Here is a 57,671-nt window from a genome sequence, read left to right on the forward strand (position 1 = left end):
CGAGCGCACGGTTGCCTCCTCGCCTTGCGCAGTCTTCACCACATAGGCGCGCTGGCTCAAACCGCTGACCTGCTGAGCCCCCTCCCCGGCAAACAGGCCGATGCCCGCACCGACCAAGGCGCCCAGCGGACCGCCGGCGGCGCCACCTATCAGCACGCCGCTGAGCCCGCCATACAGCGCACCTACGCTGTTATCGGGGGTTTCCTTGATCACTTCGTCGGCCTGTACGGCGGCAGCACCGAGTAGCGCTGCACTCAGGAAAAATACATTGAACAATTTCATGGCTCGCTCCGGTTGATTGGTTCGCTCAACCATTAGTAATCCAGAAATCGTGCCAACATTTAAATCCATATAAATCAATTGGTTAATAATTAGGCGGTAAATATAACCTGGCAACAAATGGTCTTTATGACCCTATAAAGTCCAAATAACTACTTCGCCATACGGCATGGCTACGGACGGGAGGGGCGCCGACACCGGTGCATGAGCACCCGGCCCGGCCAGATCAAAGCGAGGACAACAGGCGCAGCACCCGACAGGTGCCTACGGTGGAAAGAAAAGCGTTGCATCGGGAGGAGTTGCTCTGCCCCCGGACCCGCGCGTCATGGCAACGCGGTCCAGGGTCGAGCGGGGGGGTGGTCAGATGTTGTGAAAATATCGAGCGCCGCAGTAGGCGAGAATTTTCTCAAGCAGTCAGGGCAGGACCAGCGCTACGCGGCCGCGATTCGGGCAGGTTTCCATGTAGCGATGCGCCGCGATGAAGTCATCGAAGGTAAACACCCTGTCGATGACCGGCGTGAGCAAGTGATCCGCGGTCAACTGATTGATGTGCTGCAAGGCACGCTGCACCGCTTCCTGATTGGGCTCGATGCCCAATTCCGGGAGGCCGGTGAAGTCGAGTACGCAGTGGCGGAAAAACTGCATGTGCTTCTTGAACGCGGCGCACGCCGGAAAGGCCGTGTCGTTGCCGCCGTTGACGCCACACATGATCAGCTTGCCGCGTTGCGCGGCGACATCGCCGAGTAGCTTCATCTGCTGCCCGGCGCACTGATCGAGGATCACCTCGACCCCCTTGCCGTCGGTATAGCGCTCGATTTCCAGGACCAGGTCCTGCTCTTCGGTGACCACCACCTTGTCGGCCCCCAACTCGCGCAGGAACTCGCGGTTACCCGCTTCGCTGGTCGAGGCGATGACATTGGCGCCCAGTGCCTTGGCCAATTGTACGGTCTGCGGCGCCAGGCAATGGCTGGCCTCGGTGATCAGCACGTGTTGGCCGGGCTGCAGCTTGGACAGGTCGACCAGGGCGAAATAGGCGAACAACAAGGCGGTGTAATGCACGCTGGCTTGCAGCGGCGACAACACCTCCGGATAACGAGTCAGGGCGTAACGCGGCATCAGCACCAGGTCGCCCCAGGTCGGGTAGCGATTGGCGGTGCTGGCCGGGAAGCTGGCGACCGGAGTACCGAGTTCGAGGTCGTCGACGCCCTCGCCCAGGGCTTCGATGGTGCCGGCCAGTTCGCTGCCCATGCCGGCGGGTAAGCGGGCCTGCTCGGCGGCCAGATTCTGCCGCCACAATACATCGCTCCAACTCAGCCCTACGGCCTGGACGCGCACCAGCACCTCGCCTGGGCCAGGTGTCGGGGTTGGCAACTCTTCGTACTGAAGAACATCAGCGTCGCCGAATTTATGGAAACGGATCATGTGGGACATCGTTACCTCAAACTCTGATCACGAATTAACACTTCAATGACTGTGGACTCTATCCGCTGATGTCCGGCAACACCACCTGCTGCCATTGATAGTTGTCATGCCTGGCAGTGATTGCCGGCTTTCCTTACCGGCATTACAGCTCGTACTATTGCCCGGCGAAGGCTCTCATTGGCAATGGATTACTTGAAAGCGCAGCATGCTACGCCTGATCGCATCAAGGCCGCTTCACTTCGAATGGTAACCGGATGAACCGTAACGACTTACGCCGCCTCGATCTCAACCTGCTGATCGTGTTCGAGACGCTGATGCACGAGCGTAGCGTGACCCGCGCGGCAGAGAAACTGTTTCTCGGCCAGCCGGCAATCAGCGCCGCCCTCGCCCGCCTGCGCAGTCTGTTCGACGACCCACTGTTCGTACGCACCGGCCGCAGCATGGAGCCAACCGCCCGCGCCGAGGAAATCTTCGCCCTGCTCTCGCCGGCGCTGGATTCGATCTCCACGGCGGTCAGCCGCGCCGCCGACTTCGATCCGGCAACCAGCACCGCGGTGTTTCGCGTCGGCCTCTCGGATGACGTCGAGTTCGCCCTGCTGCCCGCCCTGCTCCGACGTCTGCGTGCAGAGGCGCCCGGGGTGGTGCTGGTGGTACGCCGGGCCAACTACCTGTTGATGCCCAACCTGCTGGCCTCCGGCGAGATTTCGGTGGGCGTCAGCTACACCGAGGAGCTGCCGGCCAACGCCAAGCGCAAGACCCTGCGCCGCAGCAAGCCCAAGCTGCTGCGCGCCGACTCGGTACCCGGCCCGCTGAGCCTGGATGATTATTGCGCCAGGCCGCATGCCCTGGTGTCCTTCGCCGGCGACCTCAACGGCTTTATCGACGACCAACTGCTGAAGATGGGACGCAGCCGCAAAGTGGTGCTGGCGGTCCCGCAGTTCAACGGCCTGGGCACCTTGCTGGCCGGCACCGACCTGCTCTCGGTGGTGCCGGACTATACCGCCGCCGCCTTGACCGCCGTCGGTGGCTTGCGCGCCGAGGACCTGCCCCTCGAGACCAACAGTTTCGAGATGTCCATGGCCTGGCGCGGCGCCCAGGACAACGACCCCGCCGAGCGCTGGCTGCGCTCGCGGATCCAGATGTTCTGCGGCGACCCGGACAGTTTGTAAACACCACCCCGCATAGACACCGCCCTGCACATCTATCGATGGTTGCCAAGCCGTAGCCCGAATAAGCGCCAGTGCAATCCGGGGAGCCTGGTGCCTGTGCAACTGCTCCCGGATTGCGCAGGAACATAGGATCTACGGGGGTAGTGTAGGGTGGATGACGCCTTTTTCATCCACCATCGCAGTTGGTGGATGGGTGAAGCGTCATCCACCCTACAAGGTCGCAGGTATTGCAAATAAACATAGGATCTACAGGAGCTTTGTTCACATCCGTAACCATCGATACAACCCTGCAAACCATCACTAACAGTGATACTCATCTTCGAGTCGTTCGATTCGTCCCCGCCAGCCCAGCGCCGCACACTCCGCCCGTCTAAAACTTACTATGGCGGAGTCTCACATGGATCAGTCGAAGAAAAACCTCTGGCATTTTCCCGCGGCGCTGGCCGCTCTATTGGTTCTCAGCGCCTGCGGCCAGGCTCCGGATGCGATGCAGTCGATGCCCGCGGCGAAAGTCAGCGTTGCCGAAGTCATCGAGCAGCCGATCAATGAATGGGATGAGTTTACCGGGCGCCTTGAGGCGCCTGAGTCGGTGGATGTGCGGCCACGGGTGTCCGGCTTCATCGACCGCGTAGCCTTCGATGAAGGCAGTCTGGTGAAAAAGGGTGATCTGCTGTTCCAGATCGATCCACGGCCATTCGAGGCCGAGGTCAAGCGCCTCGAAGCCCAGTTGCAACAAGCCCGCGCCAGCCAGACTCGCACCCAAAGCGAAGCCCGCCGCGGCGAACGTTTGCGTAAGAGCAACGCAATTTCTGCCGAACTGGCCGATGCCCGCGCCAGTGCTGCACAAGAGGCACAGGCCGCGGTCGCCAGCATTCAGGCCGAGCTGGACAACGCTCGCCTCAACCTGAGTTTCACCCGTGTCACCGCGCCGATTGATGGCCGCGTCAGCCGTGCGGAAATCACCGAAGGCAACCTGGTCAATGCCGGGCAGAGTCTCCTCACTACTCTGGTCAGCACCGACAAGGTTTACGCCTATTTCGATGCCGATGAGCGCGTGTTCCTCAAATACGTTGAGCTGGCGCGCCAGGCCGGCGGCCAGACCCGCGATGCCAGCCCGGTATACCTGGGCCTGTCCAGCGAAGACGGTCACCCACACCTGGGCAAGTTGGATTTTCTCGACAACCAGGTCAACCCGCAGACCGGCACCATTCGCGGCCGTGCGGTGTTCGATAACGCCGACGGGCGATTCACGCCGGGCCTCTACGCACGCCTCAAGCTGGTCGGCAGCAGCCAGTACGCCGCTGCACTGATCAAGGATGAAGCGGTCGGCACGGATCTCGGCAAGAAGTTCGTCCTGGTACTCGATAAGGACAACGCCGTGCAGTACCGCGCCGTCGAGCTGGGGCCGAAGCTGGAAGGCCTGCGCATCGTGCGTCAGGGCCTCTCCAAGGGCGAGAAGATCGTAGTCAATGGTCTGCAGCGTGCCTTCCCCGGCTCCACGGTTGATCCGCAAAGCGTGCCCATGGCCGATGAACAGACCCAGGCGCTGCTGACCGAGCAACGTCAGGCCATCGAACGCCAGAACAGCCGCCGGGTCGCTGCAAAAAACAGCCCCGCCAGCACTGCGCCACGCGGCTAACAGGTAGAAGACGATGAATTTCTCGCAATTCTTTATCCAGCGGCCGATCTTCGCCGCCGTGCTCTCGCTGCTGATCCTGATCGGCGGGGCCATCTCGCTGTTCCAGCTGCCGATCAGCGAATACCCGGAAGTGGTGCCGCCCACCGTGGTGGTACGCGCCACCTTCCCCGGCGCCAACCCCAAGGTGATCGGCGAAACCGTCGCCTCGCCGCTGGAGCAGGCGATTACCGGGGTGGAAGGCATGCTCTATATGTCGTCCCAGGGCACTGCCGACGGCAAGATGACCCTGACCCTGACCTTCGCCCTCGGCACCGATCTGGACAAGGCCCAGGTGCAGGTGCAGAACCGCGTCACCCGCACCATGCCGACCCTGCCCACCGAAGTGCAGCGCCTCGGTGTGACCGTCGACAAGGCCTCGCCCGACCTGACCATGGTGGTGCACCTGACCTCGCCGGACGACCGCTACGACATGCTCTACCTGTCCAACTACGCCGCGCTCAACATCAAGGATGAGCTGGCGCGCCTGGACGGCATCGGCGACGTGCAGCTGTTCGGCCTCGGCAACTACTCGCTGCGCGTCTGGCTCGATCCGAACAAGGTCGCCTCGCGCAACCTGACTGCCAGCGATGTGGTCAACGCTATCCGCGAGCAGAACCGCCAGGTCGCCGCCGGTTCCCTCGGCGCGCCACCGTCGGATGCGGGCAACAGCTTCCAGCTGTCGATCAACACCCAGGGCCGTCTGGTCACTGAGGAAGAGTTCGAGAACATCATCATCCGCGCCGGTGACAATGGCGAAATCACCCGTCTGAAAGACATTGCGCGGATCGAGCTGGGCTCCAGCCAGTACGCCCTGCGTTCCCTGCTGAACAACAAACCCGCAGTGGCCATCCCGGTATTCCAGCGCCCCGGCTCCAACGCCATCGAGATTTCCGATGCGGTGCGTGCGCGCATGGCCGAGTTGAAGCAGAGCTTCCCGCAGGGCGTGGACTACGAAATCGTCTACGACCCGACCATCTTCGTGCGGGGCTCCATCGAGGCGGTGGTGCATACCCTGCTCGAAGCCATCATCCTGGTGGTGCTGGTGGTGATCCTGTTCCTGCAGACCTGGCGCGCCTCGATCATCCCGCTGGCCGCCGTGCCGGTGTCGTTGATCGGCACCTTCGCCGTGATGCATATGTTCGGCTTCTCGCTCAACGCCCTGTCGCTGTTCGGCCTGGTGCTGGCAATCGGCATCGTGGTGGACGACGCCATCGTCGTGGTGGAAAACGTCGAACGTAATATCGGCCTGGGCAAAACCCCGGTGGAAGCCACCAAGCAGGCGATGAAGGAAGTGACCGGGCCGATCGTTGCCACGGCCCTGGTGCTGTGCGCGGTGTTTATCCCCACGGCCTTTATCTCCGGGCTTAGCGGGCAGTTCTATCAGCAGTTCGCCCTGACCATTGCGATTTCCACGGTGATCTCGGCGATCAACTCGCTGACCCTGTCCCCGGCCCTGGCCGCCGTACTGCTGAAAAGCCACGACGCACCGAAGGATCGCTTCTCCAAGGTGCTCGACAAGCTGTTCGGCGGCTGGTTGTTCAAGCCGTTCAACCGGGGGTTCGACCGCGCCAGCCATGGTTATGTCGGCACCGTGAAGCGCGTGCTGCGCGGCAGCGGCATCGCCCTATTCGTCTATGCCGGGCTGATGGGCCTGACCTATCTGGGCTTCGCCACGACGCCCACCGGCTTTGTGCCCGCGCAGGACAAGCAGTACCTGGTGGCCTTCGCCCAGTTGCCGGACGCCGCGACCCTGGATCGCACCGAAGCGGTGATGAAAGAGATGTCGGCAATCGCCGGCAAGCACCCCGGCGTGGAAAACACCATCGCCTTCCCGGGCTTGTCGATCAACGGCTTCACCAACAGCCCGAACAGCGGCATCGTCTTCGTCGCCCTGAAAGACTTCGACCAGCGCCAGGACGAGAACATGTCGGCCGGGGCCATTGCCGCCGAGCTTAACGGCCAGTTCGGCTCCATTCAGGAAGCCTATCTGGCGATCTTCCCGCCACCACCGGTGCAGGGCCTGGGCACCATCGGCGGCTTCCGCCTGCAGGTGCAGGACCGTGGCAACCTCGGCTATGACGAGCTGTACCTGCAGACCCAGAACGTCATCGGCAAGGCGCGCCAGCTGCCGGAACTGGACCCGATGTCGGTGTTCACCAGCTACCAGGTCAACGTGCCGCAGATCGATGCCGCCATCGACCGCGAAAAGGCCAAGACCCACGGCGTGGCGATCAGCGACATCTTCGACACCATGCAGATCTACCTGGGCTCGCTGTACGCCAACGACTTCAATCGCTTTGGCCGTACTTATCAGGTCAATGTGCAGGCCGAGCAGCAGTTCCGCCTGGAGCCGGAGCAGATCGGCCAGCTCAAGGTGCGCAACAACCGTGGCGAAATGGTGCCGCTATCGGCCTTCCTCAAGGTCAGCGCCAGCTCAGGTCCCGACCGGGTGATGCACTACAACGGCTTCCTCACCGCCGAAATCAACGGTGCGGCAGCCCCCGGCTACAGCTCCGGTCAAGCCGAGGCCGCCATGGCCAAACTGCTCGAGGAGGAACTGCCCAACGGCATGAACTTCGAGTGGACCGACCTGACCTACCAGCAGATCCTCGCCGGTAACAGTGCGATCTTCGTCTTCCCGCTCTGCGTGCTGCTGGCCTTCCTGGTGCTGGCCGCCCAGTACGAAAGCTGGAGCCTGCCGCTGGCGGTGATCCTGATCGTGCCGATGACCCTGTTGTCGGCCATCACCGGGGTAATCCTGGCTGGCGGCGACAACAATATCTTCACCCAGATCGGCCTGATCGTACTGGTGGGCCTGGCCTGCAAGAACGCCATCCTGATCGTCGAGTTCGCCAAGGAGAAACAGGAGCATGGACTCGATCGCGTCAGTGCGGTGCTGGAAGCCTGCCGCCTGCGTCTGCGGCCGATCCTGATGACCAGCTTCGCCTTCATCATGGGTGTGGTGCCGCTGGTGCTGTCCTCCGGCGCCGGCGCGGAGATGCGCCATGCCATGGGGGTCGCGGTGTTCAGCGGCATGCTCGGCGTGACCTTCTTCGGCCTGCTGCTGACCCCGCTGTTCTACGTGCTGATCCGCGCCTTCGTGGAGAAACGCGAAGCGAAACAAGCCGCGCGTCTGCTGGAGGTACAGGCATGAAGGCATTCACTGGCAACAGCCTGAAAATCAGCCTGCTGGCCCTGACGCTGAGCGCCTGCGCCGTCGGTCCGGACTATAAGAGCCCACAGCTCGAGCCGGCCAAACTGGCCAGCGCAGCAGCCGGCGACTACAACCGCTCGCGTTTCGAAGCGCTCTGGTGGCAGCAATTCGACGATCCGACCCTGAACCAGCTGGTCGCCCACTCGCTCGAGGAAAACCGCGAGCTGCGCGTGGCCTTCGCCCGCCTGCGCGCGGCACGGGCGATTCGCGATGACGTGGCCAACGACCAGTTGCCAACCATCAGCAGCCGTGCCAGTGGCGCGTTTGGCAAGGCGCAGCAGCCCGGCATCAGCGAGCAGCGGGTGAACAGCGAACGCTACGACCTGGGGCTGGACATGGTTTGGGAACTGGACCTGTTCGGCCGCATTCAGCGCCAACTGGAAGCCAGCGACGCGCAGATCGAGGTGGCCGAAGCCGATTACTACCAGCTGCAGGTCAGCCTGATCGCCGAGCTGGTGGATGCCTACGGCAACCTGCGCGGCGCGCAACTGCGCGAACGCATCGCCCGGCAGAACCTGGAGAACCAACAGGAGTCGCGCGGCATCACCGAGCAGCTGCGCGAGGCCGGGGTCGGCAGCGAGCTGGATGTATTGCGCAGCGATGCGCGTCTGGCCGCCACCGAAGCCAGCCTGCCGCAACTGCAGGCCGAACAGGTGCGGGCGCAGAATCGCATCGCCACCCTGCTCGGTCAGCGCCCGGAGCAATTGACGGTGGATCTGTCCGCGCAGCCGTTGCCGGCGATTGCCAAGGCGTTGCCGATTGGCGATCCGGCCGAACTGCTGCGCCGCCGCCCCGATATCCGCGCCGCCGAACGCCAGCTGGCGGCAGCCACCGCGAGCATCGGCGTGGCCACTGCCGACCTGTTCCCACGGGTCAGCTTGAGCGGCTTCCTCGGTTTCACCGCCGGGCGCGGCTCGCAGCTGGGCTCATCGGCGGCGCGCGCCTGGGGCGTGGCACCGACCATCAGCTGGGCTGCCTTCGACCTGGGTAGCGTGCGCGCTCGTCTGCGTGGCGCCGAAGCCGAGGCCGATGGTGCCCTGGCCAACTATGAGCAGCAGGTATTGCTGGCCCTGGAGGAATCGGAAAACGCCTTCAGCGATTACGCCAAACGCCAGCAACGCCTGCTCGCCCTGCTGCGTCAGTCGCAAGCCAGCCGCGCCGCCGCCGAACAAGCCAGCGTGCGCTATCGCGAAGGCGAAGTGGACTTCCTCGTCCTGCTCGACGCCGAACGCGAACGCCTGGCCGCCGAAGATGCCCAGGCACAAGCGGAAACCGAGCTGTATCGCGGCATAGTCGCCATCTACAAAGCCCTGGGCGGCAGTTGGCAGCCTAGCGCCTAGGAGCCTGTCGGACTTAACCGTTCGTAGCGAGGGAAAGGCCGTGGTCCGACATTTCGGGTTGAGGCAGTTTTGGTGCTTTTCCGAGGCGAATAGCTGGCTATTTAACGAGGGAAAGCAGCAAAAATGACCAAATCCGGCTTTTTCGCAGTAGAACAGCGTTAAGTCCGACAGGCTCCTAGAGTCGGACTCTCCCCCGGTTGGCCTTGCCAACCCCTTCCCGCCCCACGGCAGTTGCTCCTTGCCGTGGGGCTTTTTTTTAAATCAGCCAGGCTGACCAGCCTCTTTTGCTCCACCTGCTCGATTGCACGTTATGGTTTCAGCCTGCACCATAGCGCGGACACAGCACAGCGACAGGCCTTATCGCGCTTGATAGAGCCACGATTTGGCAACTGTTTCAGGCCATTACCCGCTTCCCACGGAATTTCCCATGACCCGCCAGAAATCCCTTATTCCGCTGCTCTCGATCATTACCGTCGCCTGCTTCGCCATGCTTGGCGGTGCGTTGCTCATGCAGCACCTGTTCGCCTGGGAACCCTGCACACTGTGCGTGCAGATTCGTTTGTGGCTGCTGTTGGGCGGGGCCTTCAGCCTGCTGATAATCGCCGCGGAAGCTGTCGGGCAACGCTGGCTGACCCTGATGCTCTGGCCGCTGCTGCTGGCGGCGGGGTTTATGGCGGTGTTCGACAATAGCCATCTGGTGTTGATCGAGACTGGCATCCTGGAAAGCTTCAGCTGCTCACCCTTCCCCTTCTATGCCTTCTACCTCCCCTTGCATGAGTACCTGCCCGGGGTATTCATGAGCGCCGGCGTTTGTGGGCAAAACGACTACGCCATCCTCGGCGTCCCCTTCACCAGCTGGACGCTGTTGAGCGTCACCCTGCTGTTCGCCTTCATCCTGTTTGTCGCCTGGCGCGCCATCGGCAAAACCAGGGGATAGCAGTTAGACGATGCCGCCATTGACCCGCAGCGTCTGGCCGTTGACCCAGCCACCCTGTTCGCTGACCAGAAAGGCCACGACACTGGCGATGTCCTCTGGCGTGCCCAGGCGCTCCAGCGGCGGTTGCTTGGCCAGGCGCTCGATCTGCTCGCTGGTTTTACCGCTGAGAAACAGCTCGGTCGCGGTGGGGCCGGGGGCGATGGCGTTGACGCAGATATTCCGCCCGCGCAGCTCCTTGGCGAAGATCGCGGTGAAGCTCTCCACCGCGGCCTTGGACGCGGCGTATACGGAGTAACCCGGCAGCGCCAGGCCCACCACGCTGGTGGAGAAGTTGACGATGCGCCCGCCGTCGCGCAGGTGCCTGGCCGCCAGGCGCAGGGTGTTGAAGGTGCCCTTGGTGTTGATCGCGAAGATTTTCTGGTACAGCGCATCGTCGCTGTCGGCCAGGCTGACCATGCCAGGCTGGATGACCCCGGCGTTGTTGATCAGGATATCGATACCGCCGAATTTCATCTGCGCCTGGTCGAACAAGGCTTCGACCGCCACCGAATCGCTGATGTCGGCCAGTACCGCATAGGCCTGACCGCCGGCGCTGACGATGTCGCGTACCACCTGCTCGGCATCTGCGGGCCGTGCGGTGTAGTTGACCACCACACTGATACCGTCGGCAGCCAGGCGTTTGGCGATGGCGGCGCCAATCCCCCTTGAGGCGCCGGTAACTATGGCTACTTTTGACATGCTGACTCCTGCGCGAGGTTGTTAGAACTGGTATAGCTGCCATCGGCGCAGAATGTTCGACCGGTAGTCACATGAGAGGCGCTTAAGGAACACTCGCTTACCGCGAAACCGGCGAATAACCGCTCATCCGCACACCGAAAAGGCGGAAAACCGCCAGCCCATGCGAACTGGATCACAGGCTCGCGCCAGCGCTGCAAGGGCTGCACGGCAACCGCGCGGTTGGCACAGGCATTGCGATACAGGGCCTGCGTTTGGCGGATCGCCAGGCGCCGATATAACCACGGATGCCTTGCAGGCACAGGCCTGTACGGTGCAGGCCGATCAATAACAAGAAAGGACAGCCCGATGCTCAAGTCGATCTTCGCCATGGCCGCCTGCGCCCTGGTGTTCACTTCTGCCAGCGCCTACGGCGCGCAAACGCAAAGCCCCATCCTGATCAAGTTCGCCCATGTGGTCGCCGACAATACGCCCAAGGGCCAGGGCGCCCTGCTGTTCAAGCGACTGGTCGAAGAGCGCCTGGGCGGCCAGGTCAAGGTCGAGGTCTACCCCAACTCCTCGCTGTATGGCGACGCCAACGAGCTGCAGGCGCTGCGCAATGACGAGGTACAGCTGCTGGCGCCCTCACTGGCCAAATTCGAGAAATACACCAAGCAACTGCAGGTCTTCGATCTGCCCTTCCTGTTCGATGACCTGAACGCGGTCAACCGCTTCCAGAAGCGCGCCAAGGGCCGCCAATTGCTGCGCGCCATGGAAGAACACGACATCGTCGGCCTGGCCTATTGGCACAACGGCATGAAGCAGTTGTCGGCCAGCAAGGCGTTGCTGGTGCCAGGCGATGCGGCAGGCTTGAGCTTCCGCATCCAGCCCTCCAGCGTGCTCGAGGCGCAGTTCCAGCAGTTGCACGCCACCGCGCAGGTGCTACCGTTCGCCGAGGTGTTCGACGCGCTGAAGAACGCCAAGGTACAGGGCGCGGAAAACCCCTGGTCGAACATCTACAGCAAGCAGTTGCACACCGTTCAGCCGTTTATCACTGAAACCAATCACGGCGTGCTCGACTACATGCTGGTGAGCAACCCACGCTTCTGGTACGCCATCCCCCATCGGATCCGCAGCGAACTGGAAGGCATCATCGACGAGGTGACCTTCGAGGTGAATCGTCAGGCCGAGGCCGCCAACCAGGCCGACCGGCAGCGGATCGAAGCCTCGGGCCGCAGCCGGCTGATCACGCTCGATGAACAACAACGTGAGGCCTGGCGCCAAGCCATGCGCCCGGTCTGGCAGCAGTTCGAGGCCCAGATCGGCAGCGACGTGCTGAAAGCCGCGCAGACCGTCAACCGCAAGCAGCGCAATTGATCCACGACCTGGCTCGCCGCCGCAGGGTCAGATGCGAGCCTGAGGACTCAGCGCACAGCCATGCAATCGCGCTCAAACACTCGCGAGCCCCAGCACCTGTTGGCGCAGCCGCTGGTTCTCCTGCTCCAGTTGGCGCTGGCGGAAGGCTTCGCGCAACTGGCTGCGCAGATCGTCGGCCGACCAGGGCTTGGTGAGGAATCGATAGATCACCCCCTCGTTGACCGCCTTGAGGATGCTGCTGACCTCACTGGAGCCGCTCAGCACCATGCGGATGATATCCGGATAGAGACCCTTGATCCGCTGCAGGAGATCCAGACCGCTCATGTCGGCCAGGCGCATGTCGGTCAGCACCACATCCACCGCATGGATCGCCAGCAACGGCAGTGCCTCGGCGCAACTGCCGGCGGTGAGTATCCGGTAGTTCTCCAGGCGCAACTCGCGCTGCAAGGCCTTGAGAATGCCGGGATCATCGTCGATCAGCAGCAGGCACTGCTCGCTGTCGTCGAGAATATCGCTGGGTAGGCGCAAGACCGAGTCCGTCTGGAGAAACTCCAGACAGGCCGCCGGCGGCAGCGGCGGCGAATAGTAATAGCCCTGCAATTCGTCGCAGCCGGCGCGACGCAGAAAGCCGAGCTGCTCTGGCGTCTCCACGCCCTCGGCGATCACCTTGAGGCCCAGGTTATGGCCGATGGAGATCATCGAGCGGGCCAGCGAGGCGCTGTCCGGATCCAGATGAACATCGGTAACGAAGCTGCGATCGATCTTCAGCTCGCTGAAGGGGAAACGCTTCAGGTAGCCGAGCGACGAATAGCCGGTGCCGAAATCATCGATCGAAAAACGAATCCCCAGGGCACTCAGCGCCTGCATCTTGACCAGCACCTCGGCGGTGTTGGTCATCAGCATCGATTCGGTCACTTCCAGCTTGAGCCGCCTGGGGGCTACGCCGTGGCGGTTGATGATCTGCCGCACCCGCTCGATGAAGTCGTGCTCCATGAAGCTGATGGCGGAGAAGTTAACCGACATGCTCAGGCCCTGCATCGCCTCCTTCCAGGCCTGCAGCTGGCGACAGGCGGCGTCGAAGACATGGAAGTCAATGCCGACGATCTGCCCGGTTTCCTCGGCCAGCGGAATGAACTCGTCGGGCGACACCAACCTGTCCTTGCGCTGCCAACGCACCAACGCCTCGAAACCACACAGACGCCCACTCTGCAGATCCAGCTGCGGCTGGTAGACCAGGCGGAACTCGTCGTTGTGCAGGGCATGACGAATTTCCCGCTCCAGCAACAGGCGGCGCTGCATCTGCTCGTTCATCTGCGGGGTGAAGGCGCAGATGCGGTTACGCCCCTGATGCTTGGCCTGGTACATGGCGGTGTCGGCGTTGCGCAGCAGGGTACCGACATCCATGCCGTCGTCGGGGAAGCAGCAAAAGCCAATGCTGCAACTGACCACCAGCTCCTGACCGTCCAGTACCAGCGGGGCGGCAACCAGCTCCTTGAGCCGTTCCAACCAACCGATGCGCCCGGCGAACGGGCCGCTGTCGGCCAGCAGGATGACGAACTCGTCGCCGCCCAGGCGCGCCACTGTGTCGACTTCCCGGGCATTGTCTTGCAGGCGCCTGGCCATCTGGATCAGCAACTGGTCGCCGGCGTTGTGCCCGAGGCTATCGTTGACCACCTTGAAGTGGTCCAGGTCCATAAAGACCAGGGAGAACTGACCCTGGTTGCGGCTGGCAAAGGCAATGGCCTGCTGGATCCGGTCGTTGAGCAGGTTGCGGTTGGGCAATCCGGTGAGGCTGTCGTGGTTGGCCTGGTGTTCCAGTTCATTCTGATAGCGCTTGGCCTCGGTGATGTCGTGGAGGATGCCGACGAAGTGGCTGACCTTGCCGCGGTCGTTGACCACCGGCGCCACCTTGAGGTCGTTCCAGAAGGCCGAGCCGTCCTTGCGGAAGTTGCGCAGGATCGCCCCACACTCTTCCTGACCGCGCAGCGCCCGGCGGATAGCGTCCAGCGCCGGTTGGTCCTGCTCCTCGCCTTGCAGGAAGCGGCAATTACGCCCCAGCACTTCCTCGCTGCGGTAGCCGGTGATGCGCTCGAAGGCCGGATTGACGTAGACGATCGGCTGATCCGCCTGTTCATTGTTGGTGATGATGATGGCGTTGACGCTGGCTTCCACCGCGCGGGTGCGAATACGGATTTCCAGGTCACGCTGACGCTGCTCGCTGACGTCCTGGATCACCGCGATGGCGCCCTGCAACACGCCCTGGTCATCGAGGAACGGCACCGCCGAATTGAGAATGGTCTTGCTCGCGCCATCGAAGGTCTGGATGTCGATCACCTGGTTGCGCGCGGGCTTGCCGCGCTGCACCGCACGCGCCAGCGGCCAGTCCTCGGCCTGCACCGGCTCGCCGGTGTCCGCCCAGAAGCCCTGATACTGACTGCGGTCGGCCAGCTCGCCCGGCAGCGCACCGCCCCAGATCAGGCTGCTCTCGGGGTTGCTCATGATCAGCCGGCCACTGCGGTCGGCGACGACCACGCCGACCGGCAGGCTGTCGAGAATCTTGCGCAACAGCGCCTCGCTCTGCGCTAGCGCCAGCGTGCGCTGCTCCACCAGCTGCTCCATGCTCTCGAACAGACGGGCGCGGCCCACGGCCATGGCCAGTTGTCGACCGATCGAAGCCAGGGCATTGAGCCATTCCTCGGGCCAGCTTTGGCCATGCCGACGGACCACGTTGAGCATGCCGATGATCTCGCCGCCGAGCAGCAGCGGGATGCTGGCATGGGCACACTCGCCGGCCTGCTCGGCCAGTGCCGGACAGCCGGCGATGTTGCTCGGCGTGCTCAGCCGGTCGCTGAACCAGGCGTGCAGGCACGGGCAGTTGGCAACACAGGTCTGCAGATGCTCGATGCTGTATAGCGCGCCGCGCCCACGCGCCCCGGCGAGCCGCACCGGCTCGTCGGCAGTGCGCGTATCGGCCAGCAACAGCCAGGCGCCGACCGCCTCGGGGAATTCGAGAATGCGGCGCAGGGCCGCATCGATGACATGCAGTTCGGTCTTGGCATCGGTCAGGCCGCTGGTGAAGTGAAACAGGCAGTTGAGCAGCGAGTTGCTGCGCGCCAGTTCGTCATGTTTGCTCTGCAACTCGTGGTTGAGGCGCACACCTTGCTCGTAGGTGGAAATCAGCAAGTCAAGAATCTGCTGGCGGCTGGCGGTGATGAAGTGCCGCTCGCCCTCGAGCATCACCTCCACGCCGATCTGCACCCGTTCATGGCTGCGCAGTTCGAGATTGACCAGGAAGTAGCGGATGCGCGACATCAGGTACTTCTCGTCATAGGGCTTGACGATGAAATTGTCCGCACCACAGGCCAGGCCACGTACCACATCCCGCGCATCGGCCAGGCGGGTGACCAGGATCACCGGAATGCCCGCAGTCAGCGCATCGCTCTTCAGCCGCCGGCAGAGTTCATAGCCGTCCATTTCGGGCATGACGATATCGCTGATGACGATGGTCGGCTGGCGCTCGGCGACCGTTGCCAGCGCCTCCACGCCGTTGCGCGCCACACGCACCTTGCAGCCTGCCGCTTCGAGCAGGTACTGCAATTCGGTGGCCTGGGTCGGACTGTCCTCGACGATCAGGATTTCGGCGGTGTCGTACATGGCTCGTTCCCTCTTCTCACGACATTCGGTGTGGCAATCTGCAACGCAATCGAGTTAAGCACGGCGGCAATACCTTCCGGCGGCAGTACCAGACAGGCAGCCTGCAGATCGATGGCGGCTCGCGGCATCGAGTCGATCAGCGCACTGGCAGGCTCCTGCACCAGGGTAAAACCGCCCATCCGGCGCAGTTCGGCCAGCCCCTCGGCACCGTCGCGGCCCATGCCGGAGAGTTGGATGCCGATGGCCTGCTTGCCGAACGCAGAGGCGACCGAACGGAACAGGTGATCGGCCGAAGGGCAGAAAGTCTGCTCCGCACTGGCCGCCTGCAGACGCACGCGCAACGCCGCGTTCAGTCCCGTCTGCAAGCCGTCCGGCGCCAGGTAGAGCCTGCCGGGCAGCAACGTCTGCGCGTCCTCGGCGATCTGTACCGGTAGTGCGGCCGTACTCGCCAGCCAGTGACAGAAACTCGGCAGAAAGCCGGCGGCAATGTGCTGCACCAGAATCAGCGCCCAGGGCTGCGCCGGCTGCAGATTCTGCAGCAGGGCCTTGAGTGCCGCCGGACCACCGGCCGAGGCAGCGATGGCGACCAGTTGCGGCGTATGGGCGGCCACCTGCCCGACCTGGCTGAGCGGCGCCGCCGCCGGCTTCAGCGGCGTGTCGGAGGCCGGTGGGCGGTGGCGCCGGACTATCTTCACCTGCGCCATGCTGCGCAGGGTGCGCAGCAGTTCATCGATGCGCTCGTCGAAATCCGCCGCCTCCAGGCCCCGGGGTTTTTCCAGCACCGCCAGCGCACCGGCGGCCAGGGCGCGCATGGCGGTGGTCGTGTCGCGCACATTGGCACTGGCGGTCAGCACCACGACCGGCAAGGCGTAGAGTTCAAGGATGCGCGCGGTCGTTGCATAGCCGTCGAGGCCCGGCATATGCACATCCATGGTCACTATGTCCGGGCTATAGCTCTTCAACATATCCAGGGCCTGCTCGCCACTGTCGGCGGCACGCACCTCGTAACCCGCGCCCTCGAGCACCGCGCGCAGCAGTGCTCGCAGTACCGGCGAGTCGTCAACGATCAATACGCGCATGGTCATGGGCCTTCACTCAGATCAATCGTCGAATGGCGTCGAGCAGGCTGTCCTGCTCGAAACCGCTTTTCACCAGGTAGGCGTTGGCGCCCGCCTGCAGGCCGCGGGCGCGGTCTTCGGCCGTATGCAGCGCCGTCACCAGCACCACCGGCAGTTGCGTCAGCTCGCGATCGGCGCGAATGCGGCTGGTCAGGCTGAAACCATCCATGCGCGGCATTTCCACATCGGACACCAGCAGATCGAAAGGTCCCTGTTTCAACGCATTCCAGGCTTCCAGACCGTCGCTCGCCGTGGCCACCTGATAGCCGGCACCTTCGAGAATGGCCTTGAGCAGGCCGCGCGAGGTGAACGAGTCTTCGGCGATCAGCAGCCGCTGGCTGCGTACGTCCGGTCCGTTCGCAGGCGCCTGGACCAGCGTACTGGCGGTTGTGGCCAGGGCGCTGCGGTAGAGGTCACCCGGATGCAGGATCGGCACCAGCTGGCCGTCGCCGAGCACGGTCGCGCCGAGCAGGTTACGCACTCGCAGCAACTGCCGACCGAGGTTCTTCACGGTGATTTCCTGATCGCCGAGCAGTTCCTCGACCAGCAGGACGAAACGTGTGCCGCGCACCTTGAGCAACAACAGGGTCAGATAGCCGTCGCCGCGCGCCTGGGAGGTGAGACCGAGCACATCGGCGAGCGCCCAGACGGGCAGTACCTCGCCCTCGAAGACCAGGGTCGGGCGGTTTTCCTGGTTCTTCACGGCATCGGCCGGCAGGCGCAGGCAGCGCTCCACCGCCAGCGCCGGTACGGCAAAGGTCCGCTCGGCATTGCGCACGATGACCGCGCGAAAGGTCGACAGGTTGAGCGGCAAATGCAGGTGGATACAGACGCCCTGACCGGGCGCGGACTCCAGCTCGATGCGCCCGCCGATGCGCTCGACCGATTCCTGCACGATGGCCATGCCCAAGCCACGCCCGGACAGGTCGGTGAGCAGTGCACTGGTCGACAGCCCCGAGGTGAAGACCAGCTTGCTGGCCTCCGCCGCGCTCAGGGCCTGGGCCTGTTCCTCGCTCAACATACCGGCGGCCACGGCCTTGGCCTTGAGTTGCGCCAGATCGAGGCCGCGGCCATCGTCCTGCACCCGCAGTTCGAAACGGTCCGCCGACTCCTGGATCAGCTCCAACTGGATCAGGCCGACCTCGGGCTTGCCGCAGGCTGCGCGCTGTCCCGGGGTCTCCAGGCCATGATCGACGGCATTGCGCAGCAGGTGGGTGAGCGGGCTGCGCAGTTCGTCGAGAATGCGCTTGTCGACTTGCAGGCTGGCGCCGCGCACCTGCAGCGTCACCCGTTTGCCGGCCTGGCTGGCCAGATCCTGGACCATCGCCGGCAGCCCTTCCACCAGGCTGCTGCCAGCCAGCAGCAGCACGCTCTGCAGCTCCTCGGCGAGGGACTCGGAGAGCTGGGCCAGGCTCTGCGCCAGATGCTTGCCAGCCTTTTCCAGGTGGATCGCCTCGAAGTGCAGACGATCCATCTGCGCCTGGCTCCAATCCAGATGATCGAGCAGCGCCTTGAGCGCATCCTGGCTCGCCGTGGGCAGCGCTTGGGCACTTTCGCGCAGTCGTTGCAGGGCTCCGCCGGCGAGCAGTCGGTGACCGCGCTGCGGTTCACAGGCTGCGCGATGTTCGCCGAGCAGACGCGCATGGGCGCGGGCCTCGAGTTTGTGCTGCAACAGGGCCTCGCTGTGGAACAGCAGGGCATCCAGACGCCCGGCCGAGACGCGCAGCGTACCGGGCTCGGCAGGCACCGCGGGGATGGCCGCCACGCGCTCGGGCAGACGGATCGCAGCACCCTGGGCGGCAGCCTCCAGGTCCTCGATCAGCTGTGCCTGCTCTTCAGCGTCCGCAGGTTGCCCTGCGTGCAGCTTCTGCACCACGCGCAGGGCATAGCGGCACAGCTCGACCCGCACCAGGGTCAGTTCCAGGGTGCCCGCCCGCACTGCGCCGAGCAGGCTCTCCCAGGCATGGCAGAGCTGCTCGATCGGCAGCAGGCCAACCGCCCGCGCGGCGCCTTTGAGGCTGTGCACCTCACGGAACAGCGATTCGATCGACTCGCGGCTGGCGCCCTCCTCGCGCCAGCTGGCCAGGCCGTCGGCAAGCACGCCGAGGCGCTCCTGCGCCTCCACGCGAAAACTGGCCAGCAGTTGTTGTTGCAATGCTTTGCGATCCAGACTCATGGCGCACTCACAGCTGAAAACGATCCGCCAGGCCCTTGAGCTTGAGGCCCAACTGGTGCAGGTTGCGCGCCGCCAGATCGACCTGGCGGGTGCCACCGACATTGTCCTGGCTGGCCTGGCGGATATTGGCCATGGCGCCGGCGACCTGGTCCATGCCGATCAGCTGTTGCTGGCTGGTGGCGGCGATCTGCAGGGCCATCTCGCTGGACGTCTCGATACTGCCGCTGAGGCTGCGGATCGCCTCGCCGCTGGCGTGCGCCCGCTGGTAGCCGGCTTCCACCGTCTTGCCGCCCTGCTCGGCCAGCAGCACCGCCCGGGTCATGGCTTTCTGGATCTCGCCGAGGATCCCGCGCACCTGCGCGGTGGCCTGCTTCGACTGCTCGGCCAGGGCCTTGACCTCCTGCGCCACCACCGAGAAGCCCTTGCCGGTTTCGCCGGCCTTGACCGCCTCGATCGAGGCGTTGACCCCGAGCAGGTTGGACTGCTCGGCCAGGTCGCCGACCGAGGCGACGATTTCGCCGATCGCCTGGCTCTGCTCGCCCAGGCGCATGATGCTCTCGGCCACCGCCTGCATCTGCTCGCGGATCTGCTGCATGCCGGCCAGCGCCTCCTCCACCGCCTGACGCCCGCCCTGGGCCACCTGGCGGGTGCGTTCGGTGCTTTCGGCGACCGCCTGCGATTTGCTGCCGGCGAGTACCGCAGTCTGTTTGACCTCCTCCACCGTGGTGGCGATCTCGCTGATCGCGGTGGCGGTTTCCTGGGTACTCGAGGCCACCTGGCTGGTGGCGGCGAGAATCTCCTCGCTGGAGCTGGCCAGCACCGCGATGCCCTCGTTCATCTCCTGCACCAGCTCACGCAGGTACTGGCTCATGGCGCCGAATGCCTGGGCCAGCCGGCCTACTTCGTCCTGCCGGGTGCTGGCAATGACCTCGCGCGGGATCTCGCCGCGGCCGATCCGCTCGGCCCAGCCGGTCAGGCGCGCCAGCGGCAGGGCGATATGCCGGCTGAGCAACCAGGCCAGCACGGCGCTGACGCCGACCAGCAGCAGGCTTAAATTGATAATGCGTTCGCGCAGGGCCGCGAGCGTCTGCCGCGACTGCGCCACGGCCTCAGCGATGCGTTGATCGGTCAGCTTGGCCAGTTGCAGGCCCAACTGGTGAATCTGCTCGAACCTGTCCAGCTGCACACCCGCGCTCAGTTGCTGCGCCTCCTCCTGTTGGCCACTGCGGATCAGCTGCAGTTGTTTGGCGCGGGTAAGCGCCGAGGCGCTACGCACGGCCAATAACTGCTCAAGAATGTCACTGGCCTGCGGGTCATCACTCACCGCCGTTTGCAGCTGTTTGATCAGCCGATCATTGTCCGCACTGCGCTGGCGAATGACCTCCTCCTGCGCCTCCAGCTCTTCCGGCGCTCCCGCTCTGATCGCCAATTGCAGTTCGCTGCGTTGGGCGGCGATATTGATGCGCAGTTCCTTGACCGCGGAAATGCGCTGGTAGTGACGCTGGAACTGCTTGTCCTCGCTGGCTTGCAGACTGACGAAACGCTCCAGGGTGGTGTACAAGAGGCCACCAAAGCCCAGAATCAGCAGGGCGAAGGCCAGGATCAGCTTGCTGCCTATGTTGAACCGCAGAACTTTGTTATCCATCACGCTTGTCCCTCTCCAGATTGCTAATCGTCGGCCAGCACACGCAAATTCGGGTCACCCAGCAGGCGCGCACCGTCGAGTACTGTGGATTGCTCGGAGGTTACCCCCAGCAGATAGTTCGCCCGCACCCCGGACAGGTTGGCCGGCCCGCCTTGCAGGGCCGTGCGGCGGATTTGCGCAACCCCCAGGACGCGGTCGATCAACAGGCCGAACTCCATTTCCGCGCTGTGCAGGATGAGCAGGAAGCTGCGCTCGGCAAGGCCGCCGATCGGCAGCTCGAACAGCACCCGCAGGTCCAGCACCGAGACGATGCGGCCGCGCACATTGACGATGCCCAGCACATAGGCCGGGGTGTTCGGCAAGGGCGTGTACTGGTTCAGTGGCAGCACCTGGGCGACGTGCTCGCTGCCGATGGCATACAACTCATTGCTGAGACTGAAGGTCAGCACCTCCAGTTGATCCTGCGGCGCTTCGGCCTGCTCCGCGCAGGCCCATTGCCGGGTGCGCTCGCGCAAGCGGGCAGCCCATTGTTCGGGGGCCATGGCGAAGCCATCGAGCAGACGTCGTTCGAACTCGGCCAGGCGTTCATGCACCTGCGACCAGCGCGCATCGTCGTTCATTGGTTCGGCCATGGGTGTTGTTCCTCCAGCAATTGCTCGCACAAGCGCAGCAGTTGGCCACAGCTCATGCCATCGCCTTGCGCTACCAGCGCTTTCTCGTCCTGTTCGCCGAGCAACTGGCGGCAGACCTGTAACGCCTTGTCGCTGGCTTGCCCACGGCCTTGCACCCGCAACAGGCGCGCCTGCAGGAAGTAGCCGAGGATGAAGCCGGGGTCGAGATAGAGGGTTTTCTGCAACGCCAGCAGGGCCGCCGCAATATCGCCACTCTGCTGTGCCAGCAAGGCCTGCAGCCAGTAACCCATGACCGAGCCGGGATCCAGCAGCAGCGCCCGCTGCAGCCAGTCCTGCGCCTCGTCGATGTGCTGCTGGTCGGCCCAACTGCGCGCCAGCAGCAGGCAGGCCTGGTGCTGTTGGGCATGGCTCAGGCCGGCACAGGCCAGATAGGCCAGCAGGGCTTCGCGGGCCGTGGCGTACTCGCCGGCATCCAGGGACCGTTGCGCCTGTTGCCAGAATCGCTCGGACGGAGCTCCGGCATCCGCACGCTTGACCAGCGGCCAGGCCATGTCGACGCCAACGACCGAGTCGGTCCGGCGTGGCCACGGGGCCTGGTCACCGGCAACGCTTGGCGTGGTGGCGGGCGAGATGTCTTGGCGCGCCGCGGCGGCGGCCGGCACGCTGGCGAGCCTGGGCGCGGCGCGCCCGGCGCTGCTGTTCAGGGCATAGTTGCAACCGGCCCAGAAACCATTGAATCCGGCCTGGGTGGCGATCCCGGCCTCGACCGCACTCAGCAGCAACAACCCGTCCCCATCCAGGCAGCCGAGCAGCCGGTGCAGCACACTGGCCGCACGGCTCGGCGAGAAATACATCAGCACGTTGCGACAGAGAATCAGGTCGGCGCCTTGCATCGGGCAGGCGTGCAGGCCATCGGCCAGGTTGTACTGGATGAACCGGATGCGCCCACGCCAGGCCGGCCGCACCCGCCACAGGCGGCCCTCGGCCGCGAAGTGCTGGCTGCGAAAGGCCTCCTCGTTGCGACGAAAGGCATTGGCGCCATACAGGCTCTGCTCCGCCCGCGCGAGAAAGGCCGCGTTGATGTCACTGGCAAGCAGTTCCAGCGTCCAGCTGTCGCGCTCCGCGCCGAGCAGCCGATCGAGCAGGAACAGCAGGCTGTAGGCCTCTTCGCCGGTGCAACAGCCGGCACTCCACAGGCGCAGGCGGCGCTGTCCGGCCTGGCGCCGGCGCGCCAGCAGCGGGCCCAGGTGGTTGACGGCCAGCCAGTCGAGCGCCTCGGCATCGCGACGGAAATAGGTCTCGCCGACGCTGAAGGCGGGGATCAGCGTCTGCACCAGGGCCGCATCCCAGTCGGCGAAGGCCAGGTGCTGCAGCCAGGGCTCGAGATCCGTGACCTGCAACTCCAGGGCCAGCAGCTGCAGACGCCGCAGCAAGTCGGCACCCCGCGGCCCGGAGAAATCCATCCCCAGGTGCTGGTGCACCTTGTGACTCAAGGCTGCCAACAGACCTGGCGAGCAGCGCGCTTCAGTCCGCTGCATCGGCCAATCTCCCGTCATCGGTCAACAGCGCAGCCAGCTGCACCTCATCGCCATCGCTGAGCAGCTGTTCGACGTCCTGGATCAGCAGCAGCCCTTCGCGGGTCCGCAGCACACCGCGCAGCAGGCTGGAGGGCACCCGCGGATCCGGTGCCGGGATGAAGTCCTCGGCCACAGCGCTACACACCGACTCCACCCGCGCCACCGGGAGCAGGAGCTCGCGCGTGCTGCTGCGCAGCCAGATGAAGGGTTGCCACAGGCTGAGCACAGGCGTGGCCCAGCCGAAACGCCTGGCCAGATCCACCACAGGGAGCAGCTTGCCGTGCACATTGACCAGCCCACAGACCGCTTCGGGCGCCCCGGGCAGGGGGGTGGCCTGCAGCGCTGGCAGCACACGCACCACTTGATCGAGGGTGACCGCTAAACGCTGATCGGCCAGCCAGAAGGGCAACATCACGAATCTGTCCATAGATGTGTCCCTGTTACCGTACGCTGGATATCCTCCTAGAACCCTAGTTCAGAAGCGGCCAACGTCCAGTGCCGGCGACGAGAGACTCGCGACAGCGCGGCTAGGGTTGTGCCATATCCGACGCAGGCGCCTGCCAGCCACCACCGAGGGCGGCAATCAACTGCACGCTGGCGGTCAGACGGCTGCCGAGCAGGGTCAGGTTGCTGCGTTCGTTGTTCAAGGCGGTGGCCTGCACGTTGACCACGCTGTTGAAGTCGACGGCGCCGGCGCGGTACTGGTTCTCGATCAGGCGCAGGGACTCGCGGGCGGCGGCCAGTGCCTGCTGCTGGAACACCGCCTCCTGTTCCAGCACGCGCAGCTGCACCAGGTAGTCTTCGACTTCGCGGAAGCTGTCCAGCACCGCCTGACGGTATTGCGCGACCGTCTGGTCATAGGCGGCTTCGCTGCGTTCCAGCTCGGCGCGGCGGGCGCCGCCGTCGAACAGGCTCAGCGCCAGCTCGGGACCGAGCGACCAGAAGCGGTTGGGCAGGCTGACCCAGTCGGCGAAGCTGCTGCCACGGTAGCCGCCGGTGGCCGAGAGGGTCAGATCCGGGTACCAGGCGGCCTCGGCCACGCCAATCTCGGCGTTGGCGGCGATTACCCGGCGTTCGGCGGCGGCCACGTCCGGGCGGCGTTCCAGCAGTTGCGAGGGCAGCGCCACGGGAATCTCAGGCAGGGCCGGCAATTGTTCACGGGCGGCGATGCTCAGCTCGCTCGGCGGCACCCCGATCAGCACGGCGATGGCGTGTTCCAGCTGGGCGCGCTGCCACTTCAGGTCAATGGCCTGGGCTTCGGTACTGCGCAGCTGGGTCAGTGCCTGGCTGACGTCGGATTTGGGCACAATGCCGGCGTTGTACTGGTTTTCGGTGAGGCGCAGCGAACGCGCGTAGGCAGCCACGGTGGCATCGAGCAGACGCTGCTGATCATCCAGCACGCGCAGTTGCAGGTAGGTCTGCACCAGTTCGGCCTGCAGGCTGAGCTTGAGCGCGGCCAGATCGGCGGCGCTGGCCTCGAAGCCGGCGCGGCTGGACTCCAGCGAGCGGCGCAGCTTGCCCCAGATATCCAGCTCCCAGGCGGCGTTCAGGCTCAGCTCGTAGCTCTTCGAGATGCTCGCCGCATTCGAGCCGCCGACGCTGAAACCGTCCGCGGTGCGCAGGGTGCTGTCGCCACCGCCCTGCCCGGCCCGGGTCACCCCGGCGCTGCTCGACAGGCTCGGATAGAAGGCCGCGCGCGCGCCACGTACCAGGGCGCGGGCCTGGCGGTACTGGGCCTCGCTGGCGGCGAGGTTCTGATTGGACAGGTTGAGGCGACCGACCAAGGTGTTCAACTCGTCATCGCCATACAGCTCCCACCAGGCGCCGCGCTCCAGCGCATCGCTGGGCACCGCGGCGGTCCAGCCTTCGATCTGCTTGAACTGCACCGCGGTGGCCAGGGGCGGACGCTGGTAGTCCGGGCCGATGGCGCAGGCGCCAAGGGTCAGGCTCAAGGCCAGCAAGGTGGGTAAACGGTAGGCAACTAGGGCTTTCATAAGGCTATGTACCAATCAGGTGATGCATAAGGCGTTTGGGCGATGCAGGGTCAGCACCCTACGATGTTGAACTGCCCCGCACTCAACGCCGACGGCTGGACACAACACCGTACTGGGAGATAAGTGTTCATAACGGAGTTTCCAGGGCAGCATCGGTACGCACGCCGCGCCAGCGGTTGACCCGGTGGCGCAGGCGATCGAAATACAGGTAGATCACCGGGGTGGTGTAGAGCGTCAGCAACTGGCTGAGGATCAGCCCGCCGACGATGGTGATGCCCAGCGGCTGACGCATTTCCGAGCCTTCGGCGCTGCCCAGCACCAGCGGCAGGGCGCCGAGGATCGCCGCCAGGGTGGTCATCATGATCGGCCGAAAACGCAGCAGACAGGCACGGCGGATCGACTCCTGCGGGCTCAGCTGCTCCTGACGCTCCAGCTGCAGGGCCAGGTCGATCATCAGGATGGCGTTCTTCTTGACAATGCCGATCAGCAGGAACAGGCCGAGCAGCGAGATCAGGCTGAATTCGATGCTCATCAGCTGCAGCGCGAGCAAGGCGCCGACTCCGGCCGAGGGCAAGGTGGAGAGGATGGTCAGCGGGTGGATATAGCTCTCGTAGAGCACGCCGAGGACGATATACACCACGCCCAGCGCCAGCAGGATCATCCAGGGCTGGTTCTGCTGGGTCTGCTGGAAGGCGCCACCGGTGCCGCCGAGCATGCCCTGCACCTCGGTCGGCAGGTTGAGGCGCGCCACCGTACGTTCGATGGCCACACTGGCCTGCTCCAGGCTGACGCCTTCGGCCAGGGCGAAGCCGATATTCTCCGCGGCGAACTGGCCCTGGTGGTGCACCCGATCCTCTTCCAGGCTGCGCTCCCAGCGGGCGAAGCTCGACAGCGGCACCCGGGCGCCCGCGGCGCTGATCAACTGGATCTGCTCCAGCGCTTCGGGATGCTGGGCGTATTGCGGGTTGATTTCCATCACCACGCTGTACTGGTTGAGGCTGGCGTAGATGGTCGACACCTGGCGCTGGCTGAAGGCGTTGTTGAGCACCCCGGTGATCATCGCCATGTCCACGCCCAGGCGCTTAGCCGCAGCGCGGTCGACCAGCAGGCGGATCTGCTGGGTGCCATCGGTTTCCTTGGCGTCGATATCGGTGAGTTCGGGCAAGGCGCGCAACGCTTCGCGCACAATCGGCAGCCACTGGCGCAGCTGATCCAGATCGCCGGACAGCAGCATGTATTCGTTCTCCGAGCTGCGCCCTTCACGCCCGCCGATCTGCAGGTCTTGGTCGGGCATGAGGAACATCCGCCCGCCGGGGACCTTGGGCACCATGCGGCGCAGGCGCTCGATCACCTGTTGCGAAGACAGCTTGCGCTCGCTCACCGGTTTCAGCCGCACGATCATGAAGGCGTTGTTGATCCCGCCCGAGCCACCAATGAAACCGGCCACGCTGTCCACCGCCGGATCGGCCAGCAGCGCGCGGCGGAAGATTTCCATCTTCGGCTGCATGACCTGGAACGACAGGCCGTCGTCGCCGCGGATCATGCCGATCAGCTGGCCGGTGTCCTGCTGCGGCAGGAAGGTTTTGGGCACGCTGACGAACAGGAATACATTCAGGGCGATGGTCGCCAGCAGGCTGAACAGCATCAGCAAGGCATGCCGCAACGCCCAATCCAGGCTGCGCTGGTAAACGCCCAGTACCCGCGCTTGCACGCGCGCCCCGATGCGCTGCAGGGCATTGGCCGGCTGCGCCAGGTTCTCGGGTTTGAGCCAGCGCGCGCAGAGCATCGGCGTCAGGGTCAGCGAGACCAGCAGGGAGATGACGATGGCCACTGCCAGGGTGATGGCGAACTCATGGAACAGGCGCTCGACGATGCCGCCCATGAACAGGATCGAGACGAACACCGCGACCAGCGACAGGTTCATCGCCAGCAGGGTGAAGCCCACCTCGCGCGCGCCCTTGAATGCGGCGGCCATGGGCGTGTCGCCGGCCTCGATATGCCGGGTGATGTTTTCCAGCACCACGATGGCGTCGTCCACCACCAGGCCGGTGGCGATGATCAGTGCCATCAGCGACAGGTTGTTCAGCGAAAAACCGAGCAGGTGCATCACCGCGAAGGTGCCGACCAGCGACACCAGCACCGCCAGCGCCGGGATCAACGCCGCGCGCCAGCGGCCGAGGAAGGCGAACACCACCAGAATCACCAGGGCCACGGCAATCAACAGGGTGCGCTCGGCCTCGTGCAAGGTGGCGCGGATCACCGGCGAGCGATCCATCGCCACTGCCACCTCGACGCTGGCCGGAATCACCGCGCGCAACGCCGGCAACTGCTGGCGAATGCTGGCGATGGTTTCGATGATATTGGCCCCGCTCTGGCGATTGACCACCAGCAGCACGGCCTGTTGGTCATTGTAGAAGCCGCTGTTGTAGCGATCCTCCACCCCATCGCTGACCGTCGCCACATCGCCCAGGCGTACGGCGGCGCCATCCTGATAGCGAATGATCAGCGGCAGGTAATCGGCGGCCTTGTCCAACTGGTCGCTGGCCTGTACCTGCCAGTGCCGGTCGCCCTGCTCCACCGCACCTTTCGGCCGCTTGGCGTTGGCCGCGGTGATCGCCTGGCGCACCTCGTCCAGGGCGATGCCGTACTGGTCGAGCAGGCGTGGCTCCAGGGCCACGCGCACCGCCGGCAGCGAGCTGCCGCCGATCGTCACTTCACCGACGCCGCTCACCTGGGCGAGCTTCTGCGCCAGGATGGTCGAAGCCACGTCATACAGCTGGCCCTTGTCGAGCACCTCGCTGGTCAGCGACAGCACCATGATCGGCGCCTGCGACGGGTTGACCTTGCGATAGGTCGGCATCGCGCGCATGCCGCTGGGCAACAGCTCGCGCGCGGCATTGATCGCCGCCTGCACCTCACGGGCGGCGGCGTTGATGTCCTTGTCCAGCTCGAACTGCAGCATGATCCGCGTGTTGCCCTGGCTGCTGCGGCTGTTCATCTGGCTGATCCCGGCGATGGTGCCGAGCGAGCGCTCCAGCGGCGTGGCCACGCTCGCCGCCATGATCTGCGGGCTGGCGCCAGGCAGGCTGGCCTGCACCGTGATGGTCGGGAAATCCATCTGCGGCAGCGGCGCCACCGGCAACAGGCCGAAGCTGACGCCGCCGAGCAACAAGATCGCCAGGCTCAGCAGCAGGGTCGCCACCGGCCGGCGGATAAAGGGCGAAGACAGGTTCACGCCACAGCCCCTGTAGGAGCCAGCTTGCTGGCGATCCGAGACAACACTGCCGCATCGCCGGGACGCCGATCGCCGGGACGCCGGACCGCAGCAAGCTGGCTCCTACAAAAAACACTCATACCAACACCCCCGCCGCACTGCGTCCGGTCAGGCGCCGCGACAGGCGGTCGAAGTACAGGTAGATCACCGGGGTGGTGAACAGCGTCAGCAGCTGGCTGAGCAGCAGCCCGCCGACCATCACCAGACCCAGCGGCTGACGCAGCTCGGCGCCGGAACCGGAGGCCAGCATCAGCGGGATGGCGCCGAACAGCGCGGCCAGGGTGGTCATCAGGATCGGCCGGAAACGCAACAGCGCCGCCTGATAGATCGCCGCCTCAGGCTGCATGCCCTGGTTGCGCTCGGCATCGAGGGCGAAGTCGATCATCATGATCGCGTTCTTCTTGACGATGCCGATCAACAGAATGATGCCGATGATCGCGATCAGACCCAGGTCGTTGCCGGTCAAGAGCAACGCCAGCAGCGCGCCGACCCCGGCCGAAGGCAAGGTCGAGAGGATGGTGATCGGGTGAATGTAGCTCTCGTAGAGCACGCCGAGGACGATGTACATGGTGACGATCGCCGCCAGGATCAGCAGCAGGGTGCTCGACAGGGACGCGCGGAAGGCCTCGGCCGCGCCCTGGAACTGGGTCTGCACCCCGCCCGGCAAGCCGATGTCCTGCTGCACCCGTTCGATCACCGCCACCGCCTCGCCGAGGGACACCCCTGCGGCCAGGTTGAACGACAGGGTCGCCGCCGGGAACTGGCCGATGTGGTTGATCAGCAGGCTGGCGGCGCGCTCGTCGATGCTCGCCAGCGACGACAAGGGGATTTGCCCGCCTGCGGCTGTCGCCACATGGATCTGGCGCAGCGCGGCCGGGCCGATACTGCCGGCATTTTCGCTTTCCAGCACCACCCGGTACTGGCTGGCCTGGGTATAGATGGTGGATATCTGCCGCTGGCCAAAGGCATCGTAGAGGGCATCGTCGATATCGGCGATGCTCACGCCGAGGCGCCCGGCGCTGTCCCGGTCGATCTCAAGGAACACCTGCAGGCCACGACTTTGCAGGTCGCTGGCGACATCGCTGAGTTGTGGCTGCTGGCGCAGCGCGGCGACCAGTTTGGGCACCCATTGTTCCAGCAGCGCCTGCTCCGGCGACTCCAGGCTGAACTGGAACTGGGTACGACTGACCCGATCCTCGATGGTCAGGTCCTGCACCGGCTGCAGGTACAGTTCGATGCCGCTGAGCTTGGCCAATTGCGGTCGCAGGCGCTCGATCACCTGGCTGGCGGTTACATCGCGCTCGGCATGCGGCTTGAGATTGATCAGCAGGCGCCCGCTGTTGAGGGTCGGGTTGTCGCCATCCACGCCGATGTAGGACGACAGGCTGACCACCGCCGGGTCCTGCAGGATCACCTCGGCCAGGCGCTGCTGGCGCTCGCTCATGGCGCCGAAGGAAATCGACTGCGGCGCCTCGGAAATCCCCTGGATCACCCCGGTGTCCTGCACCGGGAAAAAGCCCTTGGGCACGGCCAGGTAGAGCAGCACGGTCAGGGCCAGGGTGGCGATGGCGACCAGCAGGGTCAGCGGCTGACGCTTGAGCACCCACTGCAGCCAGATGCCATAGCGCGCGATCATGCCGTCGATCAACACACCACTGACCTTGTAGAAACGCCCCTGCTGCGCCTGCGGCTCATGCTTGAGCAGGCGCGCGCACATCATTGGCGTCAGCGTCAGCGAAACCACCAGGGAAATCAGGATCGCCACCGCCAGGGTGATGGCGAACTCGCGGAACAGCCGGCCCACCACATCGGCCATGAACAGCAGCGGAATCAGCACCGCAATCAGCGAGATGGTCAGCGAGATCAGGGTGAAGCCGATCTGCCTGGCGCCCTTGAGCGCCGCATTCAGCGGGGTTTCGCCGGCTTCCAGGTGGCGGGCGATGTTTTCCAGCATGACGATGGCGTCGTCGACCACGAAGCCGGTGGCGATGGTCAGGGCCATCAGGGTCAGATTGTTGATGGTGAAGCCGGCCAGGTACATCACGCCGAAAGTGCCAATCAGCGACAGCGGCACGACGATCGACGGAATGATCGTCGCCGACAGTTTGCGCAGGAACAGGAAGGTCACCAGCACCACCAGCAGCACCGCCAGCAGCAACTCGTGCTGCACATCCGTCACCGCGGCGCGAATGGTCTGGGTGCGGTCGGTCAGCACGCTGACCTCGACATTGGCCGGCAAGCCTTCGCTGAGGCTGGGCAGCAAGGCCTGGATGCGCTCGACCACCTCGATCACATTGGCGCCGGGCTGGCGCTGGACATTGACCAGCACCGCTTCGTTGCGGTTGGCCCAGGCCGCCAGGCGATTGTTTTCCGCGCCATCGATGATCTCGGCGACATCCTTCAGGCGCAGCGCCGCGCCGTCCTGGTAACTCAAGATCAGCTCGCGGTATTCGTCCGGCGACTTCAGCTGGTCGTTGGCATCCAGTTGCGAGACCCGGGTCGGGCCGTCGAAGTTGCCCTTCGGCTGGTTGACGTTGCTCGCGGTGATCAGGCTGCGCACATCGGAGAGGTTCAGGCCATAGGCGGCCAGGGCCTGCGGATTGACCCGGATACGCACCGCCGGGCGCTGGCCGCCGGCCAGGGTGACCAGGCCGACGCCGCTGGTTTGCGCCAGTTTCTGCGCCAGGCGGGTATCGACCAGGTCGAAGACCTGCGGCAACGGCAGGCTGTCCGAACGTATCGCCAGGGTCAGCACCGGGGTGTCCGCCGGGTTGACCTTGTTGTACACCGGCGGCGCCGGCAGGTCGTCGGGCAGCAGGTTGCTGGCGCCGTTGATCGCGGCCTGCACTTCCTGCTCGGCGACATCCAGGTGCACGTCCAGATTGAAGCGCAGGGTGATCACCGAGGCGCCGCCCGAGCTGGTCGAGGACATCTGCTTCAAGCCCGCCATCTGGCCGAGCTGGCGCTCCAGCGGCGCGGTCACCGCACTGGTCATCACATCCGGGCTGGCGCCGGGATAGAGGGTCATCACGCGAATGGTCGGGTAATCCACCTCGGGCAGCGCCGACACCGGCAGCAGGCGATAGGCGATCAGGCCGCTGAGGAAGATCGCCAGCATGATCAGGGTGGTGGCGACCGGGCGCAGGATGAACAGGCGGGAGGCGTTCATGCGTCTGCCGGTGTGCGCGCGGTGCTTTGTTTGGCGGTCGGTGCCTGGCCTTCGCCGACCACCTCGACGGTGCTGCCGTCACGCAGGCGGTCGGTGCCCTCCAGCACCAGGCGCTCGCCGACAGCGACGCCCGCCTCGATCAGGGTCATCTGGCCATTGCTCGGCCCGACCACGATCGGGCGCACCTGCACCTTGTCGTGCTCATCGATCACATAGACGAAGGTACCGCGCGTACCGAACTGCAGGGCCGCCGCGGGAATCAGCAGGGCCCGCTCGCGGGTTTCCACCAGCAGGCGGACGTTGACGAACTGATTGGGGAACAGCAGCTCTTCGGCATTCTCGAAGCGCGCCTTGAGCTTGACCGTACCGGTGGCGGTATCGATCAGGTTGTCCAGGCTCTCGAGGCGCCCTTCGGCCAGTTTGAGTTTCTCGTTGCGGTCCCAGGCTTCGACGCGCAAGGTCTGCCCCGCCCGGAACTGGCGCAGCACCGCCGGCAACTCGGCCTCGGGCAAGGTGAACATCAGGGAAATTGGCAGGGTCTGGGTAATCACCACCAGCGGCAGAGCATCGCTGGAATTGACCAGGTTGCCGAGATCCACCTGACGCAGGCCGAGCCGTCCGCTGATCGGCGCGCGCACCTGGGTGAAGTCCAGATTCAGGCGCGCCTCGGCCACTGCCGCCTGATTGCTCTTGAGGGTGCCGCGGTACTGATTGACCAGGGCCTGCTGGGTGTCGAGGGTCTGCTTGGCGATCGAGTCTTCGTCGTACAGGCCTCGGTAACGCGCCAGGTCCGACTCGGCATTGCGCAACTGCGCCTGATTTTCCTGCTCCGCCCCCAGGGCCTGTTGCAGGGCCACTTCATAAGGCCGCGGATCGATCACCGCGAGCAGATCGCCGGCCTTGACCCGCTGGCCGTCCTCGAACAGCAGCTTGACCAGCTCGCCTGTCACCCGGCCGCGCACATTGACCGTGTTGTAGGCGGTCACGGTGCCCAGGGCCTTCAGCTCGACCGGGAAACTGCCTTGCGTGACAGTCACCACCCGCACCGGTACCGGACCGCCGTCGCGCCAGCGACCGTCGGCCTGGCTCTGCGGTTTGGCAGGCCAGAACCACCAGATCAGCACGAGCAGCAACGCCAACAGAATCAGGCCGATCAGCCATTGGCGCGACTGCTTCGAGGTACGGGGTATTGCAGTTGTTTCAGGCATGGCAGGGTCACTTCCTTTGAATGCCTGAACGATAAGCAGTGTCAGCCATGAAGCAAAGCCTCTTTACCGGCTATTTACCTCCGGCTGACGTGGCTAAGCCCCTGAGCCACAAATGAAAACGGCCTCCAAGGGAGGCCGTCGGCTGTGTTGCCAGGTGTTACTTGAGCACCGCCAGGGCCGCCTCGTAGTTAGGCTCGCTGCCGATCTCGGCGACCAGCTCGCTGTGCAGGACCTTGTCGTTCTCGTCCAGCACCACCACGGCGCGGGCGGCGACGCCGGCCAACGGGCCGTCGGCGATGGCTACGCCGTAGTTCTTGAGAAAGTCGGAACCGCGCATGGTCGACAGGTTGACCACGTTCTCCAGGCCTTCGGCACCGCAGAAGCGCGCCTGGGCGAACGGCAGGTCGGCGGAAATGCACAGCACCACGGTGTTAGCCAGCTTGCTGGCACTGGCGTTGAAGGTGCGCACCGAAGTGGCGCAGGTCGGGGTGTCGATGCTGGGGAAAATATTCAGCACTTTGCGCTTGCCGGCCAGGCTGGCCAGGCTGACATCGGCCAGACCGGCGCCAACCAGGGTGAAGGCCGGAGCCTGCTGACCGACCTGTGGCAGCTGGCCATCGACTTGTACCGGGGTGCCACGCAGGGTTACTTGAGTCATTGGGGTGTCCTCTTTTGTCGGGGAATGCAAACGAAAGCAGAGTTAAGCATGCCTCCTATGAAAAAACTCCGAAACAGGGTTTTTTCCTTGCGCCATCGGCTGCTGAATGGGCCTCGTGCCTGTTGGCTTGTGGGGACAGACACCCCACATGCAACAGTTCACGTGGACAGCGCCTTATCAGTCCACCCGCACCAGTACCCGGCCAACCAGCTTGCCGGCGAGTATCTGGCCGATGGCTGCGGGCAATTGCTGCAGACTGACTTCGGTGACCAGGCGCTCGAGGTCGTCGAGCTTCCATTGTAGCGAGAGCTTGTCCCACATGGAGGCTTTGACCACCAGCGGCAGTTCGACCGAGTCGACCCCCAACAGGTTGACTCCGCGCAGGATGAACGGCAGCACGCTGCCCTTGAATGCCACCCCGGCAGTCAACCCGCAGCAAGCGGCACTGCCACCGTAGCGCAGCGACTTGACCACATTGAACAGAATATCGCCGCCGACGGTGTCCACCGCGCCCGCCCATTGCTCCTTGAGCAGCGGGCGCTCCGCGCCTTCCTGCAGCTCGTTGCGCGGGACTATCTGCCGGGCGCCCAGGCCCTTGAGGAACTCGCCCTGTTCGGCCTTGCCGGTGGACGCCGCCACGCTGTAGCCAAGCTGGTTGAGCAAGGCCACGGCCACACTGCCCACGCCTCCGGTCGCCCCCGTCACCAGAACCGGCCCGGCAGCCGGGAGCACACCGGCTTGCTCCAGCTTGTCGACGCACAGCGCCGCGGTCAGGCCCGCAGTACCCAGTACCATGGCCTCGCGCAGGGACAAGCCTTGCGGCCGTTTCAGCGCCCAGGCCGACGGAATCCGAATGTACTGGGCAAAGCCGCCCGCAGTATTCATGCCCAGGTCATAGCCGGTCACGATCACCTCATCGCCCACGCTGAATTCGGCGACGCTCGACTGCTCGACCACGCCCGCGGCATCGATGCCCGGGGTATGCGGAAACTGTTTGGTCACGCCACGGTTGCCACTGGCGGACAGGGCATCCTTGTAGTTCAACGACGAGTAGCTGACCCGAATCAACAGTTCGCCGGCCGGCAGTTCGCCGATAGTGCGCTGGACAATCACTTGCTCGAACTCGCCGGTCGCGCTTTCGCGGGCCTGCAGTGCTGTGAACGTGGTCATCTTCATCCCCCAGGGTAAAAGTGGATTACCAGAAACGCTGCTGATTGAGGTGGCTTAGCCAGTTCATGGTGAAACGGTCCAAGGCGACGCTGGCCGCCAGACCGACTCGTTCCTGCAGACTTTTCTTCTCGGCGTAGTGCAGGTGAAACAGCTCGGCCTCCTTGGCCCGCTCGGCCAGGTATTCGTCGCTGGTCTTGAGTTCATCGACCAGTTGTTTTTCCAGCGCGGCCAGGCCCAGCCAGACTTCGCCGGTGGCGATGTCGTCGATGTCCAGTTGCGGCCGATAGCGGGCGACGAAGTTCTTGAACAGCTCATGGATGACTTCCAGGTCTTCCTGGAACTTCTCCCGGCCCTTCTCGGTATTCTCGCCAAAGACGGTCAGGGTGCGCTTGTACTCGCCAGCGGTAAGCACCTCGAAGTCGATGTCGTGCTTTTTAAGCAGGCGGTGCACGTTGGGCAACTGGGCAACCACGCCGATCGAACCGAGCATGGCAAAGGGCGCGGAAATGATCTTCTCGCCGATACAGGCCATCATGTAGCCGCCACTGGCCGCGACTTTATCGATGCAGATGGTCAGCGGGATGCCCGCCTGGCGAATACGCACCAGCTGCGAGCTGGCCAGGCCATAGCTGTGCACCATGCCGCCGCCGCTTTCCAGGCGCAGCACCACTTCATCCTGAGGGGTGGCCAGACTCAGCAAGGCGGTGATTTCATGGCGCAAGCTGTCAGTCGCCGAGGCCTTGATATCGCCATCGAAGTCCAGCACGAATACCCGCGGTTTGTGCCCCCCGGCTTTCTTCGCCGCCTTGGCCGCCTTGACCTCTTCCTTGTGCGCCGCCTTGAGTTGATCCTTGTCCAGCACGGCATGCTCGAGACGATGGCGCAGCTGCTTGTAGAAGTCGTTGAGCTTGTCCACCTGCAACTGTCCGACCACACGCCGGCCCTTGCTGCGGGCCGCAACGGCTGCCAGCAGAATCACCAGGATAGCCACAACCAGCGTTACCGTTTTGGCCAGAAAGGCCGCATATTCTGCGAAAAACTCCACGCATTTCCCCTCATTATCCATTCCAGCGCCAGTGTCGCTCGGCGCTCGTTTCAACCAAGCATACCGACGCCACCGGCTGGCGGCCAGTTGCCTGGCATACCGGCATGAATGACGGCCCATAAATTCAAACAAGCGTATGTTTTTTCGTTGACAGGCCTGCGTGATCCCCATACGCTCGGCGAACTTTCAGCGGACCGGGACAATGGCGAACGTGGGCAGCATTTACCTGATCAGACATGGCCAAGCCTCATTCGGCGCCGATGACTACGATGTGTTATCACCCATCGGTATTCGCCAGGCTGAAGTGTTGGGCGCGCACCTGGCTGATCTCGGTATTCGCATCGATCGCAGCCTGAGTGGCGCTTTACGCCGCCAACAACACACCGCCAACGCGGCGATGAGCCAGTTGCGCAGCAGCGGTCAGACAATACCCGATCTGCAGGTGGATGCCGCCTTCAACGAGTTCGATGCCGACGCGGTGATCCGCAGCCTGCTTCCCGACCTGCTCGACGAAGAACCCGAAGCCCTGCATGTGTTACGCAACGGGGCGCAGAACCGCGCCGAGTTCCAACGCCTGTTCTCATTGCTGATCGGCCGCTGGATTTCCGGCGAGCACGACCAGTCCGACCTGCAAAGCTGGCAGGCATTCGTCGAACAGGTCCAGGGTGGGCTGACCCGCCTGCTGCAACAGGCCGATAGCAAACAGAACATCGCAGTCTTCACCTCCGGCGGCACCATCACCGCACTGCTGCAGTTGATCACCGGCGTGCCGGCCGCCAAGGCCTTCGAACTGAATTGGCAAATCGTCAACACCTCACTGAGCTGCCTGAAATTTCGCGGCAGTCAAGTGAGCCTGGCTTCCTTCAACAGCCATGTGCATTTACAGCTGCTGAAGGAGCCGGAACTCATCACCTACCGCTGAGTTCCGGCCTACCGCGCCCATAAGGGCACGAGTAAACCCTGAAAACAAAGGAAGACATCATGAGCGTTGCAGACATCATCAATACCATGCAGTCCAAGTTCAACGCCTCTGCCGCTGCGGGCCTGGACCTGGTGTTCCAGTTCAACATCGAAGACGGTGAGAACCACTACCTGGTAATCAAGGACGGCACCTGCGACGTCCAGCAAGGCGATGCCGACAACGCCAATGTGACCCTGATCATGGACAGCGAAACCCTCAAGGGCATCACCAGCGGCGAGACCGATGGCATGCAAGCCTTCATGGGCGGCAAACTGCGCGCCGAAGGCGACATGATGCTGGCCATGAAGCTGGGCGAACTGTTCCCGGTCTAAGCTTGACTGCAGCAGCCTGAGCGAAAAAACCGGAGTCCCGTACTCCGGTTTTTTTTCGCCTGCAGACTTGCCTGCAGCTCGATCAGGCTGCTTGATTAAGCGGCAACACGATCGCCTATAACGGCGTGTATTACTTGTTACGGCCAGGGTGCAGCATTAGATTAACCAATAATCTAGGGCACCCATTATAAGTAGAAGGGATAAGCATGGCGCTTACTGACCAGTCCACTCGCATCCGCGAGGGTGAAGAGCTCGACGCTGCGATCATCGATCCGTACCTCAAGGCGCACATTGCCGGCCTGACTGGCGAGCCACGGATCAGCCAGTTCCCCGGCGGTGCATCGAACCTCACCTACCTGATCGAATACCCCGAGAAGGAATTCGTCCTGCGGCGTCCGCCATTTGGCCACAAGGCCAAATCCGCTCACGACATGGGTCGCGAGTACCGCATTCTCAACCAGCTCTACGAGGCCTTCCCCTACTGCCCGAAAGCCTATGTGCACTGCACGGACGAAGCGGTGATCGGCGCCGAATTCTATGTAATGGAGCGGGTCAACGGCATCATCCTGCGCTCCGATATGCCGGCCGAGTTGAACCTCGATGCCGACAAGACCCGCCAGCTGTGCAAGAGCTTCATCGACAAGATGGTCGAGCTGCACAACGTCGACTACGCCGCCTGCGGTCTCGGCGACCTGGGCAAACCGGAAGGCTATGTAGAGCGCCAGATCGGTGGCTGGGGCGCGCGCTACGAGAAGGCCCTGACCCCTGACGCGCCACTGTGGGAGCCGGTCAAGGCCTGGCTGAAAGACAAGATGCCGGCCGACCACCCCAAGCCGGCCATCGTGCACAACGACTACCGCTTCGACAACGTGATCCTCGACCCGAGCAACCCGATGCAGATCATTGGCGTGCTGGACTGGGAGCTGACCACCATCGGCGATCCGCTGATGGATCTGGGCAACACCCTTGCCTACTGGATCGAGGCCGACGATCCGGCGCCGGTGCAAATGATGCGCCGTCAGCCAAGCAATGCACCGGGCATGCTGACCCGTCAGGAGTTCGCCGACTACTATGCCGAACGCGCCGGCAAAGAGATCAAGAGCATCGACTTCTACTACACCTACGGCCTGTTCCGCCTGGCCGGCATCGTGCAGCAGATCTACTACCGCTACTACCACGGCCAGACCCAGGACAAACGCTTCGCCCAGTTCGTTCAAATGAACAAGCTGCTGGAGCAGATGAGCCTGCAGGTCATCGCCAAGTCGCAGTTGTAATCGGCCGAACAGGCCTTCAACAGAAAGGAAACGTCCATGTCCAAAACCACACTGTTCGACCTCGACGGCAAGATCGCCTTCGTCTCCGGCGCCAGCCGCGGTATCGGCGAGGCCATCGCCAAACTGCTGGCCCAGCAAGGCGCCCATGTGATCGTCTCGAGCCGCAAAATCGACGGTTGCCAGGGCGTCGCCGACGCCATCATCGCCGACGGCGGCAAGGCCACCGCGATTGCCTGCCATATCGGCGAAATGGAGCAGATCAGCAACGTGTTCGCGCAAATCCGCGAGCAGTTCGGCCGCCTGGACATCCTGGTCAACAACGCCGCCACCAACCCGCAGTTCGGCAACGTGCTGGAAACCGACCTGTCGGCCTTCCAGAAGACCGTCGACGTCAACATCCGCGGCTACTACTTCATGTCCATCGAAGGCGGCAAGCTGATGAAGGAAAACGGCGGCGGCAGCATCGTCAACGTCGCCTCGATCAACGGTGTATCCCCGGGCGAAATGCAGGGCATCTATTCGGTGACCAAGGCCGCCGTGATCAGCATGACCAAGGTCTTCGCCAAGGAATGCGCGCAGTTCGGCATCCGCTGCAACGCCCTGCTGCCGGGCCTGACCGACACCAAGTTCGCCTCGGCCCTGACCAAGAACGACGCCATCCTCAACTTGGCCCTGCAACGCATTCCACTCAAGCGCGTGGCCGACCCGAGCGAGATGGCCGGTGCCGTGCTGTACCTGGCCAGCGACGCCTCCAGCTACACCACCGGCGTGTCACTGAACGTCGACGGCGGCTTCCTGTCCTGATAAAGATCGGCGCCACGCAAAAAGGGACCTTCGGGTCCCTTTTTGTTTGCGTTCACCCACTATCAACCGGGGGAACTCAAGCGGATCTCCGCCTGCCCAACGCACCGCACTCTACTGCCAATCCTGCAGCGCCTGTTTGGCCGCCTGGTTCATCGGCTGCGCCAGCAGGCCGGTCGGCGTCAGGCTGATGCTGTATACCGCCTGATCGGCAATTGGCAGATAGGAGACCCGGCGCGCTTGGGCATCGAACAGGAACAAGTCGTGCTGGCCCAGGCGCAGCCAGCGCCACAGGTCGATTCCGTAGGGGCTCTGGGCCAGCTCGACCTGGGCCTGCTGGGCCTTCGCCTGTTGCTCGATGGCGAGGAAACGCCCGGATAGTTTTTCCAGGCGGTAGCCGGGCTCCAGTCCGATCAGTGCAGCGAGCCCCTTCCATTGCAGGAAGCGTACATCCAGCTGCCACAAGTCCCCCTCCAGCAGCACACTGCGCTCGCTCCCGCTCTCCAGCAGATTGACCCGATAACGTGGGCCGTCAGCCTCGAAGCCCAAGGTCAGCAGCGGCTTGTCCTCCGGCAACGGGGCATAGCTATACAGGTCGTAGGCCACCAGGCCGATGAAACCGGCCAGGGCCACGAAAGCCAGGCCACAGGTGCCGCGCAACCAGCCGAGGAACCAGTGGCTATTGAACAGGATTCGCGCGGCAATCAACATCGCCAGCAATGCCAGCAGCGCCGTCGCCCATGCCAGACCGTCGTATTGCATCGAGTCAGTTCCTTGCCCGTGAAAATGCCGGCATTATGCGCAGCAACCCCGCCAGCGAACAGCAGCTTCGCTGCACAATCAGACACAGGTCGTCTTTTCCATGCCCTTGCCTTTCGAGCTTGCCGTTGACCCGGCAACCCTAGCCATTCTCGCCCTGGTCGCCTTCGTTGCCGGCTTCATCGATGCCATTGCCGGCGGCGGCGGCCTGCTGACCATCCCGGCCCTGCTGATGGCCGGCCTGCCGCCGCATCTGGTGCTGGGCACCAACAAACTGTGCGCCACCTTTGGCTCGGCCACCGCCAGCTACACCTTCTACCGGCGCAAGCTGTTCGCCCCCCTGCCCTGGCGCAATGCGCTGATCGGTACCGCGATCGGCGCCCTGCTGGGCGCCACGCTGGTGCACTGGCTGCCGGCGGCCTGGCTCAATCAACTGTTGCCGGTCGTGGTATTCGCCTGCGGGCTCTACCTGCTGTTCGGGCGCACCCCGGCGGCACCGCTCAACGCCGATGCGCCTATTGCCCAGGGCCGGCAGTGGCCGCAAAGCCTCGGCCTGGGCTTCTACGATGGCGTCGCCGGGCCGGGCACCGGGGCATTCTGGACGGTCAGCAGCCTGCTGCTCTACCCGCTCGATCTGGTGCGCGCCAGTGGCGTGGCGCGCAGCATGAACTTAGTCAGCAACGCCTGTGCCCTGGTGGTATTCATCGTCGCCGGGCAAGTCGCCTGGTTGCTTGGCATCAGCATGGGCATCGCCCTGATGGCCGGGGCTTTTCTCGGCGCGCGCTCGGCAATCCGCGGCGGCTCGAAGTTCATCCGCCCGGTGTTCATCCTGGTGGTCTTGGCGCTCGCCGCACGGCTAGCCTGGCAGCACTGGTTCGGGCTTGACTAGACCAACAGCGACGGCGCCGGCAGCCCTAGCCGCTGCGCCACATAGACGTCGATCAGGTAGCGGGCGATCGAGCGTGGCGCCGGCAAGGGCGGCAACTGGTGCACACTGAACCACTGCGCATCCTCGATCTCGTCGGCCTGCATGACGATCTCGCCAGCCGCATATTCGGCATGGAAGCCGAGCATCAGCGAATGCGGGAATGGCCAGCCCTGGCTCCCCAGGTACTGCAGGTTCTTGATCTCGACCCCGACCTCTTCGTGCACCTCACGCGCCACGCACTGTTCGACCGACTCGCCCGCCTCGACGAAACCGGCCAGGGTGCTGTAGACGCCGGGGACGAAACGCGGCGATCGGGCCAGGAGGATTTCATCGCCGCGGGTGACCAACACGATCATGCTCGGCGACAGGCGCGGATAGTGGTGCAGCTCGCAACGCGGGCAATGCATCGCGCGCTCGCCGGGAAAATGCTCCATCGGCTCGCCACAACTGCCGCAAAACCGGTGCTGGCGCGCCCAGGTGCCGATCTGCGTCGCGTAGCCGAGCATCTTGAAGGTGTCGGCATCGCCTTGCAGCATGAACTGGCGCAGGCTTTGCCAGCTGCAAGCGGGCATATCGACCGGCTGCTGCAACTCCAGCAGGTAGATGGCATCGCCGTCGAAATGACCGATGCCATGTTCGGCCAGAATCGGCAATTCCTGCTTTTTCAGCCATTCGCGGGGAAACAACACGCCGTTGCTGTCCGCCAGAAACTGCTGCCGGCAATGCACCAGGGCCCAGCCACCGGGCTGCTGGCTGTCGAGTAAGGCGGGCTGCCAACGCTGGGTCATTTATGCGGCTACCGGTAAGCCAAGGGCGCGCACGCTGTCGGCGGCCAGGTCGAGCACGCTGGGCTGGGTTTCCGGGCGCATTACCGCGCCCGCTTCCAGATAGTATTCGAGACTGCTGAGTGCGTCGGCAAGGGTTTCCAGCATCTGTTCGGAAGGCATCTTGGGCGCTTCGAACATCTGCGTCTGGATGTATTCGGCGCAGGCGCCGACCAGCGCGGCCGCCCGCTCCTGGCCGAGAAACCACAGGCCGCCGCGCACCGCCTGCAGGCTGAACGGCACATTGGACAGGTGCATGCGGTCGCCGTCGGCCTCCAGGTAGGCAGTGATCGCGCGCTTGGCCAGCGCCAGGCCACCGCGGGCCTCATCGACCACGACAATGCGTGCCTCGTTGAGCTGGTAGTAGGCGAAGGATTCGAGCTCCTTGTCCGGCGCCAGCTGCCCGGCACTGCTGTCTCGTCGTTCGCCGCGTTCCAGGCTGGCGACCATCCCTTCGACATAGAGCACGGCGTCGGCCAGCTTGAGCAGTTCCTCCTGTTGCGGGGCACGCGCCTCGCTCCAGACTGCAACCGTTTGCAGTTGCGCATTCAGCGCATTGCCCGCCGAACTGAGGCCGACCATGCCCAGGGTCTTGCTCAGCTTGCCGAGCACTGCATGCAGATTGCCGAGGCTTTCAGCCTGCACCGTGCCCCGCTCGATCAGGTCGAGCATGTCCTTGACGCTGGTCAGCTCTTCGCGAATAGCCGAACTCAGCGAGCGCATGACCGCCTGCCCGGGGCCGGCCAGGCGCTGGTATTCCTCCTCCAGCAGGTGATCGGTGAATGGCAGCGAGGTCAGGCCAAACAGCTCGCGGACAGGCGTGGCCACAGGTCCGCGGCTGTCGGCCAGGGCCACCAGATAGAGCAGTTCCTTGAGCAGGCTGCGCGGCGTCTCGTGCTGGCTGTTGGCAAGTATTTGCTTGAGTTCGCGATCGATCCGCGAGAACAGTTGCTTGCGCGACTTGCGCGCCAATAGCTGACCCTCGAGTTGCGCCTCGACAGCCGCCGCGCCGATCCAGCACAGACGGCCCCGCGGCTCGTTGGCATACAGCGTGTCCAGGCGTGCCATGGCTCGGCCCATCAGTTTCAGGCTGGCCTGCGGATTCTGCTCGCGCATGAAACCGAGCAAGCCCACCTGATACATCTGGCGCAAGCGTCGCCCTTCGATTTCCTTGGCTGCCGCGTCCAGCGCCGCTGGCGCGGTACGTGGGCGCACATGGTCGAGGCGCACACTGAAGAAGAAGCTTTCCGGCAGCGCCGGCTGGCCGCCGGCCTGGCGCAGGTCATTGATCGCCGGCAGCAGCAACTCGGGCATTTCCTGGCGGTGTACGTCGACGCTTTCCAGATAACGGCGCAGTACATGCAGCGCGTTACTCAGCGCCGAGAGCTGCACATCGCGCTCCTCGCCGGCGCCGGCGGGAATATCGGTGGCTTGTTCGAGCACTTCCTGAGCGAGCAGCTCGGCACCGGTCAACTCAACCAGATTGAGCGTACCGCGGACTTGATGCAGGCTTTCCACCGCCTGTTGCAGCAAGCTGCCGTTATGTCGCTCGGCAATGAAATGCTCGAGACTCGACTCGGCCTCCTCCATGGTGGTGAACAGTTCGTTACGCACCAAACTGAGTGACGTGGCTCCAGAAACCATGCGCTAGTGCGCCTCCCGCGCCGGTAGAGAAGACAGTGGCATAGGTTGCATCAGTCGGCGAACTCCGGCTTTTGCTTGCTCATGTGCGCGGCCATGGCCACGCGCAAGTCAACCGATTGCAACATCGCCGCATTCCAGGTGGCGATGTACTCGAGGCCATCGTCAACCCGATGGTCGCGCATGTAGCGAATCATTTCCTTGGTGCCACGCACCGCCACCGGGGATTTGGCGGCAATCTCATGAGCAATGCCCATCACCCCGTCGAGCAGCGCGGTGGGGTCCGCGAAGGTGCGATTGACCAGGCCGATACTGCGCGCTTCTTCACCGCCGATGGTACGCCCGGTGAAGGCCAGCTCGCGCATCATGCCGTCGCCAATGATCCGTGGCAGGCGTTGCAGGGTGCCGACATCGGCGGCCATGCCGATGTCGATTTCCTTGATCGAGAACTGCGCGTCGACCGTCGCGTAGCGCATGTCGCAGGCCGCGATCAGGTCGATGGCGCCGCCCAGGCAGTAACCCTGGATCGCCGCCAGCACCGGCTTGCGGCACTGGTCGACGGCATTGAACGAGGCTTGCAGCTCGAGGATCTTGCGCCGCAGCTTTTCCGCATTGCGGCCGACATCCGGGCCCATCTGGCTGCCAAGCTGGGCCAGCATCATCAGGTCGATACCGGAGGAAAAATGCTTGCCGGCCCCCGACAGCACCACCACCCGCACCTCGTCCGTGACGTCGATCCAGCGGAAGATCTCGATGATCTCCGTCCAGAAATCGGCGTTCATGGCGTTGATCTTTTCCGGGCGGTTGATCACCACGCGGGCGATCTTGTCTGCCAACTCGACACTAAAGGCTTGGTAGTCGGACACGGCAGTCATCCTCAGCAACAAACGGCGCGCACGCGCACAGAGACATTCTTGTGATTACAGCCGGGCAACTATAACAAGCACGGCATAAATGTCGATGCCGGCCTCTGTGACGCAGAACACGCCATTGGACTTAAGCAGCGTTTTGACTGTTGGCGGTAACCACTTGATCTAGCGAAGATAGTCCGGCATTGCCGGTGACGACTGGCGAGCCGTCCAAGCGACGACGCGCCAGTCGCGCCTCAGAGCTTGATGCAGTCCACCGTGTAGGCGTTGCCGTCCGGCCCTTCGTTGCGTTGCAGGCCGTGCACGTCGGCGTCGAAGCCGGGGAAACTGCGGTCGAAGGTGCGGGCGAACTCCAGGTAATCGATGATCGAGCGGGTCGCCGGGGTAAAGCGCTCGCCCGGCATGATCAGCGGGATACCCGGCGGATAGGGCACCAGCATCACCGCGGCGATCCGCCCGTCGAGCCGATCGATAGGCACCGCCTCGACTTCGCCGCGCACCAGATGGTTGTAGGCCTCTGCGGGTTTCAGGGCGATTTCCGGCAGCACCGTGTACATGCGTTTCATCGCCTTGGCCGTGGCGTTCTCGCCGTAGCAGCGGTGCAGCGCATCGCACAGGTCGCGCAGGCCCATGCCGTGGTAGTGCGCACCACCCGCCTTGGCGATCGAGGGCAAGGCTTCCGTCAGCGGCAGGTTGACGTCATAGCTGCGCTTGAACTCCAGCAACTCGGTGAGCAGGGTGCTCCACTTGCCCTTGGTGATGCCCATGGAGAACAGCACCAGGAAGGAATACAGGCCGGTCTTCTCGACCACCAGGCCGCGCTCCCAGAGAAACTTGCTGACCACCGCCGCCGGAATCCCGCACTGATCGAGCTTGCCACCCGCGGTCAGGCCGGGAGTCACCAGGGTGACCTTGATTGGATCGAGCAGCACATAATCCTCGGCCACCTCGCCAAAACCATGCCACTCGGCTTGCGGCTGCAACAACCAGCTCTCGGTCGCCACCTCGTCGACGCCCTCGGCCTGGGGCGGTTGCCAGATGCTGAACCACCAGTCGTCGACGCTGAGGTTCTGCCGCAGATTCGCCAGGGCCCGGCGGAAGCTCAACGCCTCATCGAAGGTCTCCTGGATCAGCGAGCGCCCGGCCGGGCCTTCCATCATCGCCGAGGCCACATCCAGCGAAGCGATGATGCCGTACTGCGGCGAGGTCGAGATATGCATCATGAAGGCTTCGTTGAAGCGATCGCGGTCCAGCTGGCGGGCACCGCCATCCTGCACATGGATCATCGAGGCCTGGCTGAACGCCGCCAACAGTTTGTGCGTGGAGTGGGTGCTGAACACCAGCGGCGCATTGGCGGTGCGGGTCGTGCCCATGCCATAGCGTCCGGCATAGAATTCGTGGAAGGCCGCATAGGCATACCAGGCTTCGTCGAAATGCAGCACCTCGACGCTGTCGCCCAGGGTCTGTTTGATCAGTTCGGCGTTGTAGCACAGGCCGTCGTAGGTCGAGTTGGTCACCACCACCAGCTTGACCATGGCCCCGCTGCTGCTGGGCACGCGGCCACGGGCCAGGGGGCTTGCGTCGATCTTCGCCTGGATCGACTCGCGGCTGAACTCGGACAGCGGAATCGGCCCGATGATGCCCAGCTCGTTACGCTCCGGGCACAGGTACAGCGGAATCGCGCCGGTCATGATGATCGCGTGGAGGATCGACTTGTGGCAGTTGCGGTCGACCAGCACCAGGTCGTCACGGCCGACCATGCCATGCCAGACAATCTTGTTGGCGGTCGAGGTGCCGTTGATCACGAAATAGGTGTGGTCGGCGCCGAAGTTGCGCGCGGCGCGGGCCTCGGCCTCGGCCAGGGGGCCGGTGTGATCGAGCAGCGAACCCAGTTCCGGCACCGACACCGAGAGGTCGGAGCGCAGGGTGTTCTCGCCGAAGAACTGGTGGAACGCCTGGCCGACCGGACTCTTGCGGTAAGCCACCCCGCCGCCATGGCCCGGGGTGTGCCAGGAGTAGTTGGATTGCGCGGTGTGTTGCACCAGCGCCTTGAAGAACGGCGGCAGCAGGCAGTCCAGGTAATTGCGCGCGGCGCGGGCGACCTGGCGGGCGAGGAACGGCACCGTGTCCTCGAACAGGTAGAGGATGCCGCGCAGCTGATTGAGGTCGGCCATGGCCTCGGCCGGCGCGTTCTCGATGGTCACCTGCTCGCCAAGGGCGAAGATCGGCAGCTGCGGCGCTCGCCGCCGGGCGATGCGGATCAACTCGACCATGTCCTGCAGCAGGTGCTTGTTCTCTCCCGCGCCCTCGGCAGTCACCAGGATGCAGGCGAGGCCGTGATGGGTCGAGGCGACTATCCGTCCCTCGGCCGAGGTGGCGGTGGAAAGGATGCTGAAACCGTCCTGTTCCAGTTCGGCGGCGATGGCACGCACCCGATCGCCGGCCACGGTGTCGGCCTTGATGTCGCGGTGCACGATCAACACGGGAAACTTGAGGTCTTTATACATGGGGCAATCCGGCATCCACTGAGCGATTGGGCAACGGCACTCAGTAAACACCATGCAATGACCTTTTAGGAAACCGGGCCGTCGACCTCGGTAATGCTTTGTCGCATTTTTGAATCATTGCAGGGTCCATGGCCTGATCGAGTCGCGAATTGCCGGGTCGCGACAACCCGGCGGCACGCGCATCGAGCAGAGCCTGTGAAAATAGCGAGCGCCGCAGTAGGCGAGAGTTTTTTCACAAGCGCTCACCGCCCAGGCACTATCTTTATCCTCGAGGTCGGCCAATGGGCGCGGCCAGTGCGGGCATCCAGCCGCCCGGGGAGTCTTGCATGGCCAGTATTGTTACCCTGACCCTCAGCCCGGCGCTCGACAGCGCCACCAGCATTGCGCGCCTCTGTCCGGACGCCAAGCTGCGCTGCAGCGAACCCCGCTATGCGCCCGGAGGCGGCGGCATCAACGTCGCCCGCGCGATTCACCAGCTCGGCGGCAACGCCCTGGCGCTGTTCCCGGCCGGCGGCCCCACCGGCCTGCACCTGGCCAAGCTGCTGACTGCCGAAGGAGTGGCCTGCCAGGCCCTACCGATCGGCGCCTGGACCCGCGAATGCCTCAATGTGATGGAACAGGCCAGCGCCCAGCAGTACCGCTTCGTCCTGCCCGGTGCGCGCCTGAGCGAGACCGAGCAGGCGCAGCTACTGGCGGCGTTGGCCGACCTGCCCGAGCTGGACTACCTGGTGATCAGCGGCAGCCTGCCGGCAGGGCTCGCCGATGACTTCATTGCGCGTCTGTTGCGCATTGCCGCGCAGCGCGGCGCCCGCTGCATCCTCGACAGTTCGGGCGAGGTATTGCGCCAGGCGCTGGACATCGGAGGGCTATTCCTGATCAAGCCTAACCTCAATGAACTCCGCGCCCTGGCCGGGGAGGACATCAGCGAGCCGGATCAGCTGCTCAGGGTAGCCCGCGGCCTGGTCGATGCGGACCAATGCGCCGCCGTGCTGGTCTCGCTCGGGGCCCAGGGCGCGCTGCTGGCGACCCGCGAGCTGAGCGAGCGGATTATCGCTCCGACGGTTAAAAAACTCAGCACCGTGGGTGCCGGCGACAGCCTGGTTGGCGCCGTCACCCTCAAGCTGGCCCAGGGCGCGAGCCTGAGCGAAGCGGCACGCTACGGCGTCGCCGCCGGCAGCGCGGCGATCATGACGGCGGGCAGCGAACTGTGCCGCCGTGCCGATACCAACCGGCTATTTGCCTGGCTGCAGGCTCGCGCCGCTGCTGGCGCGCGGGACTAGCCGCCCGCAGGGTGCAACTCACCGCGGGCCGTGCACCGTGAATTGCCGGCGCAGCGCAGGTCTGCCGGGCCGTATTCACGGCCGCCCGCCTAGTGCCGGGCCGCGATTTTCAGGCGCCGCGCCAGCAGCAACAGGGTCAGCAGAAACAGCGGCGCCAGCACGGCGAACAGCACCTTGCTGGAGAACGGCGTACCCAGTGCCGCCAGGCCTTCCAGGGTGAGCTTGAGCAGACCGACCAGGTAGTAGCTGATGGCGATCAGGGAGAAGCCCTCGACCGCCTTCTGGATTCTCAGCTGGGTGCTGGTGCGCGCGTTGAGGCTCTCGAGGATCTTGCTGTTCTGCTCCTCCACCTCCACCTGGGCCCGCGCCTGCAGCAGGTCGCCGAGGTTGGCGATGCCGCTGGCCAGACGGTCGAGGCGGCGTTCGGTGGCGGCGCAATAGCGCACCGTCGGCTTGAAGCGGCGCTCGATGAACACGCCGAGCCGCTGACTGCCGCCGACATGCCGCTCGCGCAGTTCGCCGATGCGCTCGAAGACGATCTGTGCATAGGCCTCGGCAGCACTGAAGCGCGGCCGGCAGGCGGCGCCACAGCGCATCAGGCGGGCGGACAGTTCGGTGAGGGCGTCGAGCAGTTCCTTGGCCTCGCTGTTGCCCGCCCCGGCATTGCGCTCGGCCAGGCGGATCAGGCTGCGATCCAGTTCCTGCAGGGTGACGCCGATGTTCTGCGCGGTGGGCAGGGCCAGGGAAGCCAGCATGCGGTAGGTTTCGATCTCCAGCAGGCGGCGAATCATGCGGCCGAGGCGGTAGGCATTGAGGCCCCGATTGATCAGCAGAATGCGGTTGAAGCCCTGCTCCGACAGGCGAAAATCGCTCCACACCGTGGCATCGCCACCGCCGACGTGGGAGCCGGCGGGGTCCTTGAAACCATAGGCGGCGGGATCGTCCAGCGCACCCGGCGCGTCTTCGACCAGTACCACCAGGGCATTGATGATCAGCGCCTGATGGGTCTGCAACAGGCCGTGCAACGGCTCGGGCAGTTCGGCCCAGAGCGGCGTCTGTGGCGTGCGCGGCACCACCCAGGTCAGGGAGAGGAACTCGCTATGGCGCTCCCACTTGAACGGGCAACCGTCGATTCGCAGCAGGCCATGGCGCGAGGCGCCGTGGCTGTGCTGGTCGGCCAGCCCTTCGAGCTGGGCGATGATCGGGTCGATGCAAACTCCATCGTCCAGCAAGGCGAAATGGTAGACATGGGCCGGGCCGTCGAAATAGATCGACGGCCGGGCATGCAGCTCATCGTGCAGGCTTTCTCGTAGCGGGTGCATGGCGGCTCTCTGCGGCTCGGAAAAGGTGACCTAGAACTTTCTAGACTCACCCCGCCCGCCGCTGGACACATCCGCAGGACCAACGCACATCCTTGGCCGTCACTGCGGGTGACCGCTCAGGCCAATGCGGCCAGACAACGCTCGGCGCGATGATCGGCGGCGCCAGCAGGCGCTGCCGAGCCGGTTTGCCAAGCGCGTCAGTCGGTTCGCCCTAAGGCTCCAGGGTCGCCCACAACGCCGGGCCGCCGGCCGCTTTCTCGATCGCCGCCAGGCGCGCGGCATGCGCCTCCAACTCGGCCTGGGTGGCGCGCACCACCAGGGTGGGCTGGCGATCGGCAGGCAGGCGGCGAATCGCGCTGGGTTGCTGACGGCCATTGCTGTCGCCTTCCGAGCCGTCACCGGCGAGGGACAGATTGGTCTGCCCGCCGGTCATGGTCAGGTAGACATCGGCGAGGATCTCGGCATCGAGCAAGGCGCCGTGCAGGTCGCGGCCGGAGTTGTCGACGCCATAGCGCTTGCACAGGGCATCGAGACTGTTGCGCTGCCCCGGATGACGTTCACGGGCCATCAGCAGGGTATCGAGGATCGAGCAATGCTCGCTGATGTCGGCGCGATCCTGCTGCTTGATCAGGGCGAATTCGTTGTTGATGAAGCCAACGTCGAACGCCGCGTTGTGGATGATCAGCTGCGCGCCCTTGATAAACTCGAAGAACTCGTCGGCTACTTCCTTGAAGCGCGGCTTGTCCTGAACGAAATCGTTGGTGATGCCGTGCACCGCAATGGCGCCCTCGTCGATCTCGCGATCCGGCTGCAGATAGACGTGGAAATGCCGCCCGGTCAGGCGCCGGCCCATCAGTTCGACACAGCCGATCTCGATGATCCGGTGACCATCGGTGACCGGCATGCCGGTGGTTTCAGTATCCAGTACTACGCTACGCACGTTGCAGCCCTCTCACTTCGTCGACGCCACGGTTGGCCAGTTGGTCGGCACGCTCGTTACCGGGGTGGCCGGTATGACCGCGCACCCACTGCCAGGTGACATTGTGCCGATTCACCTGCTCGTCCAACTCGCGCCACAGATCGGCATTCTTCACCGGCTGTTTGGCGGCGGTTTTCCAGCCGCGTTTCTTCCAGTTCGGCATCCAGTCCTGGATACCTTGCATGACGTACTGCGAGTCGGTCACCAGACGCACGTCGCAGGCACGCTTCAACTCGGCCAGGGCGCGAATCGCCGCGGTCAATTCCATGCGGTTGTTGGTGGTCTCGGCCTCGCCGCCCCAGAGTTCCTTTTCCACGCCCTTGAAAATCATCAGCGCGCCCCAGCCACCGATGCCGGGATTGCCCTTGCAGGCACCATCGGTGTAAATCTCGACTTGTTCATTCATGCAGAGCCAATCTCTCAATAAATTCCGCTCGGCAGGCTCTAGAACGTATTACGGCTTCGCGTCGCGGCGACTGACCTTGGCCACCGGCATGGGTACCAGCTTGCCCATGGGCACTCGTTGCGTCTGCCGTGACGGGCGCAAGCCGATCACCAGCTTGCGCGCCACCAATAGATAGAAGCCGCCTCCTGGCGATTGCCAGGCATCGCCCCAGGCTTCCAGCGGCGCCAGGCGAGCCTGCCAGGCAGTGGAAGCAAGCGGCGGACGATAGCACCCGAAGCGGCGTTTCTCCAGCGCGAAGCCCAACAGGTGCAGCCAGTCACTGACCCGATTGGGCGCAATGCAGCGAGCCTGACGCAGGGCATCCCGGGCGAACAGATGGCGCACGCCCCAGGCACTCATCGGGTTGATGCCGACCACCAGCAGATGACCGCCCGGGCGCACGCTGTGGGCGGCCTCGCGCAACAGACCATGGGGCGACAGACTGAAGTCCAGGCCATGCTGCAGTAGCACGACGTCGGCGGCATACTCGGTCAGCGGCCAGGCCTGCTCTTCGCAGACGATTTCCACCCCGCTGAAGGGCGCGCCGACCCGCACGCTGCGCTGGATCTGCGCGGCATTCGGCGAGGCTTGCGCGGAAGGGCCGTAATGCACCATGTAGCCGCCAAAGAAGCGCGCCAGCTCTTCCTCGAGCAAACGCTGCTCGTCCTCCAGCAGCAACTGACCATAGGGCCCATTGAACCAATGGCGCGCCGTGCCGATGAGCTGGAGCCAGTCGGCATCGGCCTGGGCGAAAGGATGATCGGACATAAAGAATTACCTGCGTAGTCAGCACCGCCAATGAGTTCTAAGATGCACCTTTATGACCTGCTTAGCGACCTGCCTGATGATAAAGATCGACGCCCTGCCCGCCTTCTCGGACAACTATATCTGGTTGCTGCAAGACCTCGAACAGCACCGTTGCGCGGTGGTCGACCCCGGTGATGCGGCGCCGGTACTGGCCTGGTTGAACAGCCATCCCGACTGGCAATTGAGCGACATTCTGATCACCCACCATCACCCCGACCATGTGGGCGGCATCCAGCCGTTGAAGGCGGCCACCGGGGCACGGGTACTCGGCCCGGCGCAGGAAAATATCCCCGCGCGCGATCTGGCCTTGCGCGAAAGCGACGAGGTCGAGGTGCTCGGTCTGCGTCTTCGCGTCATCGAAGTACCGGGTCATACCCTGGGGCATATCGCCTATTACCAGGCCGAGCAACACTGGCTGTTTTGTGGCGACACCCTGTTCGCCGCCGGCTGCGGCCGCCTGTTCGAAGGCAGTCCCGCACAGATGCACGACTCGCTCAGCCGCCTGGCCGCCCTGCCCGGGCAGACCCAGGTGTACTGCACCCATGAATACACCTTGAGCAACCTGCGCTTTGCCCAGGCTGTCGAACCAGACAACCCACAGATTGCCCAACGGTTGCAGGAAGTCAGTGCCTGGCGCGCCGAAGGCCGCATCAGTCTGCCCTCCAGCTTGGCCCTGGAGGGCGCGACCAACCCCTTTTTGCGCACCACCGTAGAAGCGGTCAAGGCCAAGATTGACGAGCATGACGGCCCGCAAAAACGCTCGCCCAGCGAGGTTTTCGCGCGTCTGCGAGCATGGAAGGATAATTTCTAAAAAGTCGATAACCCCGCAAAAAAGTGGTTAAAACTTGACCACCCCGGCATCGGTTCCTAGAATCGCCCGACCTTTACCCCGGGAAGCCCCAGCCAACCAATGCCTTTATCACCACGCAAGACCTTGAATTTAAAGGCATTGGCACAGGGCGCACAGGCGCTGGTGGTGGTGTTTTGTGTAACCCTGGCCGGCTGCCAGACCACGGGCAAAACTCCCGAGGATAGCGGTAACGACACCGATCTGACGGTGGGTCTGGAGCGGGAACCGGTCTGGCTGACCGACAGCATCGCCACGACAGAGCCCGAGGATATCTGGCAGCGTGTCCGTGACGGCTACCAGATGCAGGATCAGATCGGCGTCAACCCGCGCATCGAGCAGCAGCGCCTGTGGTTCGTCAGCAACCCTTCATTTGTCGAAAAAACCGGCGAGCGCAGCGGCCCCTATATTCACTACATCGTCGAGCGTCTGGCCGAGCGCAATATGCCGATGGAGCTGGCGTTGCTGCCGATGATCGAAAGCGCCTACAACCCCTTCGCCTATTCCCACGCCAATGCGGTCGGCCTGTGGCAATTCATCCCCTCCACCGGCCGTCATTTCAACCTGCACCAGACCAGTTGGTACGACGGGCGCCGCGACGTCATGGCGTCGACCAATGCGGCGATGGACTACCTGTCACGCCTGCATGAAATGTTCAACGGCGACTGGCTGCTCGCCCTGGCCGCCTACAATGCGGGCGAAGGCCGCGTCAGCCGGGCCATCGAGCGCAACCAGAAACTCGGCCTGCCGACCGACTACTGGAACCTGACACTGCCCAAAGAGACGCAGAATTACGTGCCCAAGCTGCTGGCCCTGTCACAGGTGGTGATGTCCCCGGAAGCCTATGGCGTCAACCTCGAGCCGATTGCCAACGAGCCCTATTTCGAGACGGTCGTGCTCAAGCAGCGCATGGACCTGTCCAGGGTCGCCGCCATGGCTGAGCTGGACGAAGATGAGCTGTATCAGCTCAACCCGGCCTTTAAGAAGCGCATCACCCTGGACGGCCCGCAACATCTGCTGGTGCCGACCGCCAACGCGGAACTGCTGGCTGCCAACCTGGCGCTGATGAAGCCCCAGGAGCTGGTGGACTGGCAGCAGTACAACGTTCGTTCCGGCGACAGCCTCAACAGCATCGCCAACCGCTACCACCTGACAGTCAGTACCCTCAAAGATATCAACAAGCTGTCCAGCAACCATTTGCGTATCGGCCAGGTACTCAGCATTCCCGCGCAACCGGGCGTCACGCCGAAAGAACCGCTGTTCCAGCCTGCTGCCCGTTCTGTAGCGCAATCACGCAGTTATCGGGTCAAAAACGGCGACAGCCTCTGGAAAATCGCCAAGAACCACCAGGTCTCGAGCAAAGACCTGCAGCGCTGGAACAACCTTAAAAGCCACAACCTGCGCGCCGGCCAGATCCTGACGCTGAACGGCGGCCAGGCTCCAGCAACATCCAGCGCTGGCGGACGTGGTGCTACCACCTATTACAAGGTGCGCAAAGGTGATTCGCTGTACGCCATCGCCAAGCGCTTCAAGGTCGAGATGCAGCACCTGCAACGCTGGAATCCGCGCACGGGCAGCGCCATCAAGCCGGGGCAGACCCTGACCCTGCGTCTGCCCTGATCGAGCAGCACTCAGGCGCGCTGGCTCAGCGCCTCCAGACAACGTCGGGCGAGTTGGGTAAAGCGCTGAAAGGCCACAAACTGCTCATGCTTCAAGGCGCGGTCGGATACCCGATTGTCGGCATAGATCACGCCAATCTCGCGGTTGCCGGCCAATAGCGGGGCAATGAAGAACATGCCCGGCCCCAGGCGCTGACGTATCGGCTGGGTCACCAGTTCGTTGAGGCTGTAGCTGGCCGGTACGCCCATCCACAAGGCTTCTTTATTGCGCAGTACGTAGCTGAATATATGCGGTTGTTCGCGCGGCTCGACCGGCAGCAGGAAATCGCTCATCCAGCCCTCGGTCCCTTCGCCCACCACCCGCTTGGCCCGAAAACAACTCTGTCCATCGGCCAGCACCACCAGCATCACCCGCTCCAGCCCCGCGCCCTGGTGCAGGCCTTTGAGCAGGGTATCGAGAATCAAGCCGAGATCGCCGCGGCGAGAGGCCAGCAACCCCAGATCCTGCAGGGCGTGTTGCAGCAGCTGCAGATTGGGTTGCAACAGGCGCGCCTTGCGCTGTTCTTGCTGCAGGCGGATCTGTTCGGGATCGGTATTGGGGATCAGACGGCAGAGCTGACTGGCGCCAAAGGTCGCGGCCACCTTGACCGCTTCATCGGCACTGGCCAGCACTTGCTGCATGGCCTCTTGCGGGCTGACCCCGATGAATGTCGCCATCTCTCCAACCAGGGCCTCCATCGCTGGCGAGTCCCAGCCGTCGAGCGCCGCCTCGCTGATGCGGGCACCCAGACTGACCGCGCGCACTGCCGGGTCGTTATGGTTGACGCTGTTATGCGCCAAGCTGGCAATCTCGCCGATGTTCCAGCCTTTCACCAAACCCTGGGTCAGCTGGCGAAAACTGGTGCCAAGTACCACACGCACCGTTTCCTCGACATCGACGCCCGGCTGGGCCAGGGCACAGGCCAGTTCGTCCGCCTGCTCACCGCCACAGCCCCAGAAGGCCAGTTCACCCAGGTGATAGAGCAAGGCCGCGATGAAGACCTCCTCCTCATGCCGTGACAGCACGTAACCGGCGATATTGCGCGCCTGTACGGCCGCGTGAAACGAACGCGCAAGCAGCTCCTGCAACTGCTCGCGCGGAGCCCGGGTGAGCAGGCCATCGATAAGGCTCACGGAGAGGCTGATCAGGCGTACATTGTCGAAGCCGATCAGGACGATGGCCCGCGAGATGGTCTTGATGGTTTCTTGCGAAGGGTTGTAGTACGCACTATTGCCGACCCGCAGCACCTTGGAGGTCAGCGAAGCATCGCGCAGCAGGACGTCCGCCAGTTGCTGCACAGACGCGTGCTCTTGTTGCGCCAGGCGTTGCAGATCCTGCACCACTGCGGCCAGGGCCGGCAACTCGGCCTGATTCAGACGATCAATCCATGACTGCAGACCATGGCTACGTGTATCCAAGTTCAAGGCCTCGTGGTGATTAATCGAAAGAGAGTAATAATGCCAGCATGCCCTGCCAATAGACTTGGCCTTTTTCCTGCGGATACAAGCTGTTACTGTACCGGACAAGAAGCCCAAAAGCCGCTCCGGATCGGATCTTTCACTTGATACGTCCCCTCCTCTTGCTAATCCTCAGTTTGGTCATCGGCTTTCCCGCGTGGGCGACCGTCAGCGAAAGCCACGGCTATGCGCAATTTGGTGCGCTCATGTACCCGGCCAACTTTACCCATTTCGACTGGGTCAATCCCGAGGCCCCGAAAGGCGGCACGATGCGCTTCATGGGCACGGGCACCTTCGACACCCTCAATACCTACACCTTCAAGGGCACCAGCCCGATTTCCACCGCCAACTTCCTCCAATACGGCGTCACCGGGCTGAACGAACCGCTGATGGCCGGCACCGGCTCTTACGACCCCTCCGGCGATGAGCCGACCTCCAGCTACGGCCTTATCGCCAAGTCGGTCGAGTACAGCGAGGATCGCAGCTGGGTGGTGTTCAATCTGCGCCCGCAAGCGCAATTCCATGACGGCAAGCCGATCACCGCCTATGACGTGGCGTTTTCCTATCGGCTGCTGCTCAGAGAGGGCCACCCGCAGTACCGAACCAGCCTGCAGGAAGTGCAGCGGGTCGACATCCTCAATCGCCACCGCATCCGCTTCGTGTTCAAGCGCTCGGGCAACCCACTGCTGATTCTGCGCCTGGGCGAATTGCCGGTACTGCCGCAGCATTACTGGAAGGATCGCGACTTCAAGGCCACCACCTTCGAACCGCCGCTGGGCAGTGGCCCTTACCGCATCTCCCAGGTCAACCCGGGGCGCAGCCTGACCTTCGAGCGGGTGAAGAATTGGTGGGGCGAGAAACTGCCGGTCAATCGCGGAAAATACAACTTCGATCGGGTCGAGGTGGAGTTCTACCGCGACAGCCATGTTGCCTTCGAAGCCTTCAAGGCCGGTGAGTTCGACTTCTATATCGAGCAACAAGCGAAGAACTGGGCCAATGGCTACCGTTTCCCGGCGGTAGCGCGTGGCGAGGTGATCCGTGCCGAGATCCCGCACCAGATCCCCACGCAGACCCAGGCCCTGTTCATGAACAGTAGGCGCACGGCTTTCGCCGAGCGCAAGGTACGTGAAGCCCTGGGGCTGATGTTCGATTTCGAGTGGACCAACCGTGCACTGTTCAACAGCGCCTATGTGCGCGCCCAGAGCTATTACCCAAACAGCGAGTTCTCTGCCACGGGCACACCCGAAGGCGCCGAATGGCTGCTGCTTTCGCCCTATCGCAAGCAACTGCCGAAACGCTTGTTCAGCGAACCCTTTACCGTGCCGCAAACCGATGGCCGCGGCATTCCCCGGGAAACCTTACGCCGCGCCCTCGGTCTATTGGCCGAGGCCGGCTGGAAACCGTCCGGCGAGTATCTGCTGAACGCCAAGGGCCAGCCGCTGCAGTTCGAGATTCTGCTGGTCAATCCAAACCTCGAGCGAATCCTCCAACCGTTCACCGAGAACCTTGCCAGCATCGGCATTCAGGCCAATCTGCGCACTGTCGATCGTGCGCAATACAAACAGCGCCTGGATCAATTCGATTTCGACATGATTTTGCTGACCCTGCCACAAACCCTCAGTCCGGGCCTGGAGCAATCGTTGTACTTCCACTCCAGCCAGGCAACGATCAAAGGCGGCAAGAACTATGCCGGTGTAAACCATCCCGTGGTCGACGCCCTACTCGACAAACTGTTGTCGGCGCAAACCCGCGATGAGCAAATCGCCGCCACCCGCGCACTCGATCGAGTGCTGCTGTGGCAGCACTACACCATCCCGAATTGGTACATCAACTATCACCGCCTGGCCTACCGCAACCGGTTTGCCTTCGTCACCACGCCGCCCTATACCCTGGGCCTGCGTACCTGGTGGCTGAAACCCACGGAGAATGCCCGATGACGCCGCCTCTGCGCTCATTTCTACTGCACGGCAGCACCATCGCGCTGCTCGCCCTGGCCGGCTTGACCCAGGCCGCCGGCAAGCACGCCCTGACCCTGTATGACGAACCCGCCAAATACCCGGCCAATTACCAGCATTTCGACTATGTGAACCCCGACGCCCCGAAGGGCGGTACCTTGCGCCAGGCCGGCTTTGGCGGTTTTGACAGTCTTAATCCCTTTATCAACAAAGGGGTCGCGGCCGATGATATCGGCATGATTTATGACACCCTGACTCGCCACGGCCTGGATGAACCCTTCACCGAATACGGCCTGCTCGCGGAAAAAATCGAGAAAGCCCCGGACAACACCTGGGTGCGTTTCTACCTGCGCCCCGAGGCACGCTTCCACGACGGTCAGGCGGTCACCGCCGAAGATGTCAAGTTCACCTTCGAAACCCTGATGACCCATGGGGCGCCCACATACCGCGGCTACTATGCCGATGTCGAACGGGTCGAAGTCGAAGGCCCGCGCCAGGTCCGCTTTATCTTCAAGCATGCGGGCAACCGCGAACTGCCGCTGATTCTCGGACAACTGCCGGTACTGCCCAAGCA

The 57,671-nt window shown here is 63.9% G+C and carries 43 protein-coding genes (2 of these 43 only partly in view); 16 read left to right on the top strand and 27 right to left on the bottom strand.

The window, feature by feature from the left end:
• Together G9C89_RS15975 and G9C89_RS15980 are read right to left on the bottom strand one after the other, a co-directional pair.
• Positions 1–282: the 5' portion of a hypothetical protein gene (locus G9C89_RS15975; RefSeq protein WP_172149741.1), read on the bottom strand. The gene continues 69 nt to the left of window position 1, outside the view; 282 of the gene's 351 nt are visible here — the first part of the coding sequence; it begins with the start codon at positions 280–282; the stop codon falls past the left edge of the window.
• Between the two features lie 411 nt (positions 283–693).
• The gene (locus G9C89_RS15980) at positions 694–1,710 is read right to left on the bottom strand and encodes a zinc-dependent alcohol dehydrogenase family protein (RefSeq protein WP_172149743.1); all 1,017 of its coding nucleotides are present in this window, start codon (positions 1,708–1,710) and stop codon (positions 694–696) included.
• Positions 1,711–1,955: 245 nt separating this feature from the next.
• Here G9C89_RS15980 and G9C89_RS15985 point away from each other — a divergent pair, with 245 nt between their 5' ends.
• The 5 genes from G9C89_RS15985 to G9C89_RS16005 all read left to right on the top strand — a co-directional run bounded on the left by G9C89_RS15985 (position 1,956) and on the right by G9C89_RS16005 (position 10,039).
• Entirely contained in the window at positions 1,956–2,870 is a 915-nt protein-coding gene (locus tag G9C89_RS15985; protein ID WP_256674218.1) for a LysR family transcriptional regulator, read from the top strand.
• A gap of 397 nt (positions 2,871–3,267) precedes the next feature.
• On the top strand, positions 3,268–4,509 hold the full coding sequence (mexE, locus tag G9C89_RS15990; protein WP_172149745.1) for a multidrug efflux RND transporter periplasmic adaptor subunit MexE: 1,242 nt from the start codon (positions 3,268–3,270) through the stop codon (positions 4,507–4,509).
• A gap of 13 nt (positions 4,510–4,522) precedes the next feature.
• Positions 4,523–7,702 carry an efflux RND transporter permease subunit gene (locus G9C89_RS15995; RefSeq protein ID WP_172149747.1) on the top strand — a complete coding sequence of 1,060 codons (3,180 nt, stop codon included), beginning with the start codon at positions 4,523–4,525 and terminating at the stop codon, positions 7,700–7,702.
• Entirely contained in the window at positions 7,699–9,102 is a 1,404-nt protein-coding gene (locus G9C89_RS16000) for an efflux transporter outer membrane subunit (protein ID WP_172149749.1), read from the top strand. Before G9C89_RS15995 ends, G9C89_RS16000 begins: the two co-directional genes overlap by 4 nt.
• A 427-nt stretch (positions 9,103–9,529) precedes the next feature.
• Entirely contained in the window at positions 9,530–10,039 is a 510-nt protein-coding gene (locus tag G9C89_RS16005) for a disulfide bond formation protein B (protein ID WP_172149751.1), read from the top strand.
• 3 nt (positions 10,040–10,042) lie between these two features.
• On the opposite strand, the gene G9C89_RS16010 is transcribed toward G9C89_RS16005, so the two are convergent.
• Entirely contained in the window at positions 10,043–10,777 is a 735-nt protein-coding gene (locus G9C89_RS16010; RefSeq protein WP_172149753.1) for an SDR family oxidoreductase, read from the bottom strand.
• 345 nt (positions 10,778–11,122) lie between these two features.
• Between G9C89_RS16010 and G9C89_RS16015 the strand changes: the two genes are divergently transcribed.
• Positions 11,123–12,130 (top strand): TRAP transporter substrate-binding protein, encoded by a 1,008-nt coding sequence (locus G9C89_RS16015; protein ID WP_172149755.1) that lies wholly within the window; start codon positions 11,123–11,125, stop codon positions 12,128–12,130.
• A 72-nt stretch (positions 12,131–12,202) separates the two neighbouring features.
• Here G9C89_RS16015 and G9C89_RS16020 read toward each other — a convergent pair whose 3' ends face one another.
• The 14 genes from G9C89_RS16020 to sohB form a co-directional block, all read right to left on the bottom strand.
• Positions 12,203–15,784: an EAL domain-containing protein gene (locus G9C89_RS16020; protein ID WP_172149757.1), complete on the bottom strand. Its 3,582-nt coding sequence runs from the start codon at positions 15,782–15,784 to the stop codon at positions 12,203–12,205.
• The gene (locus G9C89_RS16025; protein ID WP_172149759.1) at positions 15,760–16,863 is read right to left on the bottom strand and encodes a chemotaxis protein CheB; all 1,104 of its coding nucleotides are present in this window, start codon (positions 16,861–16,863) and stop codon (positions 15,760–15,762) included. Before G9C89_RS16025 ends, G9C89_RS16020 begins: the two co-directional genes overlap by 25 nt.
• Positions 16,864–16,879: 16 nt before the next feature.
• Complete coding sequence (locus tag G9C89_RS16030; RefSeq protein ID WP_172149761.1) at positions 16,880–19,078, bottom strand: hybrid sensor histidine kinase/response regulator; 2,199 nt, start codon at positions 19,076–19,078, stop codon at positions 16,880–16,882.
• A gap of 7 nt (positions 19,079–19,085) precedes the next feature.
• Entirely contained in the window at positions 19,086–20,723 is a 1,638-nt protein-coding gene (locus G9C89_RS16035) for a methyl-accepting chemotaxis protein (protein WP_218575939.1), read from the bottom strand.
• A gap of 23 nt (positions 20,724–20,746) precedes the next feature.
• Positions 20,747–21,355: a chemotaxis protein CheW gene (locus G9C89_RS16040; RefSeq protein WP_172149763.1), complete on the bottom strand. Its 609-nt coding sequence runs from the start codon at positions 21,353–21,355 to the stop codon at positions 20,747–20,749.
• Positions 21,340–22,893 (bottom strand): CheR family methyltransferase, encoded by a 1,554-nt coding sequence (locus G9C89_RS16045; protein WP_172149765.1) that lies wholly within the window; start codon positions 22,891–22,893, stop codon positions 21,340–21,342. Before G9C89_RS16045 ends, G9C89_RS16040 begins: the two co-directional genes overlap by 16 nt.
• Positions 22,880–23,359, bottom strand: coding sequence for a chemotaxis protein CheW (locus G9C89_RS16050; RefSeq protein WP_172149767.1), 480 nt, complete (start codon positions 23,357–23,359; stop codon positions 22,880–22,882). Before G9C89_RS16050 ends, G9C89_RS16045 begins: the two co-directional genes overlap by 14 nt.
• Positions 23,360–23,459: 100 nt before the next feature.
• Complete coding sequence (locus G9C89_RS16055; protein ID WP_172149769.1) at positions 23,460–24,926, bottom strand: efflux transporter outer membrane subunit; 1,467 nt, start codon at positions 24,924–24,926, stop codon at positions 23,460–23,462.
• A gap of 127 nt (positions 24,927–25,053) precedes the next feature.
• The gene (locus G9C89_RS16060) at positions 25,054–28,161 is read right to left on the bottom strand and encodes an efflux RND transporter permease subunit (RefSeq protein ID WP_172149771.1); all 3,108 of its coding nucleotides are present in this window, start codon (positions 28,159–28,161) and stop codon (positions 25,054–25,056) included.
• Positions 28,162–28,276: 115 nt separating this feature from the next.
• Positions 28,277–31,369 carry an MdtB/MuxB family multidrug efflux RND transporter permease subunit gene (locus tag G9C89_RS16065; protein WP_172149773.1) on the bottom strand — a complete coding sequence of 1,031 codons (3,093 nt, stop codon included), beginning with the start codon at positions 31,367–31,369 and terminating at the stop codon, positions 28,277–28,279.
• Positions 31,366–32,577, bottom strand: a complete 1,212-nt coding sequence (locus tag G9C89_RS16070) for an MdtA/MuxA family multidrug efflux RND transporter periplasmic adaptor subunit (protein WP_172149775.1) — start codon at positions 32,575–32,577, stop codon at positions 31,366–31,368. Before G9C89_RS16070 ends, G9C89_RS16065 begins: the two co-directional genes overlap by 4 nt.
• A 157-nt stretch (positions 32,578–32,734) precedes the next feature.
• Positions 32,735–33,235: a thiol peroxidase gene (gene tpx, locus G9C89_RS16075; protein ID WP_172149777.1), complete on the bottom strand. Its 501-nt coding sequence runs from the start codon at positions 33,233–33,235 to the stop codon at positions 32,735–32,737.
• Positions 33,236–33,412: 177 nt separating this feature from the next.
• Positions 33,413–34,405 carry a YhdH/YhfP family quinone oxidoreductase gene (locus tag G9C89_RS16080; protein ID WP_172149779.1) on the bottom strand — a complete coding sequence of 331 codons (993 nt, stop codon included), beginning with the start codon at positions 34,403–34,405 and terminating at the stop codon, positions 33,413–33,415.
• A 25-nt stretch (positions 34,406–34,430) separates the two neighbouring features.
• Entirely contained in the window at positions 34,431–35,450 is a 1,020-nt protein-coding gene (gene sohB / locus G9C89_RS16085) for a protease SohB (protein ID WP_172149781.1), read from the bottom strand.
• Between the two features lie 211 nt (positions 35,451–35,661).
• Between sohB and G9C89_RS16090 the strand changes: the two genes are divergently transcribed.
• The 4 genes from G9C89_RS16090 to G9C89_RS16105 all read left to right on the top strand — a co-directional run bounded on the left by G9C89_RS16090 (position 35,662) and on the right by G9C89_RS16105 (position 38,821).
• On the top strand, positions 35,662–36,372 hold the full coding sequence (locus tag G9C89_RS16090) for a histidine phosphatase family protein (protein ID WP_172149878.1): 711 nt from the start codon (positions 35,662–35,664) through the stop codon (positions 36,370–36,372).
• 56 nt (positions 36,373–36,428) lie between these two features.
• Positions 36,429–36,743, top strand: a complete 315-nt coding sequence (locus G9C89_RS16095; protein WP_090500715.1) for an SCP2 sterol-binding domain-containing protein — start codon at positions 36,429–36,431, stop codon at positions 36,741–36,743.
• Positions 36,744–36,949: 206 nt separating this feature from the next.
• Positions 36,950–38,017 carry a phosphotransferase family protein gene (locus G9C89_RS16100; RefSeq protein ID WP_172149783.1) on the top strand — a complete coding sequence of 356 codons (1,068 nt, stop codon included), beginning with the start codon at positions 36,950–36,952 and terminating at the stop codon, positions 38,015–38,017.
• 36 nt (positions 38,018–38,053) lie between these two features.
• Positions 38,054–38,821 carry an SDR family oxidoreductase gene (locus G9C89_RS16105; protein ID WP_172149785.1) on the top strand — a complete coding sequence of 256 codons (768 nt, stop codon included), beginning with the start codon at positions 38,054–38,056 and terminating at the stop codon, positions 38,819–38,821.
• Positions 38,822–38,932: 111 nt separating this feature from the next.
• Here G9C89_RS16105 and G9C89_RS16110 read toward each other — a convergent pair whose 3' ends face one another.
• On the bottom strand, positions 38,933–39,580 hold the full coding sequence (locus G9C89_RS16110) for a hypothetical protein (RefSeq protein ID WP_172149787.1): 648 nt from the start codon (positions 39,578–39,580) through the stop codon (positions 38,933–38,935).
• Between the two features lie 106 nt (positions 39,581–39,686).
• On the opposite strand from G9C89_RS16110, the gene G9C89_RS16115 reads away from it, so the two are divergent.
• Complete coding sequence (locus G9C89_RS16115; RefSeq protein WP_172149880.1) at positions 39,687–40,466, top strand: TSUP family transporter; 780 nt, start codon at positions 39,687–39,689, stop codon at positions 40,464–40,466.
• Here G9C89_RS16115 and nudC read toward each other — a convergent pair.
• The 4 genes from nudC to G9C89_RS16135 all read right to left on the bottom strand — a co-directional run bounded on the left by nudC (position 40,463) and on the right by G9C89_RS16135 (position 46,346).
• On the bottom strand, positions 40,463–41,293 hold the full coding sequence (gene nudC / locus G9C89_RS16120) for an NAD(+) diphosphatase (protein WP_172149789.1): 831 nt from the start codon (positions 41,291–41,293) through the stop codon (positions 40,463–40,465). The genes G9C89_RS16115 and nudC overlap by 4 nt on opposite strands.
• Positions 41,294–42,973 carry a ferrous iron transporter B gene (locus tag G9C89_RS16125; protein WP_172149791.1) on the bottom strand — a complete coding sequence of 560 codons (1,680 nt, stop codon included), beginning with the start codon at positions 42,971–42,973 and terminating at the stop codon, positions 41,294–41,296.
• Positions 42,974–43,023: 50 nt separating this feature from the next.
• On the bottom strand, positions 43,024–43,836 hold the full coding sequence (locus G9C89_RS16130) for a crotonase/enoyl-CoA hydratase family protein (RefSeq protein WP_172149793.1): 813 nt from the start codon (positions 43,834–43,836) through the stop codon (positions 43,024–43,026).
• Positions 43,837–44,075: 239 nt separating this feature from the next.
• Positions 44,076–46,346, bottom strand: a complete 2,271-nt coding sequence (locus G9C89_RS16135; protein WP_172149795.1) for an Orn/Lys/Arg family decarboxylase — start codon at positions 46,344–46,346, stop codon at positions 44,076–44,078.
• Between the two features lie 326 nt (positions 46,347–46,672).
• Between G9C89_RS16135 and pfkB the strand changes: the two genes are divergently transcribed.
• Positions 46,673–47,626, top strand: coding sequence for a 6-phosphofructokinase II (pfkB, locus tag G9C89_RS16140; protein WP_172149797.1), 954 nt, complete (start codon positions 46,673–46,675; stop codon positions 47,624–47,626).
• Between the two features lie 89 nt (positions 47,627–47,715).
• Here pfkB and G9C89_RS16145 read toward each other — a convergent pair whose 3' ends face one another.
• From G9C89_RS16145 to G9C89_RS16160, 4 genes are all read right to left on the bottom strand, one after another.
• On the bottom strand, positions 47,716–48,948 hold the full coding sequence (locus G9C89_RS16145; protein ID WP_172149799.1) for a DUF3422 domain-containing protein: 1,233 nt from the start codon (positions 48,946–48,948) through the stop codon (positions 47,716–47,718).
• A gap of 211 nt (positions 48,949–49,159) precedes the next feature.
• Complete coding sequence (gene dnaQ / locus G9C89_RS16150) at positions 49,160–49,888, bottom strand: DNA polymerase III subunit epsilon (protein WP_172149801.1); 729 nt, start codon at positions 49,886–49,888, stop codon at positions 49,160–49,162.
• The gene (gene rnhA / locus G9C89_RS16155; protein ID WP_172149803.1) at positions 49,881–50,333 is read right to left on the bottom strand and encodes a ribonuclease HI; all 453 of its coding nucleotides are present in this window, start codon (positions 50,331–50,333) and stop codon (positions 49,881–49,883) included. Before rnhA ends, dnaQ begins: the two co-directional genes overlap by 8 nt.
• Before the next feature lie 48 nt (positions 50,334–50,381).
• Positions 50,382–51,140, bottom strand: coding sequence for a methyltransferase domain-containing protein (locus G9C89_RS16160; protein WP_172149805.1), 759 nt, complete (start codon positions 51,138–51,140; stop codon positions 50,382–50,384).
• Between the two features lie 76 nt (positions 51,141–51,216).
• On the opposite strand from G9C89_RS16160, the gene gloB reads away from it, so the two are divergent.
• Together gloB and G9C89_RS16170 are read left to right on the top strand one after the other, a co-directional pair.
• Positions 51,217–51,990, top strand: a complete 774-nt coding sequence (gene gloB, locus G9C89_RS16165; RefSeq protein ID WP_172149807.1) for a hydroxyacylglutathione hydrolase — start codon at positions 51,217–51,219, stop codon at positions 51,988–51,990.
• A 99-nt stretch (positions 51,991–52,089) separates the two neighbouring features.
• On the top strand, positions 52,090–53,646 hold the full coding sequence (locus tag G9C89_RS16170; protein ID WP_172149809.1) for a lytic transglycosylase domain-containing protein: 1,557 nt from the start codon (positions 52,090–52,092) through the stop codon (positions 53,644–53,646).
• An 11-nt stretch (positions 53,647–53,657) separates the two neighbouring features.
• On the opposite strand, the gene G9C89_RS16175 is transcribed toward G9C89_RS16170, so the two are convergent.
• A complete protein-coding gene (locus G9C89_RS16175) occupies positions 53,658–55,103 on the bottom strand; it encodes an HDOD domain-containing protein (protein ID WP_256674222.1) in 1,446 nt (481 codons plus the stop codon).
• Positions 55,104–55,249: 146 nt separating this feature from the next.
• On the opposite strand from G9C89_RS16175, the gene G9C89_RS16180 reads away from it, so the two are divergent.
• Both G9C89_RS16180 and G9C89_RS16185 read left to right on the top strand, forming a co-directional pair.
• Entirely contained in the window at positions 55,250–57,079 is a 1,830-nt protein-coding gene (locus G9C89_RS16180) for an extracellular solute-binding protein (RefSeq protein WP_172149884.1), read from the top strand.
• Positions 57,076–57,671 carry the start of an extracellular solute-binding protein gene (locus G9C89_RS16185; RefSeq protein ID WP_172149811.1) on the top strand. It continues 1,249 nt past the right edge of the window, so 596 of the gene's 1,845 nt are visible here — the first part of the coding sequence; its start codon is at positions 57,076–57,078; its stop codon lies beyond the right edge, outside the window. Before G9C89_RS16180 ends, G9C89_RS16185 begins: the two co-directional genes overlap by 4 nt.

This window comes from Pseudomonas tumuqii (genome assembly GCF_013184545.1).
Lineage (GTDB): Bacteria > Pseudomonadota > Gammaproteobacteria > Pseudomonadales > Pseudomonadaceae > Aquipseudomonas > Aquipseudomonas tumuqii.

Coding starts and splice junctions, on each gene's coding strand:
- G9C89_RS15980 (WP_172149743.1), bottom strand. CDS start 1,710: ATGTCCCACATGATCCGTTTCCATAAATTCGGCGACGCTGATGTTCTT.
- G9C89_RS15985 (WP_256674218.1), top strand. CDS start 1,956: ATGAACCGTAACGACTTACGCCGCCTCGATCTCAACCTGCTGATCGTG.
- mexE (WP_172149745.1), top strand. CDS start 3,268: ATGGATCAGTCGAAGAAAAACCTCTGGCATTTTCCCGCGGCGCTGGCC.
- G9C89_RS15995 (WP_172149747.1), top strand. CDS start 4,523: ATGAATTTCTCGCAATTCTTTATCCAGCGGCCGATCTTCGCCGCCGTG.
- G9C89_RS16000 (WP_172149749.1), top strand. CDS start 7,699: ATGAAGGCATTCACTGGCAACAGCCTGAAAATCAGCCTGCTGGCCCTG.
- G9C89_RS16005 (WP_172149751.1), top strand. CDS start 9,530: ATGACCCGCCAGAAATCCCTTATTCCGCTGCTCTCGATCATTACCGTC.
- G9C89_RS16010 (WP_172149753.1), bottom strand. CDS start 10,777: ATGTCAAAAGTAGCCATAGTTACCGGCGCCTCAAGGGGGATTGGCGCC.
- G9C89_RS16015 (WP_172149755.1), top strand. CDS start 11,123: ATGCTCAAGTCGATCTTCGCCATGGCCGCCTGCGCCCTGGTGTTCACT.
- G9C89_RS16020 (WP_172149757.1), bottom strand. CDS start 15,784: ATGTACGACACCGCCGAAATCCTGATCGTCGAGGACAGTCCGACCCAG.
- G9C89_RS16025 (WP_172149759.1), bottom strand. CDS start 16,863: ATGCGCGTATTGATCGTTGACGACTCGCCGGTACTGCGAGCACTGCTG.
- G9C89_RS16030 (WP_172149761.1), bottom strand. CDS start 19,078: ATGAGTCTGGATCGCAAAGCATTGCAACAACAACTGCTGGCCAGTTTT.
- G9C89_RS16035 (WP_218575939.1), bottom strand. CDS start 20,723: ATGGATAACAAAGTTCTGCGGTTCAACATAGGCAGCAAGCTGATCCTG.
- G9C89_RS16040 (WP_172149763.1), bottom strand. CDS start 21,355: ATGGCCGAACCAATGAACGACGATGCGCGCTGGTCGCAGGTGCATGAA.
- G9C89_RS16045 (WP_172149765.1), bottom strand. CDS start 22,893: ATGCAGCGGACTGAAGCGCGCTGCTCGCCAGGTCTGTTGGCAGCCTTG.
- G9C89_RS16050 (WP_172149767.1), bottom strand. CDS start 23,359: ATGGACAGATTCGTGATGTTGCCCTTCTGGCTGGCCGATCAGCGTTTA.
- G9C89_RS16055 (WP_172149769.1), bottom strand. CDS start 24,926: ATGAAAGCCCTAGTTGCCTACCGTTTACCCACCTTGCTGGCCTTGAGC.
- G9C89_RS16065 (WP_172149773.1), bottom strand. CDS start 31,369: ATGAACGCCTCCCGCCTGTTCATCCTGCGCCCGGTCGCCACCACCCTG.
- G9C89_RS16070 (WP_172149775.1), bottom strand. CDS start 32,577: ATGCCTGAAACAACTGCAATACCCCGTACCTCGAAGCAGTCGCGCCAA.
- tpx (WP_172149777.1), bottom strand. CDS start 33,235: ATGACTCAAGTAACCCTGCGTGGCACCCCGGTACAAGTCGATGGCCAG.
- G9C89_RS16080 (WP_172149779.1), bottom strand. CDS start 34,405: ATGACCACGTTCACAGCACTGCAGGCCCGCGAAAGCGCGACCGGCGAG.
- G9C89_RS16100 (WP_172149783.1), top strand. CDS start 36,950: ATGGCGCTTACTGACCAGTCCACTCGCATCCGCGAGGGTGAAGAGCTC.
- G9C89_RS16105 (WP_172149785.1), top strand. CDS start 38,054: ATGTCCAAAACCACACTGTTCGACCTCGACGGCAAGATCGCCTTCGTC.
- G9C89_RS16110 (WP_172149787.1), bottom strand. CDS start 39,580: ATGCAATACGACGGTCTGGCATGGGCGACGGCGCTGCTGGCATTGCTG.
- nudC (WP_172149789.1), bottom strand. CDS start 41,293: ATGACCCAGCGTTGGCAGCCCGCCTTACTCGACAGCCAGCAGCCCGGT.
- G9C89_RS16125 (WP_172149791.1), bottom strand. CDS start 42,973: ATGGTTTCTGGAGCCACGTCACTCAGTTTGGTGCGTAACGAACTGTTC.
- G9C89_RS16135 (WP_172149795.1), bottom strand. CDS start 46,346: ATGTATAAAGACCTCAAGTTTCCCGTGTTGATCGTGCACCGCGACATC.
- pfkB (WP_172149797.1), top strand. CDS start 46,673: ATGGCCAGTATTGTTACCCTGACCCTCAGCCCGGCGCTCGACAGCGCC.
- G9C89_RS16145 (WP_172149799.1), bottom strand. CDS start 48,948: ATGCACCCGCTACGAGAAAGCCTGCACGATGAGCTGCATGCCCGGCCG.
- rnhA (WP_172149803.1), bottom strand. CDS start 50,333: ATGAATGAACAAGTCGAGATTTACACCGATGGTGCCTGCAAGGGCAAT.
- G9C89_RS16160 (WP_172149805.1), bottom strand. CDS start 51,140: ATGTCCGATCATCCTTTCGCCCAGGCCGATGCCGACTGGCTCCAGCTC.
- gloB (WP_172149807.1), top strand. CDS start 51,217: ATGATAAAGATCGACGCCCTGCCCGCCTTCTCGGACAACTATATCTGG.
- G9C89_RS16170 (WP_172149809.1), top strand. CDS start 52,090: ATGCCTTTATCACCACGCAAGACCTTGAATTTAAAGGCATTGGCACAG.